Annotated in this window: 53 protein-coding genes and 1 tRNA gene (1 of these 54 running past the window's edge); 27 read left to right on the top strand and 27 right to left on the bottom strand. The window is 65.1% G+C overall.

Annotated features, from left to right (window positions below; translation table 11 throughout):
* Positions 1-343, bottom strand: partial view of a polysaccharide deacetylase family protein gene (locus GGD66_RS35065; RefSeq protein WP_018318986.1) — the 5' end (the start) only. Its footprint begins 713 nt before the window's first position; 343 of the gene's 1,056 nt are visible here — the first part of the coding sequence; it begins with the start codon at positions 341-343; its stop codon lies beyond the left edge, outside the window.
* Between the two features lie 253 nt (positions 344-596).
* Between GGD66_RS35065 and GGD66_RS35060 the strand changes: the two genes are divergently transcribed.
* Positions 597-935, top strand: a complete 339-nt coding sequence (locus tag GGD66_RS35060; RefSeq protein ID WP_183261270.1) for a hypothetical protein — start codon at positions 597-599, stop codon at positions 933-935.
* 171 nt (positions 936-1,106) lie between these two features.
* A complete protein-coding gene (locus tag GGD66_RS35055; protein ID WP_183261228.1) occupies positions 1,107-1,322 on the top strand; it encodes a cysteine rich repeat-containing protein in 216 nt (71 codons plus the stop codon).
* Between the two features lie 39 nt (positions 1,323-1,361).
* Here GGD66_RS35055 and GGD66_RS35050 read toward each other — a convergent pair whose 3' ends face one another.
* Positions 1,362-3,056: an MFS transporter gene (locus tag GGD66_RS35050; protein WP_179732393.1), complete on the bottom strand. Its 1,695-nt coding sequence runs from the start codon at positions 3,054-3,056 to the stop codon at positions 1,362-1,364.
* 146 nt (positions 3,057-3,202) lie between these two features.
* Between GGD66_RS35050 and GGD66_RS35045 the strand changes: the two genes are divergently transcribed.
* The 7 genes from GGD66_RS35045 (at position 3,203) to GGD66_RS35015 (ending at position 11,000) form a co-directional block, all read left to right on the top strand.
* Complete coding sequence (locus tag GGD66_RS35045; protein WP_183261227.1) at positions 3,203-4,576, top strand: hydrolase; 1,374 nt, start codon at positions 3,203-3,205, stop codon at positions 4,574-4,576.
* A gap of 35 nt (positions 4,577-4,611) precedes the next feature.
* Positions 4,612-5,982, top strand: coding sequence for a cytochrome P450 (locus GGD66_RS35040; protein ID WP_183261225.1), 1,371 nt, complete (start codon positions 4,612-4,614; stop codon positions 5,980-5,982).
* A 48-nt stretch (positions 5,983-6,030) separates the two neighbouring features.
* The gene (locus GGD66_RS35035) at positions 6,031-7,440 is read left to right on the top strand and encodes an adenylate/guanylate cyclase domain-containing protein (protein ID WP_183261223.1); all 1,410 of its coding nucleotides are present in this window, start codon (positions 6,031-6,033) and stop codon (positions 7,438-7,440) included.
* Positions 7,441-7,677: 237 nt separating this feature from the next.
* Positions 7,678-8,166 (top strand): TerB family tellurite resistance protein, encoded by a 489-nt coding sequence (locus tag GGD66_RS35030; RefSeq protein ID WP_183261221.1) that lies wholly within the window; start codon positions 7,678-7,680, stop codon positions 8,164-8,166.
* A 225-nt stretch (positions 8,167-8,391) separates the two neighbouring features.
* Positions 8,392-9,171, top strand: coding sequence for an SDR family oxidoreductase (locus tag GGD66_RS35025; RefSeq protein ID WP_183236492.1), 780 nt, complete (start codon positions 8,392-8,394; stop codon positions 9,169-9,171).
* Between the two features lie 121 nt (positions 9,172-9,292).
* On the top strand, positions 9,293-10,087 hold the full coding sequence (locus GGD66_RS35020) for a glutamine amidotransferase (protein ID WP_183261219.1): 795 nt from the start codon (positions 9,293-9,295) through the stop codon (positions 10,085-10,087).
* 100 nt (positions 10,088-10,187) lie between these two features.
* Positions 10,188-11,000, top strand: coding sequence for an enoyl-CoA hydratase (locus GGD66_RS35015; protein WP_183261217.1), 813 nt, complete (start codon positions 10,188-10,190; stop codon positions 10,998-11,000).
* A gap of 111 nt (positions 11,001-11,111) precedes the next feature.
* Here GGD66_RS35015 and GGD66_RS35010 read toward each other — a convergent pair.
* A tRNA-Ala gene (locus GGD66_RS35010) sits at positions 11,112-11,187 on the bottom strand.
* 204 nt (positions 11,188-11,391) lie between these two features.
* Between GGD66_RS35010 and GGD66_RS35005 the strand changes: the two genes are divergently transcribed.
* From GGD66_RS35005 to folD, 3 genes are read left to right on the top strand one after another with little or no spacing between them, the layout of a single operon-like run.
* Entirely contained in the window at positions 11,392-11,682 is a 291-nt protein-coding gene (locus GGD66_RS35005) for a YggT family protein (RefSeq protein ID WP_018318966.1), read from the top strand.
* Positions 11,683-11,697: 15 nt separating this feature from the next.
* Positions 11,698-12,033 carry a DUF167 domain-containing protein gene (locus GGD66_RS35000; RefSeq protein WP_018318965.1) on the top strand — a complete coding sequence of 112 codons (336 nt, stop codon included), beginning with the start codon at positions 11,698-11,700 and terminating at the stop codon, positions 12,031-12,033.
* Positions 12,034-12,043: 10 nt separating this feature from the next.
* Entirely contained in the window at positions 12,044-12,928 is an 885-nt protein-coding gene (folD, locus tag GGD66_RS34995; RefSeq protein WP_183261215.1) for a bifunctional methylenetetrahydrofolate dehydrogenase/methenyltetrahydrofolate cyclohydrolase FolD, read from the top strand.
* A gap of 135 nt (positions 12,929-13,063) precedes the next feature.
* On the opposite strand, the gene ppa is transcribed toward folD, so the two are convergent.
* Both ppa and GGD66_RS34985 read right to left on the bottom strand, forming a co-directional pair.
* The gene (ppa, locus tag GGD66_RS34990; RefSeq protein ID WP_018318963.1) at positions 13,064-13,600 is read right to left on the bottom strand and encodes an inorganic diphosphatase; all 537 of its coding nucleotides are present in this window, start codon (positions 13,598-13,600) and stop codon (positions 13,064-13,066) included.
* Between the two features lie 176 nt (positions 13,601-13,776).
* The gene (locus tag GGD66_RS34985; RefSeq protein ID WP_018318962.1) at positions 13,777-14,286 is read right to left on the bottom strand and encodes a GNAT family N-acetyltransferase; all 510 of its coding nucleotides are present in this window, start codon (positions 14,284-14,286) and stop codon (positions 13,777-13,779) included.
* 267 nt (positions 14,287-14,553) lie between these two features.
* Here GGD66_RS34985 and GGD66_RS34980 point away from each other — a divergent pair, with 267 nt between their 5' ends.
* From GGD66_RS34980 to GGD66_RS34965, 4 genes are read left to right on the top strand one after another with little or no spacing between them, the layout of a single operon-like run.
* Positions 14,554-15,453, top strand: a complete 900-nt coding sequence (locus GGD66_RS34980; RefSeq protein WP_183261213.1) for a dienelactone hydrolase family protein — start codon at positions 14,554-14,556, stop codon at positions 15,451-15,453.
* Positions 15,450-15,917: a DUF2269 domain-containing protein gene (locus GGD66_RS34975; protein ID WP_018318960.1), complete on the top strand. Its 468-nt coding sequence runs from the start codon at positions 15,450-15,452 to the stop codon at positions 15,915-15,917. Before GGD66_RS34980 ends, GGD66_RS34975 begins: the two co-directional genes overlap by 4 nt.
* Before the next feature lie 8 nt (positions 15,918-15,925).
* Positions 15,926-17,245, top strand: a complete 1,320-nt coding sequence (locus GGD66_RS34970) for an SDR family oxidoreductase (RefSeq protein ID WP_183261211.1) — start codon at positions 15,926-15,928, stop codon at positions 17,243-17,245.
* Positions 17,245-17,652, top strand: a complete 408-nt coding sequence (locus GGD66_RS34965; RefSeq protein ID WP_183261209.1) for a thiol-disulfide oxidoreductase DCC family protein — start codon at positions 17,245-17,247, stop codon at positions 17,650-17,652. Before GGD66_RS34970 ends, GGD66_RS34965 begins: the two co-directional genes overlap by 1 nt.
* A gap of 175 nt (positions 17,653-17,827) precedes the next feature.
* Here the strand turns inward: GGD66_RS34965 and GGD66_RS34960 are convergent, their stop codons facing one another.
* From GGD66_RS34960 to GGD66_RS34935, 6 genes are all read right to left on the bottom strand, one after another.
* Positions 17,828-19,075, bottom strand: a complete 1,248-nt coding sequence (locus tag GGD66_RS34960; RefSeq protein WP_183261208.1) for an NAD(P)/FAD-dependent oxidoreductase — start codon at positions 19,073-19,075, stop codon at positions 17,828-17,830.
* A 148-nt stretch (positions 19,076-19,223) separates the two neighbouring features.
* Positions 19,224-21,050, bottom strand: coding sequence for a translational GTPase TypA (gene typA / locus GGD66_RS34955; RefSeq protein ID WP_018318956.1), 1,827 nt, complete (start codon positions 21,048-21,050; stop codon positions 19,224-19,226).
* Between the two features lie 237 nt (positions 21,051-21,287).
* Positions 21,288-21,569, bottom strand: coding sequence for a hypothetical protein (locus tag GGD66_RS34950; RefSeq protein ID WP_018318955.1), 282 nt, complete (start codon positions 21,567-21,569; stop codon positions 21,288-21,290).
* Entirely contained in the window at positions 21,566-23,011 is a 1,446-nt protein-coding gene (locus GGD66_RS34945; protein WP_183261206.1) for a radical SAM protein, read from the bottom strand. The genes GGD66_RS34950 and GGD66_RS34945 overlap by 4 nt, the downstream gene beginning before the upstream one ends.
* Entirely contained in the window at positions 23,008-23,724 is a 717-nt protein-coding gene (locus GGD66_RS34940; RefSeq protein ID WP_183261205.1) for a prolipoprotein diacylglyceryl transferase, read from the bottom strand. The genes GGD66_RS34945 and GGD66_RS34940 overlap by 4 nt, the downstream gene beginning before the upstream one ends.
* An 82-nt stretch (positions 23,725-23,806) precedes the next feature.
* A complete protein-coding gene (locus tag GGD66_RS34935; protein WP_183261203.1) occupies positions 23,807-24,571 on the bottom strand; it encodes a Crp/Fnr family transcriptional regulator in 765 nt (254 codons plus the stop codon).
* A gap of 178 nt (positions 24,572-24,749) precedes the next feature.
* Here GGD66_RS34935 and GGD66_RS34930 point away from each other — a divergent pair, with 178 nt between their 5' ends.
* On the top strand, positions 24,750-25,133 hold the full coding sequence (locus GGD66_RS34930; protein ID WP_092261477.1) for a response regulator: 384 nt from the start codon (positions 24,750-24,752) through the stop codon (positions 25,131-25,133).
* A 3-nt stretch (positions 25,134-25,136) separates the two neighbouring features.
* On the opposite strand, the gene GGD66_RS34925 is transcribed toward GGD66_RS34930, so the two are convergent.
* Both GGD66_RS34925 and GGD66_RS34920 read right to left on the bottom strand, forming a co-directional pair.
* Positions 25,137-26,678, bottom strand: a complete 1,542-nt coding sequence (locus GGD66_RS34925) for an alkaline phosphatase (protein WP_183261201.1) — start codon at positions 26,676-26,678, stop codon at positions 25,137-25,139.
* A gap of 187 nt (positions 26,679-26,865) precedes the next feature.
* On the bottom strand, positions 26,866-28,311 hold the full coding sequence (locus GGD66_RS34920; protein ID WP_183261199.1) for a TAXI family TRAP transporter solute-binding subunit: 1,446 nt from the start codon (positions 28,309-28,311) through the stop codon (positions 26,866-26,868).
* Positions 28,312-28,459: 148 nt separating this feature from the next.
* On the opposite strand from GGD66_RS34920, the gene GGD66_RS34915 reads away from it, so the two are divergent.
* Together GGD66_RS34915 and GGD66_RS34910 are read left to right on the top strand one after the other, a co-directional pair.
* Positions 28,460-28,756 carry a 4a-hydroxytetrahydrobiopterin dehydratase gene (locus tag GGD66_RS34915; protein WP_283814509.1) on the top strand — a complete coding sequence of 99 codons (297 nt, stop codon included), beginning with the start codon at positions 28,460-28,462 and terminating at the stop codon, positions 28,754-28,756.
* Positions 28,757-28,856: 100 nt separating this feature from the next.
* Positions 28,857-29,252: a YkvA family protein gene (locus tag GGD66_RS34910; protein WP_092261474.1), complete on the top strand. Its 396-nt coding sequence runs from the start codon at positions 28,857-28,859 to the stop codon at positions 29,250-29,252.
* Positions 29,253-29,406: 154 nt separating this feature from the next.
* Here the strand turns inward: GGD66_RS34910 and GGD66_RS34905 are convergent, their stop codons facing one another.
* The 3 genes from GGD66_RS34905 to GGD66_RS34895 form a co-directional block, all read right to left on the bottom strand.
* Positions 29,407-30,567 carry a TAXI family TRAP transporter solute-binding subunit gene (locus tag GGD66_RS34905; protein WP_018318946.1) on the bottom strand — a complete coding sequence of 387 codons (1,161 nt, stop codon included), beginning with the start codon at positions 30,565-30,567 and terminating at the stop codon, positions 29,407-29,409.
* Positions 30,568-30,585: 18 nt separating this feature from the next.
* Positions 30,586-31,446 carry a hypothetical protein gene (locus tag GGD66_RS34900; protein ID WP_183261197.1) on the bottom strand — a complete coding sequence of 287 codons (861 nt, stop codon included), beginning with the start codon at positions 31,444-31,446 and terminating at the stop codon, positions 30,586-30,588.
* 316 nt (positions 31,447-31,762) lie between these two features.
* Complete coding sequence (locus tag GGD66_RS34895; protein WP_183261195.1) at positions 31,763-32,737, bottom strand: NADPH:quinone oxidoreductase family protein; 975 nt, start codon at positions 32,735-32,737, stop codon at positions 31,763-31,765.
* A 218-nt stretch (positions 32,738-32,955) separates the two neighbouring features.
* Here GGD66_RS34895 and GGD66_RS34890 point away from each other — a divergent pair, with 218 nt between their 5' ends.
* The 7 genes from GGD66_RS34890 to GGD66_RS34860 all read left to right on the top strand — a co-directional run bounded on the left by GGD66_RS34890 (position 32,956) and on the right by GGD66_RS34860 (position 40,804).
* Positions 32,956-33,795 carry an SDR family oxidoreductase gene (locus tag GGD66_RS34890; RefSeq protein ID WP_183236478.1) on the top strand — a complete coding sequence of 280 codons (840 nt, stop codon included), beginning with the start codon at positions 32,956-32,958 and terminating at the stop codon, positions 33,793-33,795.
* A gap of 117 nt (positions 33,796-33,912) precedes the next feature.
* On the top strand, positions 33,913-34,560 hold the full coding sequence (locus GGD66_RS34885) for an invasion associated locus B family protein (RefSeq protein ID WP_018318943.1): 648 nt from the start codon (positions 33,913-33,915) through the stop codon (positions 34,558-34,560).
* A 230-nt stretch (positions 34,561-34,790) separates the two neighbouring features.
* Positions 34,791-35,993: a 23S rRNA (adenine(2503)-C(2))-methyltransferase RlmN gene (gene rlmN / locus GGD66_RS34880; protein ID WP_183231060.1), complete on the top strand. Its 1,203-nt coding sequence runs from the start codon at positions 34,791-34,793 to the stop codon at positions 35,991-35,993.
* Positions 35,994-36,157: 164 nt separating this feature from the next.
* A complete protein-coding gene (locus tag GGD66_RS34875) occupies positions 36,158-36,652 on the top strand; it encodes a hypothetical protein (protein WP_018318941.1) in 495 nt (164 codons plus the stop codon).
* A gap of 82 nt (positions 36,653-36,734) precedes the next feature.
* Positions 36,735-37,511 (top strand): phosphatase PAP2 family protein, encoded by a 777-nt coding sequence (locus GGD66_RS34870; RefSeq protein ID WP_183232751.1) that lies wholly within the window; start codon positions 36,735-36,737, stop codon positions 37,509-37,511.
* A gap of 93 nt (positions 37,512-37,604) precedes the next feature.
* The gene (gene argG, locus GGD66_RS34865) at positions 37,605-38,942 is read left to right on the top strand and encodes an argininosuccinate synthase (protein ID WP_018318939.1); all 1,338 of its coding nucleotides are present in this window, start codon (positions 37,605-37,607) and stop codon (positions 38,940-38,942) included.
* Positions 38,943-39,046: 104 nt separating this feature from the next.
* Positions 39,047-40,804: an alkaline phosphatase gene (locus GGD66_RS34860; RefSeq protein WP_183261193.1), complete on the top strand. Its 1,758-nt coding sequence runs from the start codon at positions 39,047-39,049 to the stop codon at positions 40,802-40,804.
* A 65-nt stretch (positions 40,805-40,869) separates the two neighbouring features.
* Here the strand turns inward: GGD66_RS34860 and GGD66_RS34855 are convergent, their stop codons facing one another.
* From GGD66_RS34855 to sdhC, 10 genes are all read right to left on the bottom strand, one after another.
* A complete protein-coding gene (locus GGD66_RS34855) occupies positions 40,870-42,987 on the bottom strand; it encodes an OmpA family protein (protein WP_018318937.1) in 2,118 nt (705 codons plus the stop codon).
* 186 nt (positions 42,988-43,173) lie between these two features.
* Positions 43,174-43,416 carry a hypothetical protein gene (locus GGD66_RS34850; RefSeq protein WP_026202099.1) on the bottom strand — a complete coding sequence of 81 codons (243 nt, stop codon included), beginning with the start codon at positions 43,414-43,416 and terminating at the stop codon, positions 43,174-43,176.
* 84 nt (positions 43,417-43,500) lie between these two features.
* Positions 43,501-43,887: a VOC family protein gene (locus GGD66_RS34845; protein ID WP_092261470.1), complete on the bottom strand. Its 387-nt coding sequence runs from the start codon at positions 43,885-43,887 to the stop codon at positions 43,501-43,503.
* A 20-nt stretch (positions 43,888-43,907) separates the two neighbouring features.
* The gene (locus GGD66_RS34840; RefSeq protein WP_183261191.1) at positions 43,908-44,732 is read right to left on the bottom strand and encodes an FkbM family methyltransferase; all 825 of its coding nucleotides are present in this window, start codon (positions 44,730-44,732) and stop codon (positions 43,908-43,910) included.
* Positions 44,733-45,006: 274 nt separating this feature from the next.
* On the bottom strand, positions 45,007-46,962 hold the full coding sequence (locus GGD66_RS34835) for an ABC transporter ATP-binding protein/permease (RefSeq protein WP_183261188.1): 1,956 nt from the start codon (positions 46,960-46,962) through the stop codon (positions 45,007-45,009).
* Positions 46,963-47,015: 53 nt separating this feature from the next.
* The gene (locus GGD66_RS34830; protein ID WP_183261186.1) at positions 47,016-49,214 is read right to left on the bottom strand and encodes a hybrid sensor histidine kinase/response regulator; all 2,199 of its coding nucleotides are present in this window, start codon (positions 49,212-49,214) and stop codon (positions 47,016-47,018) included.
* A 188-nt stretch (positions 49,215-49,402) separates the two neighbouring features.
* Positions 49,403-50,185, bottom strand: coding sequence for a succinate dehydrogenase iron-sulfur subunit (locus GGD66_RS34825; protein ID WP_038972643.1), 783 nt, complete (start codon positions 50,183-50,185; stop codon positions 49,403-49,405).
* Positions 50,186-50,209: 24 nt separating this feature from the next.
* Entirely contained in the window at positions 50,210-52,045 is a 1,836-nt protein-coding gene (gene sdhA / locus GGD66_RS34820) for a succinate dehydrogenase flavoprotein subunit (RefSeq protein WP_018318930.1), read from the bottom strand.
* Between the two features lie 3 nt (positions 52,046-52,048).
* Entirely contained in the window at positions 52,049-52,453 is a 405-nt protein-coding gene (gene sdhD, locus GGD66_RS34815) for a succinate dehydrogenase, hydrophobic membrane anchor protein (protein ID WP_018318929.1), read from the bottom strand.
* Positions 52,450-52,848, bottom strand: coding sequence for a succinate dehydrogenase, cytochrome b556 subunit (gene sdhC / locus GGD66_RS34810; protein ID WP_018318928.1), 399 nt, complete (start codon positions 52,846-52,848; stop codon positions 52,450-52,452). The genes sdhD and sdhC overlap by 4 nt, the downstream gene beginning before the upstream one ends.
* Before the next feature lie 517 nt (positions 52,849-53,365).
* Here sdhC and GGD66_RS34805 point away from each other — a divergent pair.
* The gene (locus GGD66_RS34805) at positions 53,366-54,226 is read left to right on the top strand and encodes a sulfite exporter TauE/SafE family protein (protein WP_183261184.1); all 861 of its coding nucleotides are present in this window, start codon (positions 53,366-53,368) and stop codon (positions 54,224-54,226) included.
* A gap of 184 nt (positions 54,227-54,410) precedes the next feature.
* Here the strand turns inward: GGD66_RS34805 and GGD66_RS34800 are convergent, their stop codons facing one another.
* Complete coding sequence (locus tag GGD66_RS34800; protein ID WP_183261181.1) at positions 54,411-55,940, bottom strand: malonyl-CoA synthase; 1,530 nt, start codon at positions 55,938-55,940, stop codon at positions 54,411-54,413.
* Between the last annotated feature and the right edge of the window lie 27 nt (positions 55,941-55,967).

Below are 55,967 nucleotides of genomic sequence, written 5' to 3'. Positions count from 1 at the left end.
GGTCGAAGCCGAAGCCGGGGCCGCCGGTGGTGTCGATCTCGACCACGCGGGAGACGCCCAGCGCGTTCGGATTGGCGCAGGTCGATTTCTGCTGAACCGGCATGGCCGGGGCGGGCGCAGGTGCCTGAGCAACTGTCGTCGGCTTGGCCGCGATCGTCGCGGTGGTCTCGACGTCATCCCTGGCGGCGAGCTTCGCCGGTGCCGGCAATGGATCGGCGGCACGGGCGGCAATTGTCTTGGGAGCGGCCTGATCGGCGCGCGAGGAATAATAAAACCAACCGCCGGCGGCGATCACGACCGCCGCAACTACACTGGCCAACATCAGGCCCAACGCATTACGCATCGCTACTCTTTCCAATTACGCAACCAAACCGGCGGAATTTCCCGCGCGACGAGCCATTAATGCGAAGTAACAGTTAACGTGACACCAACACGACGGCGGTTGTGGAGGAATTTCAGGGAGGTGCGCCAAAGTGACCGACATCACAGTCGGGGTGCAGCCCGTGACCATCATCACAGTGGAAACTGTTTTGCTGGAGCATCGTAGTTCCCATCAACAACAGGCACCGTTGCGACGGCGCCAATGGGAGCTTCAGATGACCAAGGCCCTCGACACCAAGTCTCTTGACACCAAGCCTCTTAACACCAAGTCCTTCTCTGCCAGTCTCCGGGACGCCAGCCTGGCGCTCGGCTTGGCCGCCATCGTCTCGCTCGTCGCGACGAGTTCGAGCTTCGCCTTCTCGGCCGAGGCGCAGCAGCAGTGCACCGGCGACGCCTTCCGCCTGTGCTCGTCGGAAATCCCCAACATCCCGAAGATCACGGCGTGCATGATGAAGCATCGCTTGGATCTGAGCGCCGGCTGCCGCGCGGTGATGGACAAGGATCTCGCCAAGGGCGCGTCGCGCAAGGTCGCTGACGCCCAGGACAAGCAGTAAGAGCACGCAACACTGCAATCGTTGCGTCGGTTAGCTCCCCTCGCGATACGCCCCGGCGTCAAGCCGGGGTCACGCGGCGGCGCCATGCAGCCTGCCAATAAAGCCGTTGCGGCTGAGGGATCGTCGCACTAGCTTCGCCCGCACATTCTTCCGGGTAAGAGGCATTACGCGATGGCCAGATTTCTTTTCATACTTCCTTTGTTGCTCGGCGCATCGGTCGCATCCGCGCAGCAGCAGCCGGGCCACGATGCCTGCGCGCGCGACGTCACCCGCTTCTGCCGTGCCGTGATGAACAATGGCGATGGCGCCGTGCTCGCCTGCCTGAAGCAGCACCGCACGAAGCTGAGCAAAGGCTGCGACAAGGTGCTGACCGAGCACGGGCAGTAAGAGTTCTCGTAGCCTGGATGGAGCGAAGCGTAATCCGGGCTACGGTCTGACACTGCTCCCCGCCGCGGTCGCGACCACCGGCAGCACCTCGGCACTAGCACGATCCGGCGTCTCCTCCTTCCAGCGCACCGAACCGAACGGACGCTCCAGCATGCGGCGGATCCGCACCGGCTCGGGACCGATATGGAAATCGATCGCCTGCTGATGCAGCGCGCGTTCGGACTGGGTCGAGCGGTTGCGCTGGCGCAAATAGTCGAACCAGGTCGGGCAATGATAGCGCTCGGTCCACAATTCGGGGTCGGCGATGTCGCGGGCGATCGACCAGCCATAAGCGCCGTTGCGCTGCCGGGAGAGCTGCACGTCCTGCATCACGTTGTGGAACGCGCGCGCGTTCTCCTGAGCGACGCGATATTCGATCTCGACCACCAGGGGTCCGCTGCGCCCCGTCAGGGACAGCTTCACCTCGGGATCGGCCAGCACGTCGGCATCCTCGTTGCGGGCACCGACGCGCGGCATCGTCAGCCAGATCCCGAGCAGCGGCGAGATCAGCATCAGGCCGGCGGCGGTCAGCAATGCGATCTCGACGCCGGCATAGTCGGTGAGATGGCCCCAGCCCCAGGCACCGATGGCGATGCCGCCCGAAATCGAGGCCTGGAATGCCGCGAGCGAGCGGCCGGCGACCCAGCGCGGCGCCGAGAGCTGCACGCCGATATTGAACAGCGCGATCGCGGCCATCCAGACCGCCCCGGCCAATACCAGCGCGGTCGCCGTCAGCACCGGCTCGGTGCTCAGGGCAAGGGCGGCCATCGCAAAGGCCATCGAGATGGTGCAGGCGCGGATCGCAGCCTCGCCGCTCATGCGCTTGCGCAATTCGTGGATGTTGAGCGCACCGATCACGGCGCCCATGCCGAAGGCGCCCAGCATGATGCCGTAAGTCTGCGCACCGCCATGCAGCAGGTCGCGCGCGACCAGCGGCATCAGCGCCATGATGGCGCCGCCGATCAGGCCCATCACCAGCGTGCGCAACAGCACGATCTTGATCGGCGGTGAATTGGTGATGTAGCGGAAGCCCGAGACCATGGCGCGGTTGAGCTTTTCCCGCGGCAGGCGCGAGGGCTCGGTGCTGCGCCGCCACAGCAGCAGCACCACCAGCAGCGGCAGATAGAGGATCGCGTTGCAGGCGAAGGCGGCCACCGCGCCGAGCGCGGCGACGATGACGCCGCCGACCGCGGGGCCGAAGCTGCGCGCGATGTTGTAGCTGATACCATTCAGCGCGACGGCCGAAGGCAGCGCATCGGGCGGCACCTGTTCGCTGACCGAAGACTGCCACGCCGGGCCGAACAGCGCGTTGCCGCTGCCGACCACGAAGCAGAAGGCGAGCAGCGTCTCCGGGGTGATGAGATTGAACCCTGCCAGCACCGTCAGTACCGTCGCGCCGGCGAGCGCGACCATCAGCGAGACCAGGGTGACGATGCGGCGGTCATACATGTCCGCGATGGCGCCGGCCGGCATCGAGATCAGCATGATCGGCAGCATCAAGGCAGTCTGCACCAGCGCGACCTTGTCCGCCGAGGCCGCCATCTGCGTCATCGCCCAGGCCGCGCCGACGCCCTGGATCAGGAGGCCGAGATTGGAGAGCAGGCTGGCGAGCCAGATGCGCCGGAACACCGTGTACCGCAGAGGCGCGGTGATGCCGTCGGCGGCGATTTTCTGGCGGTTCGTCTGCTCGGTCATATCCCCTTCCAAACGGGCTGGCAGAATGGTCTTGGAGTGATCCTGGGCGATTCCGGCAAATTCAGTGATGCCCGCGAAAGTCCTTCGCTGTCCAGTGGTTAGGCCGCTATAAGCGGTGCAAAGAGTTGGTTTGCCGGGAGGAACAAATGAAGCTGTCGCGACGGACGATCCTGCAGGGGGCCGGCAGCTTGCCTTTCGCAATTGCGAGCTTGCGGACCGGCGCATCGGCCCAATCCGCGCCCGCTGCGGCGCCGGGCACCGAGGTGCCGCCGATCCTGTTCGTCCACGGCAATGGCGACTACGACGCGCTCTGGATGACGACCTTGTGGCGGATGGAATCCAACGGCATCGCGCGCGATCGCATGATGGCGATCAATTTCACCGATCCCAACGCGCGCAGCGACGACAAGGTCGAGCAGGCGAACCGCTCCTCGACCGAGGACCAGCGCCGCGAGCTCGCCGCTGCCATCGCTGAGCTGAAGCGCCGCACCGGCGCGGCGCGCGTGGCGCTGGTCGGCAGCTCGCGCGGCGGCTATTCGATCCGCAACGTGATCAAGAATGGCGGTGCCGGCGACGTCAGCCACGCGGTCTTGTGCGGCACGCCCAATCACGGCGTGTTCGCCACCGACGACCAGCCCAACAACGAGTTCAACGGCCGTGGCGTATTCCTGCGTGGTCTGAACGAGGGCGAGAACGAGGTGACGCCGGGTGTCGCCTTCCTCACCTTGCGCAGCGACGGCATGGACAAATACGCCCAGGCCGACGGCCGCTTCATCGGCAAGCCCGGCACGCCGACCGGTGTCACCAATGAAGGGCCGGAGCTGAAGGGCGCCATCAATGTCGTGCTCGGCGCACTCGATCATCGCGAAGTGGCGTTCCATCCGCGCGCCTTCCGCGAGATCTACAAATTCATCGCGGGACGCGAGCCCGCGCGCATCGCGATCGTGCCGGAGCCAAGCGTCCGGCTGAGCGGCCTCGTCACGGGGACGCCGGGCGGCCTGCCGACCAATCGCCCGGCGGCGGGCGCAACCGTCGATATCTTTCGCGTCGATCCGGAAACCGGAGAGCGCAAGGGTGGTGCGCTGCACAGCGCGAAGACCGGTGCCGACGGCCGCTGGGGGCCGGCTCAGGTCGATCCCGCCTGGTCGCTCGAATTCGTGCTGGCATCGCCCGACACGCCGACGACGCACATCTACCGCTCGCCGTTCCCGCGCTCATCCGATGTCGTGCATTTGCGGGCCGCGCGCCCACTCGGGCCGGCCGACAAGGACGCAGGCGCGGTCGTGATCATGTCGCGGCCGAGGGGCTATTTCGGCCTGCCGCGGGACGTGGTGCTCTTCGACGGCAAGGAGCCGGCCGATGTCAAGCCGGGCGTGCCCACGGATGCGGCAGCAACCCTGCGGCTTCCCGCCAGCGAGGTTGGGCGTAACATTGTGGCCGAGTTCGGCGAAGAACGAATTGTGGCGCGCGCCTGGCCCGCCCAGGAGAACAGGATTGCGGTCGCCGAGCTGACTTACTAGCTATTTGCCTGCGTCACATCTTGCGGGAGAGAGCCATGAATATCGCCAGCGTGCGTAGGCCCATCATCCCCCCGGCTCCCCCGCGTGCGCCCGACGACATGTCGTTCTTCGGCCGGCTTGCCGTGATCCGGCGCAACATGATCGCGACATGGGGGCAGCCCGCCTATGAGGAAGAGGTCATCAAGGGCCGCTTCTTCCTTCGCAACAGCTTCATCTTGAATCAGCCGGATGCGATCCGGCACGTCCTGCTCAACAATTATGAGAACTATACGCGCACGCCGGCGGGCATCCGCATGCTGCGCCCGGTGCTCGGCGACGGGCTCCTGATCGCGGAAGGTCATTCCTGGACGTTCCAGCGCCGGACGCTTGCGCCGGCCTTCACGCCGCGCGCCACCGCCAACCTCGTGCCGCACATGACGGCGGTGCTCGACGAGACCATTGCGAAGCTCGATACGCAGACGGGCGCGCCGGTCGATCTGCGCGAAATCATGCAGCGCATGACGCTGGAGATCGCCGGGCGCACGATGTTCTCGTTCGGCATGGACCGGCATGGCGCGACCCTGCGCAATTTCATCATGGAGTATGCGTCCCGGCTGGGACGGCCCTACTTCCTCGACATGCTGCTGCCGGTGTCGTGGCCGAGCCCGATGGATTTTGCCCGCGCCCGCTTCCGCAAGCGCTGGACCGAGTTCGTCGCCATGCTGATCGCCGAGCGGCGCGCCGCCGGCAAGAAGGACGGCGCGCCGCCGCGTGACCTGTTCGATCTCATGGACGTGGCGCGCGATCCGGAAACCGGCAAGGGCTTTTCCGACGAGCAGCTCGTCGACGAGGTCGCGACCATGATCCTGGCGGGTCATGAGACCACGGCGACGGCGTTGTTCTGGGCGCTCTATCTGCTCGCACTCGATCCGGAGACGCAGGAGGAGGTGGCGTCCGAGACAAGCGGCGAGCATCTCGACAGCATGGCCGACATCGATCGCCAGAAATTCACCCGCGCAGTGATCGACGAGACCATGCGGCTTTATCCGCCGGCCTTCCTGGTCGCGCGCGCCGCCCGCGAGAAGGACAATGCGGCCGGCGTCGAGATCGCCAAGGGCGACATCATCATGATCGCGCCCTGGCTTTTGCACCGGCACGAGAAGCTGTGGGATCAACCGAACGCGTTCATTCCAAAGCGCTTCATGTCGACGGAGGCGCCCGATCGCTTCGCCTATCTGCCGTTCGGCGCAGGTCCGCGCGTCTGCATCGGCGCACCGTTTGCGCAAGCTGAATCCGTGCTGGCGCTGGCCCGGCTGATCGGCGCGTTCCGTGTCGAGCTCGCCGATCAGGCGAATCCCGTGATCCCGCTCGGCGTCGTCACGACCCAGCCGGACCACTCACCCATGTTCCGTATCACCCGTCGGTGACAGGCGATTGCCCGGCCGATGGCGTGATTCAACCAGCAGAGTCCCGCGATGAGCGACATCCAGGCCCAGTTCTCCGTTCTCAAGCAGACCGCCGACGCGAAGGTGGTCGATGCGATTGCGCGTCTGATCGAGGACGGCCAGGATCACGAGCTCAATCGCGTCAATGTCCTCGACTTCGCGACGCACCATGCCGTCGACGAAGAGCACGCGATCTCGGCGTTCCTGCACGCAGCACGGCTCGGGCTGTTCGATCTCGGCTGGAACGTGCTGTGTCCAGGCTGCGGCGGCGTGCTCGGCGCGCACACGACGTTGAAGGCGCTCAAGCCCGACGATTATCACTGCGCGCTCTGCGCTTGCGGCTACAAGGCCTCCGTCGACGACCAGGTCGAGGTGTCTTTCACCGTGAATCCGCGGGTCAGACGCATCGCGGCGCATGACCCCGACACGCTGCCGGTGTGGGAGTATTTCAAGCAGGTGTTCTGGAGCTCCGGCGTCGACTTCAACAAGGAATCGTTTGCGACGCTGGCGAACGAGGTGACGCTGGATACGATGGAGTTGCCGGCCGGCGAGAAGGCGACCATGTCGCTGCAGCTGCCGAGTGACTTTGTCATCATCTTCGAGCCGGTCACGCACGCCGCCCATTTCATCGACGTCCAGGGCGAGCCGACCAAGGATCGTCAGCAGCTCGCCATCATGTACAACAAGGTGCAGGCCCCGACGGGGACCACGACCATGCGGCCGGGTCCGCTGCGGCTGTCGCTGGAGAACCAGGCCGGCGTGCGCGTGCTGCCGTCGGTGTTCATCGCGGCCGAGGCACTCCATCATCTCATCGGCAAGCGCAAGCCGTTCCTCACCGCCAAGCGGATGCTGTCGAACCAGACCTTTCGCGATGTCTTCAAGGCGGACAACCTCAGTCTGGACCAGCGGCTCCAGATCACGTCCCTCACCTTCCTGTTCACCGATCTGAAGGGCTCGACGGCGCTTTACGAGCGCGTCGGCGATCTCGCCGCTTTCGATCTCGTGCGTGCGCATTTCCATGCACTGCTCGAGATCATCTCCTCCGAGAAGGGCGCCGTGGTGAAGACGATCGGCGATGCCGTGATGGCGACCTTCATCCGTCCCGAGCATGCCATCGTCGCGGGCCTGCGGATGCGCGCGGCGATGGACCAGCTCAACAAGCGGCGCGGCACTGATGATCTCATCGTCAAGATCGGCATCCATGAAGGTCCCTGCCTCGCGGTGATGCTCAACGAGCGGCAGGATTATTTCGGCCAGACGGTCAACATCGCCGCCCGCGTGCAGAGCCTGTCGACCGCGCAGGAGATTCACATCACCGGCTCGGTGCTCGATGCGCCCGCGGTTGCCGAGGTGCTGGAGCAGCGCGCGATCAAGCCGATCCAGAAACAGGCAGCGCTGCGCGGCATCGCCGACAAGATGGTGGTGTACGAGATTCCGTGAGAGATCATTCGTCATTCCGGGGCGCGCGCAGCGCGAACTATGGTGCGCAACTGCGCACCTGAGAATCTCGAGATTCCGGGTTCGATGCTGGCGCATCGCCCCGGAATGACGGTATCCAGATTGCCGAAACGTAATGCAGCGCGCGGAACTGACGCACGTTGCGCCGGTTGAGTTTCCTGCTCATATAATGCTGGTAACGGCCGCGCCTCGCGGCTGTATCGATTTCGGTAGGATCTTATGCTCGACGGCCTGCGCCAATTCATCGCCGATATTGTTGCCCCCAATGACCAGAACCGCACGTTCGGTGACAGCGATTATCGGTTGGCGGCCACCGCGCTGCTGGTCCACGTAATCTCGCTCAACGGCCAGCCGAGCGCGGCCGAGCAGCGCAAGCTGCACAGCCTGATCGAAAGCCACTTTAAGCTCGATCGCGGCACTGCGGATCGTCTGATCGCGGACGCCACCCAGGTCGAGGGCGAGGCGGTGGACCTCTATCACTTCACCAGCGTCATCATGCGCTCGCTCGACGAAGAGGGCCGCAAGCGCATCGTCCGGATGATGTGGGAGCTGGTCTATGCCGACGGCCAGGTCTCCGAATTCGAAGACAACGTCGTCTGGCGCGCCTCCGACCTGCTCGGGATTTCCCAGCGCGACCGGATCGACCTGAAGCATACAGTGGCGGAGCGCGCCGGTGGTCAGGTGACGGACAGCGCCGTCGGCGGCTGATCCGCGCAAACCGGCGGATGGCCGGTTGTGCGGATCACATGACGAAACTTTAATGTAGCTGCCGGCCGTCCGGCTCCGGATTCATCCGTAAAAACCCGGCTTTCCTGCGCCTCCTGTCGCCCGCTCAGGCGGCCATGCGGCCGACGCCGCTTGCCTGTCGCGCACGGCTTATGCTCTCGTTCCGTCATTGCGGGGCCAAATACTTCAATTCAAGAGACTTCGATCGTGGTTGAGCGGGTAACGTTGATCACCGGTGCTTCGGCGGGCATAGGTGCGGAGCTGGCGCGCGTGTTCGCCGCCAATGGACATCGTCTCGCTTTGACAGCGCGGCGCGCGGACCGTTTGGAGGCGCTCGCGAACGAGCTCGCCGCCAAAGGCGGCAAGAAGCCGATCGTGATCGCCTGCGATCTCGAGGACCCCGACGCCGGCGAGACCATCGCAGCGGCGCTCGCCGCCGAAGGCGTCGAGCTCGACCACCTCGTCAACAATGCCGGCTTCGGCGTGTTCGGTGATGCCATCGAGCGCGATCGCGACGAGCAGATCGGGATTGTCGATGTCAACGTGCGGGCTCTGACCGATTTGTCGCTGCGCTTCGCCGATCAACTCATCAGGAACAAGGGCGGTCTTCTCAATGTCGGCTCGGTCGCGGGCTTCCTGCCCGGCCCCGGCATGGCGGTCTACTACGCGTCCAAGGCCTACGTGATTTCCTTCACCGAAGCGCTGCGGGCCGAGCTCGCGCCGCGCGGCGTTCGCGTCACCGTGCTTTGCCCGGGTCCCGTGCCCACCGAATTCCAGGCGCGCGCGGGCGTCGGCTCCGGACATGATACGGCCCTGCTAAATGTTTCGGCCGCCGATGTCGCGCAGGAGGCCTATCGTGGCCTGATGGCCAACAAACGGGCAGTGCTGCCTGGTCTCGGCATCAAGATTGTGCCATTCGCGCTGCGCTTCTTCCCGCGGGGCTTCATCCTGGCTGCCACCAGCCGATTCCAGAGGCAGAGGCATTAGCCCTCGAAGCTCCCGTATTGGCCCGGAGCTTGCTTCGGCTTCGATGTGTGCGCGAACTCACACGAAATTAACGATCGCTTAGTTATGCTGACGGTCTGAACCGATAGCACTCGCAGAGGCCATGTCGTTCCGGACGGACAGGTTTGGTAGCGCAGAAGTGGTGCCCTTCCCGAGAAGGACGCCAAGTGTCGTCGCCTCCGAAACCCAATTGCCGGTTCTGATCATCCTGCACCAGGAATCCTCGACGCCGGGCCGTGTTGGCAATGCGCTGCGTGCGCTTGGCCATCGGCTCGACATCCGCCGTCCCCGCTTCGGTGATCCCCTGCCCGAGACGCTCGATCAGCATGCCGGCGCCGTGGTCTTCGGCGGCCCGATGAGCGCGAATGATTCCGACGACTATGTTCGCCGCGAGATCGACTGGATCGAAATTCCGCTGCGCGAGCAGCGGCCATTTCTCGGCATCTGCCTTGGTGCCCAGATGCTGGCGATGCAGCTCGGCGCCCGCGTCGCGCCGCATGCCGATGCGCTGACCCAGATCGGCTACTACCCGATCCGGCCCACAGCCGCGGGCCACGCCCTCTGCCCGGCCTGGCCGGCCCAGGTCTATCACTGGCATCGCGAAGGATTTGAGCTGCCTGTCGGCGCCGAGCTGCTTGCAGAAGGCGACGATTTTCCGGTGCAGGCGTTCCGCACCGGCAATGCCTTCGGCGTGCAGTTTCATCCCGACGTGACCTATGCGATGATGCATCGCTGGACCACGCGCGGCTATGACGGCTTCAGCGCGCCCGGTGCGCGGCAGCGACATCATCATTTCGCCGATCGTGCCGTATACGATGTCGCGGAGCGCGCCTGGCTCGATCATTTCATCGACGGCTGGCTGGCGCGCCGGCCGGTGCTGGCGCAAGCCGCCGAGTGATCCGCGCGTTCGCGCGAAGCCCTTGCCTCATCCCTGGATATGCTAGGCTCGCTCCCCAACGAGCGCGCGAAATTGCGCCGGCAGACAAAGGGAGAGCGTCATGGCCTACGAGCACATTCTCTATGAGGTGAGCGACAAGATCGCGACCATCACGCTCAACCGTCCCGATCGCATGAATGCGTGGACGCCGACCATGGAGCGCGATGTGCGCCATGCGATGGAAGCGTCAAGCGCCGATGACAATGTCCGCGTCATCATCCTCACCGGTGCGGGCCGCGCGTTTTGCGCCGGCGCCGATATGGATGCTTTGAAGGGGCTCGACCCCGACGACGTCCGGCGCGCCTCGAACCTGCCGCCGTTCGACATGAACCGCCGTCCGGATTGGCAGACGCGCTACGGTTTCTATCCGTCGATCAAGAAGCCTGTGATCGCCATGCTCAACGGTGCGACCGCCGGCATAGGGCTCGTGCACGCGCTCTATTGCGACCTGCGCTTTGCCGCCGACAACACCGTGTTCACGACGGCCTTCGCGCGGCGCGGCCTGATTGCCGAGCACGGCATCAGCTGGATGCTGCCCCGCATCATCGGTCATGCCAATGCGATGGATCTGCTGCTCTCGGCGAGGCGCGTGCCGAGCGACGAGGCGCTGCGGATCGGCCTGGTGAACCGGCTCTGCCCGCCTGAGAAGCTTCGCGAGGAGACCTATGCCTATGCGCGCGATCTCGCCGATTTCGTCTCGCCGAGCGCGATGGCTGTGATCAAGCGCCAGCTCTACGAGGTGCCGTTCCAGACGCTCGCCGAGGCAACCATTGAAGCCAATCGGGAGATGATGGTGGCGCTCGCCGGCAGCGACTTCCGGGAAGGCGTGGCGAGCTTCATGGAAAAGCGGCCGCCGCGGTTTACGGGGAGGTAGGGGGAGTATTCCTCAACCAGTCCGTCTTCGCCCTGCGGGCTTCGCCGGACACCACGCTTCGCCCTTCGAGCTCCGCGCGGCTGCGCCACGCGTAGCCCGAAGGGCGAAGCGTGGTGGAGCCAGGCGGGATCGAACCGCCGACCTCGTCATTGCGAACGACGCGCTCTCCCAGCTGAGCTATGGCCCCTTTGCTGGCCGCTCTGGTAAACGCGGCCGACAACCGGGCGCCATTTAAGTCCCCGCCAAGGTCAAGTCAAGGACGGGTGTCACCCGGTTTTAGCCGTTCGGGGCACGGACTTCCCTTGTTTGGGCCGGGGGGAACCGATATCTAGCAACAGGCGTCAATCCCGACCGCAGCCAACGTTTTCAAAAGCCAGAGGCTTCAAAAGCCATGCGTGCCGTTCTCGACATCGTCATCATCGTGCTCGACCTCTACGTCTGGCTGCTGATCGCCTCCGCGATCCTGTCCTGGCTGATCGCCTTCAACGTCGTGAACACGCGCAACCAGTTCGTCTCGGCGGTGGCGGAGTTCCTGTACCGGATCACCGAGCCTGTGCTGGCGCCGATTCGCAATTTCCTGCCCAGTCTCGGCGGTCTCGACATCTCTCCGATCATCCTGATCCTGATCATCATGTTCATCGAGCGGGTGATCCTGTACTACATCTACCCCAACGTGATCTGAGCGGGCTGGAGCGCCTTGGTTGCAAACAAGGAACCCTGGCGTTACTCGGCCGCAGGAATCAGCATCGCGCTGCGGGTGACGCCGCGCGGCGGTCGCGACGGCATCGACGGGATCGAGCAACTGGCCGACGGCCGCAGCGTGCTCAAGGTGAGGGTGCGAGCCATCGCCGATGGCGGCGAGGCCAACAAGGCCGTTTTGGTCCTGCTGGCGAAATCGCTGGGCGTCCCCAAGGCCGGCGTAAAGCTTCTGTCCGGCGCCACCTCGCGGCTGAAGCAGATCGCGGTCGACGGCGATCCGGCACGGCTCGGCGAAGCCCTGCGCCAGCTCGTCTCGGCCCAATCGAAAGACTGAGGGAACTGACATGACCGCCAAGATTATCGATGGAAAAATCATCGCCGCGGAACTCCGGGCCCGCGTCGCGGACGAGGTTGGCCGCGTCAAGCGCGAGCACAATCTGGTGCCGGGGCTGGCGGTCGTGCTGGTCGGCAGCGACCCCGCCAGCGAGGTTTATGTCCGCTCCAAGCACACCCAGACCCAGGCCGCCGGCATGGCCTCGTTCGAGCACAAGCTGCCGGCCGACGTCTCGCAGGCGGAGCTTCTGGCGCTGGTCGCGAAGCTCAACCGCGATCCGGCCGTGCACGGCATTCTGGTGCAGCTACCGCTGCCGAAGGGGCTGAACACCGAGTCCGTCGTCAACGCCATCGACCCCGCCAAGGACGTCGACGGGCTGCATCCGAACAATGCCGGCCGGCTCGCCGGCGGTTTCGAGGCGCTGTCGCCCTGCACGCCGCTCGGCTGCATCATCCTGACCAAGAGCGTGCATGCCTCGCTCGAAGGCAAGAACGCCATCGTCATCGGCCGTTCCAATCTGGTCGGCCGGCCGCTGGTGCAATTGCTGCTGAACGAGAACGCCACGGTGACGATCGCGCATTCGCGCTCGCGTGATCTGCCCGGGCTCGTGAAGCAGGCCGATCTCGTCTATGCCGCGGTCGGCAGACCCGAGATGGTGCGCGGCGACTGGCTGAAGCCGGGGGCGACCGTGATCGACGTCGGCATCAACCGGATACCCAAAGAAGACGGCAAGACGCGCCTCGTCGGTGACGTCGCCTATCAGGAAGCGCTTGGGGTCGCCGGCGCGATCACGCCGGTGCCGGGCGGCGTCGGCCAGATGACCGTGGCGTGCCTGCTGGTCAACACGCTGCGTGCGGCCTGCGCGATCGCCGAGCTACCGAAGCCGGCGGTGTAGGTCAGGTTCTCGTGCCCCGGACGCAGCGCAGCGCTTCTTCAGCGGTGCGCTGCTGAGCCGGGGCCCAGCGGCGACGTGGGTCCCGGCTCAGCGTCGCGTCATTTCATGCCGCGCCGCGTCCGGGACACGGATGCTTCAGCCCTTCTTCTTCTTCTCGCGATCCATGCCTTCGAGGATCAGCTTGTGTGCGTCCTCCGGGCCGCCCCAGCGCAGGATCTTCACCCATTTGCCCTTCTCGAGATCCTTGTAGTGCTCGAAGAAGTGCTGGATCTGCTGCAGGGTGATGTCGGGCAGGTCGGAGTACGACTTCACCTTGTCGTAGCGCTGCGTCAGCTTCGACGACGGCACCGCCAGAATCTTCTCGTCGCCGCCGGCTTCGTCTTCCATGAACAGCACGCCGACCGGGCGCACGCTCATGACGGCGCCGGGAATGATGGCGCGGGTGTTGATGATCAGGACGTCGCAGGGATCGCCGTCATCCGACAAGGTGTGCGGGATGAAACCGTAGTTACCGGGGTAACGCATCGGCGTGTAGAGGAAGCGGTCGACCACCAGCGTGCCGGCCTCCTTGTCCATCTCGTATTTGATCGGTTCGCCGCCCACGGGGACTTCGATGAGGACGTTGACTTCGTGAGGTACGTTCTTCCCGATCGAGATCGCATCGATACGCATTCAAGGCTCCGTTATTGCCGAGGATAAATCGCGCCCGGCAGCGATTTGGCGCTGTCATACGCGGGCTTGGCCCGCTGATCCATCGCGTTTTTGTGAAATAATGAATCCGGAAGTCACCGGCTCAAAGGCAACGGTATCGACGGAAGGGAAACGCTGCCGCCTAGGCTTTCAGCAGCTCAATTGGTCCAAGCGAAGGCAACCTTGTCGAGCGACTTCGGTCCGAACCGCTCCGAGGAGCGGGCCACCATACGGCCCCCAAGCGCCCGGTAGAACTCGGTCGCGGGGTCGTTGTCCGAGAGCGCCCACACCACCATGCTCTTCAGCCCGCTCTGCATCAGGTCGCGGCGGGCGGAGGCGAACAGGCGGCGGCCGAAGCCGAGGCCCTGGAATTCGGGGCGCAGGTACAGCTCGTAGATCTCGCCGTCGAAATGCAGGCTGCGGGCGCGATTACGGCCGTAATTGGCGTAGCCCGCGATCTTGTCGCCGAACACCAGCACGCTGACGCGGCTGCCCTTGCGGATCGCGCTGTCCCACCATTGCGGGCCGCGGCGGTTGATGAGCTTTTCCAGCTCGGCGCCGGGAATGATGCCCTGATAGGCGGAGCGCCAGGCTTCGTCATGAGTCGACGCCACCGCAGTCGCATCTGCAGCTTTGGCCGGCCGGACCTCGATCAGGGTTGTGCTCATGGGCGCAATCAAACCAAGTCGCCGCGCCGGCGGCAAGACCTATCGTTAATTATCGGTTAACGTGTGGACTTTGTGCATCAGTATCTGAACCATGTTGTACCGAAAAAAGACAGGGCGCCGACTCGAATGGCACCGGCGTGCCGTGTGTCGGTGCAAAACTCCCTCTGCGGCAACGAATGAAGGGCGAGGGCCACGCAGAAAGTCCGCCCATAGTGATTCGTTCCTACTAGTGTGACTGTCGCTGTTCGTGCTCGTCCTCGACCATTCATGCGGCTTCTCAACATCTTCGCGCTCCTGACTCTGCTGGCCTTGCTGACTGCGCCGCCTCTGTGCGCTCAGGTCACGTTTGGCCCATCGGGAGAGGAGGGTGAACCGTTTCGCCGACAAGCGTGGCGGGTGCCGTCGCCGGATACCGACATCGCTGCGCGTGCCCTGCTGTTTCGCCCCGCCGGCGCAGGTCCGTTCCGGCTTGTGGTCATCGCACACGCCTCGACGCAGAACGTATTGCGTCGAGCGCAAATGCCGCAGCCGGAATATCGTCCGCTCGCCGCCTATCTCGTCGCGCGCGGTTTTGCCGTGCTAGTGCCGGAGCGGCTCGGCCATGGTGCGACCGGCGGCCGCTATATCGAGGACCAGGGCGGCTGCGACGAGGCGGACTATGCGCGTTCGGGCCGTGTAACGGCCGAGGAAATCCGGCTCGCGCTGGAGTTCTTACGAAAGCAGGATTTTATCCGCAAGGACGCTGCCATCGTGATCGGCCATTCCGCCGGCGGCTGGGGTGCGCTGGCGCTCGCCAATGCCGATCCGAAGGTGATCGCCGCGATCACAGTATTTGCGCCGGGGCGCGGCGGCCATGCCAATGATGAGCCGAACCGGATCTGCGCGCCACACACGCTTCTTGCCGCCGCTGCAGAGTTCGGCAAGGGCGCGCGCATTCCTGTCACATGGCTCGTTGCAACCAATGACAGCTATTTTGCGCCGGCGTTTTCAAAGGGCCTGGCCGATGCGTTTCGCGGCAGCGGCGGCAAGATCGACTTCCGCACGTTGCCGGCCGTCGGCAGCGAGGGGCACTGGATGATCGAGAGTGAGGCCGGCGTCAAAGCCGCGAGCCGGGAGCTCGTGGGTGCGCTGAACCAAGGCAGGCCAACCGCGACCAAGAAGCCATGACGCTGTATTTCCTGGTCAAGTTTCTCCATGTGCTCGGCGCCATCGTCATCCTCGGCACCGGAACCGGCATCGCCTTCTTCATGCTGATGGCGCATCGCACCGACGATGCGGAGTTCATCGCGCGCACCGCTTCGGTCGTCGTCATTGCGGACGCAATCTTCACACTGTCGGCCGTGCTCCTCCAGCCGGTCACGGGCGGCTTGCTGATGTTGCTCTCGGCGATGCCGATCACCGAGCGCTGGCTGCTCGCCTCGCTCGTGTTGTATGTTGTCGCCGGCCTGTTCTGGATTCCTGTCGTGTTCATGCAGATCGAGATGCGCGATCTCGCGCGAAAGGCCGCGGAGCAGCACCGTGCATTGCCACAACGATACTTCGTCCTGTTTCGCCGCTGGTTCGCGTTCGGCTTCCCCGGCTTCGGCGCGACGATGCTGATCCTCTGGCTGATGGTTGCAAAGCCGTTTTGAGAGCCGTGATGAACCAGCGAACCATCCTGGTGCTCGGCGCCTCCGGCCTGATCGGCCGCTTCGTTACGGACGATCTTCGCGCGCGTGGCTTTCGCGCGCTTGGCGTGGCGCGCAGCCTGTCGCCGGCGCAGAAGACGAGCGCGCTCGACATCGAGCTGCCGATCCTCTCGCTCGACGCGACCGTGCTGACGCGGCTGTTGCGCGAGCATGCCGTGGATGTCGTCGTTAACTGTCTCGGCGTGCTCCAGGACGGCCCCGGCAGCGACACAGGTGCCGTGCATCGCGATTTCGTCGCGCGCCTGCTTGCGGCGATCACCGACAGCGGCCGCGCGATCCGGCTGGTGCACATCTCGATCCCCGGAGCGGCCGAAGCCGATCGCACCGCGTTCGCAACGACCAAGCGCGAGGCCGAGCGCCTGATCGCGGCCTCAGGCATTGCGCACGCCGTCCTGCGGCCCGGCTTCGTGGTTGCACCATCCGCTTATGGCGGCAGCGCCATGCTCCGCGCGCTCGCTGCCTTCCCGCTCGATCTGCCCGACAAGGAGATGGCGACGCCGTTCCAGCCCGTTTCAGTCGAGGATATCTCGGCCACCATCGGCTGGCTCACCGTGCGCGACATCGACGATGCCGCTGTCAAAGCCGTGAGCTGGGATCTGATGCAGGCTGAGCCGGTCACCATGGCCGGCGTCATCAAACAGTTCCGCCTTGCGTTCGGCACGGCCACCTGGCCGCATGTCGCGATGCCGTCCTTCGTGCTCGATCTTGGCGCCAGGATCGGCGATCTCGCCAATTATCTCGGCTGGATGCCGCCGATGCGCTCCACGGCCATCGCCGAGCTGCGCCGCGGCGTGCGAGGTGATCCCTCGGCATGGATCGCCGCCACGGGCATCGCACCGAAGACGCTGGTCGAAATGATTGGTCGTCATCCCGCGACCGTCCAGGACAAATGGTTCGCGCGGCTATTCCTGGTCAAGGCGCTGATCTTCGCCAGCCTCGTCGTGTTCTGGCTCGTCTCCGGCTTCATCGCGCTGTTCGTGTCCTACCGTGCCGCCGCCGGCATCCTGACGGCGCACGACTTCCCGGCCGCGCTGGTCGATCCCATCACCATCGGCACCAGCCTGATGGACATGAGCATTGGCGCGATGATTGCCTTTCGCCGCACCGCGGCGGCCGGGCTCGCTGCTGGCATCACCGCCTCGCTCGGCTATATGTTCGGCGCGGCGGTCCTGACGCCCGATCTCTGGATCGAACCGCTCGGCGCGCTGGTGAAGACGGGGCCGGCGATCGTGCTGATGTTGGTGGCGCTCTTGACGCTGGATAACCGCTGATGAGCAAATGGCCCGATGACGACGTGATCCTGTTCGACGGCGTCTGCATCTTCTGCTCGCGCTGGGTCCGCTTCGTCGCGCAGCGCGACACGGCGAAGCGGTTTCGCTTCACGCCGATCCAGTCGGATTATGGAGCCCGGCTCGCGCGGACGTTCGGCATCGACCCCGACGATCCCGACACCAATGCCGTGGTTCATGGAGGTGAGGTGTACATGAAGTCGGATGCGGCGTTGACGGTGCTGTCGCGACTCCCGGGCTGGGGTTGGGTGCGCGTGCTGTTCACCGTACCGAAGCCGCTGCGGGACCCCGTGTACAGCCTCATCGCGCGCAACCGCTATCGCATCTTCGGCAAGTATGACGCGTGTTTCGTGCCCGATGCTGATCTGCGGGCGAGGGTGATCGAGTGACGCGACAGCGGCACCACAAGATTGGTGTCGTCCCGGCGAACGCCGGGATCCACCACAGAGCGGAGTTTGGCGAAGACTGGAAGTTAGGGTCAATCCGCGGTACGCGCACCACGCGTGACTGAAAGATTACGCGGCATGGGTCCCGGCGTTCGCCGGGACGACATTGGTGGGGAGGTTAGCGCTTCCCGATTGCCGCCAGCACTTCCTTCGCCGCCCGTTCCCCGCTGTCCCGCGCCCCATGCGCGGTCGTGAAGAAGGTTGGCGACGTCGCCTCGCCGGCAAAGAACAGCCGGCCATCGACCGGCGCGGCCAGCACGGCGCGGTCGCCGGCATGGCCAGGCAGCGCGTGCGAGTATGAGCCGCGGGCAAACGGATCATGCGCCCAGCGCGACTCGGCGAGCGGCTTCAGCTTGCGGCGGATGTCGTTGCCGAGAAAGCCGGCGATCTCGTCGATGCTATGGGCGGCGATGGCACCGTCGCCGGAATCTTCCAGCGCGCGGGCGAAGCTGCCGCCGAAGAAGCCTTCGATGCAGGGCTGGCCGAACGGGCGGATATGGTAGGTGCCCATCGCGGTGCGCATGGTGGCACCGCGCAGGTTTGCTTCCTTGGGAAAGGCTTCGGCGTCCTCGAGCGCGAGCGTCACCTTGTCGTCGACGCCGAGCGGCAGGCCGGCTGCCGCGTCGACCTTGGACCGTAACGGCGGCGAAAAGCGGATCGTCTCATCGGCGATCAGATTGGTCGGCACGGTGACGATCACCTTGTCCCCGGTCAGCGTGCCCTGCGACGTCTCGAGGCGGACCCGCGGGCCGGAATGATCGATCAGCGCAACGTTGCAGTTCAACGCCACCGGGCAGGGCGCGCCATAGGCCGCAACAAGCGCGCCATAGCCGCGACGGACGCGCCAGTTGAGACCAGAATCCTCATAGGCGTCCCAGTCCAGCGTCGACATGTCCTTGAGTTCGCAGCCGTTGATATAGGTCGAGATCGCGTCGATCATGGGATTCCAGCGATTGCCCGTCTCGAGGCTCCGGCTCGCAGGCTCGTCCTTGCCCGTCTGCGCGGCTTCCCAGAGGCGCTCATAGAACGCGTCCATCGCGCGCATGAAATCGTCGCGCTCGCCTTGCGGAAACGCGTTGCCATAGGCGCGCTCGCGCCATGGCGGCAGATCCTTGTTGAGCTCGAGACCGAGCCGCTGCGCGATCGAAACGAAGGAGTTCTTGTCCGCCGAGTGCAGCCAGCCGCAGCCGACGTCGAAGGTCACGTCAGGTGAGGCCTGTACGGTCCAGGCGCGGCCGCCGAGCCTGTTCCGTGCCTCCAGTACGATCGCGGAGAGACCGGAGCCCGCCAGCGCGTGTGCAGCGCCGAGGCCGGCGGCACCGGCGCCGACGATCGCGACGTCCACGGAGGAGGGGAGGGAGGTCATGGGCGGGCTCTAGCACGTTCGCTGGGTGTGCTGAAGCCGGACGGTTTCGTAGGGTCGGCAAAGGCGCTCTTGCGCCGTGCCCACCATCGTCCATTGGTGGGCACGCTTGCGCTTTGCCCACCCTACGGCACTACGGAGAGCGGTGGCTTTACGCCACCGCTTCCTTGGCCTTCTCCGCGCGCTTGCGCTCGTTGGGGTCGAGGTGCTTCTTGCGCAGGCGGATCGACTTCGGCGTGACCTCGACGAGCTCGTCGTCCTCGATATAGGCGAGCGCCTTTTCCAGCGTCATGCGGATCGGCGGGGTCAGGCGCACGGCTTCGTCCTTCGAGGTCGTGCGGATGTTGGTGAGCTGCTTGCCCTTGAGCACGTTGATCTCGAGATCGTTGTCGCGGGTGTGCTCGCCGACGATCATGCCCTTGTAGACCTTCCAGCCCGGCTCGATCATCATCGGGCCGCGGTCTTCCAGCTTGAACATGGCGTAGGCCACCGCATCGCCCTGGTCGTTGGAGATCAGCACGCCGTTGCGGCGGCCCTGGATTTCGCCCTTGTACGGCGCGTAGCCGTGGAACAGGCGGTTCATGATCGCGGTGCCGCGGGTGTCGGTGAGCAGCTCGCCCTGGTAGCCGATCAGGCCACGGGTCGGCGCGTAGAACACCAGGCGCTGACGGTTGCCGCCCGAGGGCTTCATCTCGATCAGCTCGGACTTGCGCTCGCTCATCTTCTGCACGACGACGCCGGAGTGCTCCTCGTCGACGTCGATCACGACTTCCTCGATCGGCTCCATGGTGGCGCCGGTGGCTTCGTCCTTCTGGAACACGACGCGCGGGCGCGACACCGAGAGCTCAAAACCCTCGCGGCGCATGGTCTCGATCAGGATCGCGAGCTGCAATTCGCCGCGGCCCGAGACTTCCATCGCGTCCTTGTCGGAGGCTTCGACGACGCGCAGCGCGACGTTGCCTTCGGCTTCGCGCAACAGACGGTCGCGGATCATGCGGCTCGTCACCTTGTCGCCTTCGGTGCCGGCGAGCGGGGAGTTGTTGACGATGAACGACATCGACACGGTCGGCGGATCGATCGGCTGCGCCGGCAGCGGCACTTCGACGGTCGGATCGCAGAAGGTGTCGGCGACGGTGCCCTTGGTCAGGCCGGCAATGGCGACGATGTCGCCGGCTTCGGCTTCATCGAGCGGGGTGCGCTCGAGACCGCGGAACGCCAGGATCTTGGTGATGCGCCCGGATTCGACCAGCTTGCCCTCGGCGTTGAGCACCTTGACCTGCTGGTTCGGCTTGAGCACTCCGGAGGAGATGCGGCCGGTGATGATGCGGCCGAGATAGGGGTTGGCTTCCAGGATGGTGCCGATCATCCTGAACGGACCTTCCTCGACCTTCGGCGGCGCGACGTGGCGCAGGATCAGGTCGAACAGCGGCTCCATGCCCTTGTCCTTCGGACCCTCCGGGCTGTCAGCCATCCAGCCCTGTTTGGCCGACCCGTAGAGGATCGGGAAGTCGAGCTGCTCCTCGCTGGCATCGAGCGCCGCGAACAGGTCGAACACCTCGTTGATGACTTCGGTCGGGCGCGCGTCGGGGCGGTCGACCTTGTTGATGACGACGATCGGCTTCAGGCCGACCTTGAGCGCCTTGGAGACCACGAACTTGGTCTGCGGCAGCGGGCCTTCGGCAGCGTCCACCAGCACCAGGGCGCCGTCCACCATGTTCAGGATTCGCTCGACCTCACCGCCGAAATCGGCGTGGCCGGGGGTGTCGACGATGTTGATGCGGGTGTCTTTCCACTGCACCGAGGCCGCCTTGGCCAGGATGGTGATGCCGCGCTCGCGCTCCAGATCGTTGGAGTCCATGGCGCGATCGGTCACCTTCTGGTTCTCGCGGAACGTGCCGGACTGCTGGAGGAGTTTGTCGACCAGGGTCGTCTTGCCGTGGTCGACGTGAGCGATGATGGCGACGTTACGGAGGTTCATGAGTGAGCTTCTTTGGTTCGAACAATGGGTTAAGCGCGATCTCGCCGGTCGGACCGGGACCTCTTCTCGAAACAACGCTGGAAGACTGGAAACGGGGCGCTTTCCGCCCAAAAAGGAAGCCCGGCCATATCGACCGGGCAGCCTACGCGTTGCGGCGCAATATATGCAAAAACCGCCAAAAAACAATGCGTTCTTTGGGCCTTGGTTGACTGAATTTTGCCCGGGAATCTCCGGGGGTTAGCTTCCGTTCCGGGTCGGCGGGGCCTTTCGCCCCATGATGGCCGCCCAGATCAAGACGACGCCTCCGATGCCGATGACCAGTCCCAAAAAGACCAGCGACGCGATGTCGGCGGGGATCTGGCCACCCTCGACCACGGACATTCCGCCGAACAGGAGCGCGCAGAGCCCCGGCAGCAGCATGAAGATGCCGGCGATCGCCATCAGCGCGGTCAGGCAGCCGCTGCGTGCCTCGCCGGGTGTCGGGACGGGCGGCAGAACCGGCGGTGGCGTATCGCTCATTGTGATGCCTCCTCGCTTTGCCTTGCCGCGCGATAAGTCTGCCCTTCGAGCGCCGCGCGGATGCCGTCGATCTTGCCGTTGCGGTAGAACAGATTGTAGGTGTCGAACGGAATGATCGCGCCCTGCTCCGTCACGAAATGGATGCAGCTGCGCTTGACGTTGCCGACGCAGAAATTGAAGCGATCGAGAAACTGCACGATGGTGACGCGGAACACGTTCTCGTAAGAGAGTCCCTCCGGGACCTGAAAGCTCGGCAGGCAGCACAACAGCTCGCAGACGCGCTCGGACGTGTTGAGCGGGCCCGACGACAGCGAGAACAGATCGACGAATTTTTCCCGCAGCACTGGATATTTCTCAGGGCTGATCGTGTTGGGCATCACCGCAACCAGCTGCTCCTGCGGAATCAGCGAGGTCAGCGGCAGCACCTTCTCGCCATTGCGCAGGCCATAGCCGATCGAGATGCTTTCGGGATTGCAGGGCAGCGGGATCATGTCCTTGTCGCCGAACACGCCGGTCTCGGTCACGCGCTTGCGGATCTCCGACAGCATGATGCGGTCGGTTTTCTCGTCGAAATTCTCGTTGCGGCCGGCGTCCTGCACCGGCTGCAGCGTGACGCCGCGCACGCATCTCCACGTCAGCGCGTGGCGAACGATGTCGCCGATTTCGGAATCGTTGACGCCGCGCTTGATGGTCGCAACCAGTGTGGTCGACACGCCAAAATGCTCGAGATTTTCCAGCGCCTGCTGGCGGATTTTTCGCAAATCCGCGCCGCGCAGGTCGATCAGCGCATCGCGCTGCAGTGAATCGAACTGGAGATAGACCTCCAGCCCGCGCCTGTTTTCGGCGAGCCGCGCCACGAAATCCTTTTCGCGGGCGATGCGCAGGCCGTTGGTGTTGATCATGACGTGGCGGATCGGACGGGCGCGCACGGCATCCAGGATCTCGAAGAAATCAGGATGCAGCGTCGGCTCGCCGCCGGAAATCTGCACGAGGTCGGGCTCGCCCTCGCTTGCGACCAGCGCGTCCAGCATCTTCTCGACTGTCGCGAGCGGCGTGAATTTCGTTCGTGCGGGCGAGGATTCGGCGAAGCAGACCGGGCAGGTGAGGTTGCAGTGCTCGGTGATCTCGATCAGCGCCAGGCAGGAATGCTGCTCGTGGTCGGAACAGAGACCGCAATCATAGGGGCAGCCGAATTCGGTGCGCTGCTGGAATTGCAGCGGCCGGTCGCCGGGCTTGATGAAATCCTTGCACAGGCTCCAATAGGCGGCATCCGTCGACACCAGCGTCGACTGGACGCCGTGCTCCCTGCAGCGCTTTTCGTACCAGACCTCGTTGTCCAGGATCTGGATCTTGGTCGGCACCAGCTTCAGGCAGGTCTCGCAAAGAGATTGGGTCTGGCCCCAGAAAATATAGGGCCGCGACTTACGCAACGGCGCGTTCATGCAAGTATCTCGTTTTGTAAGCGTCTCGCTTTGGGCGCCGTCGCCAGCATGACGCCGGCGTAGAGCAAAATGGACAGCGACAGCAGATGAAACAGGGTGAAGGGGTCGATCAGCGTGCCGTAGGGCTTGAGGAATTCCCACAGGAAGCGTTGCGCTCCATAATAGACGAGAACCAGGTAGAAACCATTGGTGATCACAAAGGCGTTCCGGTTCACGACCGCCAGCACATAGAGCAGCGCGAATACGGCCATGGCCGCGCTCTCATAGAGCTGCACGGGATGGCGCAGAATGTTGTCGCCGAAATCATGGGCCCATGGCAGCGCCGTCGGCGTGCCGTAGGTGAAATCGTCGAGGCCCGCGAAGTAGCAGCCGAGCCGGCCGATCGCGATGCCGAGCGCCAGCGGCAGCGCAAACCGCGCGCCCGTGCGCAAGGCGATGCCCGCCGACCATTTGTAGAGCTCGATCGCCACGATGCCGCCGGCCAGCGCGCCCTCCACCGAGCGCGCAATGCCGCTTTGCCCCGACAGCCATAGATTGACGGAGCCGAACAGATAGGCGCCGAGGCCCGCGCCGAACACCAGCGCGGCGACATAGGGCAGCTGGAAGGAGTGCGCCGGAAACTGCAGGCGCTGTCGCGACAGCCAATAGACGGCCGCCGCCGCCGCCAGCCATGCCAAGACGTCGAAGATGGTGTGTAGGAAAGCCCCGCTCATGCCGGGGGATATTAGCCCAGGTTCCGGCCGAGCGGGATAGTGCGCCTGCTCGTTCTCCACGCCGGGCAAGCGAGGCGGATCGCTAGCCGGCCTCTCGCTCCTCGGTCGGATAGACGCCGCGCAGCACCTCCTCGAAATGCATCTTCACCGCGTCGTTGCACAGGCAGGCGCGAAGCCTCAGGCCGTCGCGGTTGCGAACCAGGATCGATCCGCGCCTGGTGTCGAGAATCCGTTCCGCCTTGAACGACTGAAGCACACGGCTGGCATAGGAGCGGCCAACGCCGAGCAGCGTCGCAAGCTGTTCGTGGGTCAGCGGCACGCTGTCCTCGTCGCCGGTGCGCTCCATCGCCGCCAGGATCCATTTGGCGGTCCGCTGTTCGATCGAATGGATCGCATTGCACGCGGTCGACTGGAAGATCTGCGCCAGCATGCAATCGGCATAGCGGGCAAAGATGTTGCGCAGCGACGCCGAGCGCAGCTTGGCCGCTTCCAGCTTGGCGACATGAACGCGCGCAAACGGGCCGCCGAATTTCACGCAGATCCGGGTATAGGCCGGCAGGAATCCCTCGCTGACGATGCCGCCCACCGCGCCTTCGCGGCCGACCAGGATGGTCTCGACGTCTCGGCCATCCTCGTTGGGGACTAGAAAGGTCGCGAGCGCCGGTCCGCAGGGGAAGTGGACGACCTGGACGTCGTCACCGGGGCTGTAGAGCAGCTGGCTGGCTGCGGAATTTTCGACGGTCACATGCGGTGCGAGCAGCGCGTAGTCTGCCTGGCTCAAGCGCCGCAACAAATTGTTGGCCGGACGGCTCTCGACGTCGGTCATCTTGCTGATACGCGCATCCATCGTGAACTCCCATCCTCCTCCCCACCTTAACGAGTTCCTTGCATTCCCTGTGTGCACAAGTGGACAGACTAGAGAACGGCAATGTGGTGGGTTTCGTTCCGGGAACCCTCCGATGCGCTGTGCGCAGGCATCGTGTCGCGGCAGTCCTGATCCGAACCCCCACACACAAGATGCGATCATGACACCCGCACTTTCCAATGGCTCAAGCTGGCCGGCCGACGTTCTGATCGTCGAAGACGATCCGATCATCGCCATCGATTTCGAGGACCGTCTGCTCGGGTTTGGAGTGCCGGGCGTGCGGACCGTCGGGTCGGTGACGCAGGCGCTCGGCGCCATCGCCAACCGCGCGCCCGATTTCGCGCTGCTCGATGTCGAGTTGATCCGCGAGACGAGCTTTGCGGTCGCGGAGCGGCTGGCTGCGCTGAAGATCCCGTTCGTCTTCGTCACCGGCTATGGCGCCGAGGCGCGCATTCCGCCTGAATTCTCCAGCCAGCCGCGGTTGCAGAAGCCGTGCTCGAGCGACGCGCTGGAGGCGGCGCTGAAGGTGCGCGCCCTCGACTAGCGATCAGGCCTGCTTCGGATCGAGCGTGGTCGACCACAGCGCGACGTCGGTGCGGTCGCGCAAGGTCACCGTCATCTGGCCCGAGGCGCCGTCGATCTTGACGTGACCGAAGAACTGCATGCCGGCGGAGGGCGGCAGGTTCTGGCTGTCCTTGCCCGGCGCCTTGACGAAGCGCACCTCGGGTCCAAAGGTGTTGTCGAGCGCGTTCGGACCGAACGTGCCGGCATGCAGCGGGCCCGAGACGAATTCCCAGAACGGCTCGAACTCCTGGAATTGCGCCTTGTTCGGATCGTAATAATGCGCGGCGGCGTAGTGCACGTCCGCCGTCAGCCACACCGTGTTGCTGATCGGCGCCATCTTGATGAAACGCAGGATGTCGGCGATCTCGAACTCGCGGCCGCGGACCGGGCCGTCACCCTGCGCGATTGCTTCCGAGCCGCCCTTCGGCGTGTCCGCGACGACGAGGCTGAGCGGCATGTCGGAAGCGATCACCTTCCAGGTCGCGCGTGAATTGAGCAGGCCGCGCTTGAGCCAGGCGATCTGGTCCGGGCCGAGGAAGTAGCTGGCGGGGCCGTAAGCGGTTTCGAGATTGGCGCCGTTCGGACCGCGATAGCTGCGCTCGTCGAGCACGAACACGTCGAGATGCGGGCCGTAGGAGATCTGGCGATAGACCCGGCCCGGCTCAACGATGCTCTCGCGCATCGGATACATCTCGTGGAAGGCGCGGCCCGCGCGGGCGGCGAGCAGGGCGATGTCGCGCTCCTTGTAGGCGGCCGGTAATTCCTTCGAGAGCGACCAGTTGTTGGTCACCTCGTGGTCGTCCCATTGCACGAAGATCGGCACCTCGGCATTGAAGGCGCGGAGGTTGTCGTCGGTGAAATTGTATTTGTGCGCGGCGCGGTACTCGTCCAGCGTCTCGGCGACCTTGGCCTTCTCGGGGATGGTGACATTCTTCCAGATCTTGCCGTCGGCGAGCTTCACCTCGGATACAATCGGGCCGTCGGCATAGATGGTGTCGCCCGAATGCAGGAAGAAATCCGGACGGTGCTTGCGCATCGCCGAGAAGGTGAACATGCCGCCGTCATCGGGATTGATACCCCAGCCCTGGCCGGCGACGTCTCCGCCCCAGACGAAGCTGACGTCGCGGCGGTCGGCCGGCGCGGTGCGGAAGCGGCCGACCACCAGCTCGCCCTCGATGGCGCTGTGGGAGAGATCGCGGAAGCGGACGCGGTAAAAGATGTCCTGGCTAGCCGGCAGATTCTCGATCAGCATCTTCGCGGTAAAGTCGCTCTCGGGGAGCGCTGCGATCGGCGGCAGCGCGCGGGCATCCCTGAATGACTCCGTCGTCGCCACCTCGACCAGCATCTGCGCGGGCCGATCGGTGCGCGCCCACACCACGCCGCCGTCGATAGTGACGTCGCCCGACTGGACGCCATGAGTGACCATCGGCCGATCGGCCGCGCGCGAGAGATAGGGCATCGCGATCGCGCCGAGCGCTCCGGCGCCGGTGGCGAGGAAGCGGCGGCGGGAGAATTTGATGTTCATGAAGAATGCTCCGAACCCGAGCTCGCACGAAAGCCCGTCATTCCGGCGCGCCGCCAGGCGCGAGCCCGGGATCCATTTCTCCTCGCGAATGCGGCTCGATGGATTCTGGATTCGCGCGTTGCGCGCCCCGGAATGACGGTGAACCTATATTGAGACAATGTGACGCAGCGATAACGCGCGCAAGCGTTCACGCGTTGCCGGCGGCCCTGAACTGGGCGCCGGCCCGCTGCAGGTTCTGTGGCAGGCTGAACAGCACCGCCTTGCGGTCGGCGACGGCGGCGTGGAACTGGTCGAGTGCGATGTTGAAGGCGGTGAGCGCGGCTTCCTCGATCGCGCCGTGATCGAAGCAGCGCAGCGTGTCGCGCAGGATCTCGTCGGCCTCGGTCTGCATCTGGTCGAGCTCTTCGGTCGTCTCGCATTTGCGTGCGGCGGCGATCATGTCGAGCAGCCGTTCGCGCTGATGGTTGTTGTTGTCGCGCTCGTCCTTCTTCAGATAGCCCGCGAACCAGGCGCCGATCGAGCCCATGGCGGACAACGCCATCAGGCTCCACCAGATGTAATCGCTGTATTTGTCGAGGAAGGTCTTTTCCTCGCCGTCGACGAAGGCGGCAGCGCCCGGATGCACGGGGATCACCGCGTCCTTGTCGGTGTCGGGTGTCTCGATCTTCGCCGCCAGCGGGAATTCCGTCACCAGCTGCTGGCGCACGGCGAAGAGCTGGCGCGTGAACGCCGCGATGGTGGTTTCGGACACGCCTTTGCGCGCCACGACGTGGTGCGAGAAGCTGATGGTCTTGACCTCGTCATCCGGGCGGGCGGGCGAGCCGCCATAGGTGCCGGCGGGAATCTCGGACGCTTCGTAGACCGGATGGTTCTGCGCGATCGCATCCGCGGACTCGATCGCGAGGAAGCTGGGCGCACCGAAATCCTTGGTGGAGGCGGCGATCGCGTCTGCCGTGATCTTGCTGTTGACCGGGCCGGCTGCGAGATAGACGTCGGCCTTCTGGGCCTTGATCGCTTCGGCGACCTCGTTGGCCGGGAATTGCACGATCTCGACCTTGGCGGGATCGACGTTGTATTGCTGGAGGATCACCTTGAGCAGATTGACGTTGGCCTGGGTGCGGCCGACGACGCCGACGCGATGGCCGGTGAGTTGCGAGATCTTGGTGATCTTCGCGCCCCGCTTCTTGCCTTTGCTAGGCACGGACCACAGCACCACGACGTTCTTGCGCAGGGTCGCGACCGCTTGCGCGTTCTTGGGCACGTCGAGGTCGCCGCGCACGATGGCGAGATCGACCTTGCCTTCCGCAAGCGCATTGGCACTGGCGGTGGCGCCGTCGGTCTGGATCGGCCGCAGCCGCACCTGGCCCTTGCTCTGCGTGAAGGCCTGCGTCAGCGCCTGCACGACCTTGACGTCGTCGCTGTTGGCGGGACCGACCGCGATCTTCAACGTCACCGGCCGCATGGCGAAGTAGTAGCCGCCGACGAGCGCGCCGATGATCGCAAGCACGAGCGCAAGAGACACGAGCGCGGTCTTCCGCGCCGCGGATCGCGGCGAAGGCGGAGAGGGCGTTTCGGCCAGGTCCAATCCCCCGGTCATCGATCTCCCAAACAGGCGCTTCAGGCTCAGTTTCATCTTGGCCGGCGATTTACGCCCGCAATTGTAGCAAATTTCTTGTGCGGCGGGGTTACATCTCCGTCATGGTTAGCGGATGGCGGAAATCCCCGTATGAACCCGGGCGCCAGCAGGGTGTTAGGGTAAAGTTCCCCTGAAGGACGGAGACATGACCATGGCAGATCGGCTTTCGGCGGAGGCGCGCAGGCAGGCGCTGGGCGGACTACCCGGTTGGAGCGAGGTTCAGGGCCGGGATGCCATCGGCAAAACCTTTATCTTCAAGGATTTCAACGAGGCGTTCGGCTTCATGACCCGCGCTGCGCTGGCCGCCGAGAAGATGGATCACCACCCCGAATGGCGCAACGTCTACAAGACGGTGGAGGTGGTGCTGTCGACCCACGACGCCGGCGGCGTCACCGCGCTCGACGTCGCGCTGGCCAAGACGATGAATGCGATCGCAGGCTGAGACCGGGCCGACGTCTTGCAGGGATCGGCCACATCCCCATCTTGTGATCAGCCGGGATCGGCGATCCGCCGCCCGGGGCTGAACGGGGAGTTTGTCGAACATGGCTGCCGAACACAGCGTCGGTTTCGAGCCGGCCGATCGGCTCGCGGAAGACCGTGAGAGCGTACGCCGGCGCTTCTGGCGCAAGTTGAAGCGTGTCGCCGCGCAGCTGCCGTTCGCGGAAGACCTGCTTGCTGCTTATTACTGCGCGTTCGACCGGCAGACCCCGCGCCACGTCCAGGCCGCGCTGTTGGGTGCGATCGCCTATTTCATCCTGCCGTTCGATTTCGTCGCCGACGTGATGCCGGTCCTCGGCTTCGCCGACGATGCCGCCGTGCTCGCCACCGCCATCCGCATGGTTTCCGGCCACATCACCAATGAGCACCGCGAAGCCGCCCGTGCTGTGCTGAAGCGGGGGGTGGGTGAGGAGGGCGATGCGGACGTGGAGGCGGCGTAGTCAACGCGGATTCAACCACACATTCCGCTGTCATGCCCCGGCTTGATGTGTAGTCCGGGGACATGGCTGACACCTGTTCGGACACATCACTGACAGGTTGGCCATTGGTCAAGCCGGGCGATGACACGGAGTGTGTGGCGACGAAACGCGCTCGCTATTTCTTGCCCGCCTCCACCCGCGCCTTCTCCGCGTCCCATGCCTGGAATTGCTTGAACAGCGTTTCCCTGTCCGCGTCGGAGACCTTTGCGGCCGTGGGGCTCTGCTTCAGGAACGCCTCGAATCGTTGCCGTGTCACCGGCTCGACGCCGTGCTTGTCGAGCCATTGCTGCGCCACCGGCAATCTGTTCCAACCCGACAGGGGCGCCGCGAGCGAGACCTCCTTCCACTTGGGATGGAAGGGCGGGTTCTGGAGCGCCGGGAATTTCGTGAAGAACGCGTCCACGAACAGCGCGAGCTTGCGATAGCGTTCGGTGTTTGGCGCCCAACTATAGGCCGCGAGCACCGCGGGCACCGCGATGGTGTCCACGCTCTCGCCCTCCTTGATCAGATTCGGATAGTCCTTGGTCGTCAGCGTCGCCGGCAGATAGTCGCTCTGGAGCGGCTTTGCATAGTCGACCTTGGCAAGATGGAAGCGGCCGTCATTGCCGAAGGTCGAGACTGATTTGTACGGCTTGCCGCCGACCACGATGACGGCGTCGATCTCACCGGCCTTCAGCTTTTCCATTGCGATGCGCTGCTCGACATAGACGAATTTCGCCTTGATGCCGAGCCGCTCGAATACGGTGAGCGCGGTGACGAAGGTGCCGCCATTGGGCAGGTCGACGCTGACCGTCTTGCCTTCGAGATCCTTCAGCGTCGCAACCGATTTCGGCGCGATCACCTGCATCTCTTCGTTGTAGAGCTTCGTCACATAGGTGAATTGCTTCTTGATGTCCTTGGCAAAACCCTTGCGCTCGAGATAGTCGAGCGTGTCGGCCCGCACGATGCCGAGATCGACCCCTTGCAGGAATAGGATGTCGGCGACGCTCTGCACCGAGCCACGGCCGACGATCGGCAGCACGCGGATCTTGTTGCCGTCGTCGAGCACCGAGGCGAGGTCGGCGCCGAACTGCACGTAGGTGCCGCCGATCGTGCCGGTGATCAGCGTGACGGTGTTGGCGTTCAGCGCCTGCTTGGTCGAGGTCGAGCCGAACTGGAAGATGGCCTTCAGGCCGTCCGAGACCTTGGCCGGATCGTATTCGGTCTGCTCGGCGCCGGCGGTGGAGGCATAGATCGTCATGATGGCGGCAAGTGCCATTCCAAAAGCGTTACGCATGATGTCCCCTGAATAGTTCTAGTTCTGAATCCGGACGAGACGCTGGCGCGCCTCCGCCGATCCGAGTGATGCAGCCCGCTGGTACCAGTCACGTGCGGCGGATGCGTCGGCAATGACACTTCGCGCATCGCTGGTGCCGAGCACCGTGGGATCATAGGTCTGCGCCAGCAGAAGCGCCGCCGTTGCATCTTGCGCATTGGCCGCGCGTTCGAGCAGCAGCCGCGCTGCGGCGATGTCACCGATCCTCAACAGGCTCTTCGCGCGCGTCATCAACGCTGCCAGCGTGTCGGCGTCGAGCGTCCTGACCGGTTCAGGCGGTGCAGGCTGTGCGGCGACGGGCTCCGGTGCTTGCACCGGTCCTTGCACCGGTCCTTGCGCTTGCAGCGCAACCTGATAGGCGGTCGCTATCGCTTCGCGGCTTGGCACCGTCGGTGCAGGGAGGTCCCGTGCGTCGGCGCTCGCCAGCGTCGTGTTGGACACGCGGGCCGGATCCTTGAGCGGGGTCTGTGGTATCGCCGGCGCGTTGGCCGACGCCATGGCCATGTCCGGCGCGAGCCCCACCCAGCTACCGGCGTTGGCGGTGAAGAAGCCGCGAAAGTCGGATTGATACAGTACGGCCAGAACTGCCAGGGTGGACGCTGCCAGAACAGCCGCGAGAACACGCGGCACAATTCTGGAACGCAACTCCACCGGCGTATATTCGCTTGGGTCCGGCGCGCCGAGCGGATCGGACAGGAACAGCGGAATCGGATCGTCCTGCGAAAGATCGGCCCGTGCGGCGCGCGCACGGACAAAGGACGCGGTCGGCGGATGTGATGCGGCTCGATTGAAGTCGAGCGCACTCGACTCCTTGGACGGGCGGTACGCCGTCGTCTCCATGGTGATGCTCCCCATTACTAACGCAACGCAGGGGCATTCCCGGCTTCAGTCTTTTTATTGTTGTCCAGAGGTACCCCGCAAACTGGAACCGGTAAATCGCCGTCTGAATCAGCCCAAAAAACGACGACGATTTGCGCGAATCGGGAGAGATTTGGGTTTGATTGCGGCAAAGCAGGGGAATGCACCGCAATTTTGGCGGGAATGGTTGAGGGCTCATTACCAAGCGACGGCGCACGAAAAAGCTGGCGCAGCTTCAGCGACGCCAGCGATTCGAGCGGTGACAGTTTTGTGTGTGGCGATGGCGACGCCTACATCCTCACGGATGCAAAATCACCTTGCCCATGGCCTGACGTCCCGCGAGCACCTTCAGTGCATCTGCTGTCTGCGCCAGCGGGAAGGTGCGGTCGACATGCGACGAGATCTTTCCTTCCGCCGTCCACTTCACGAGCTTCTCGAGATTGGCGCGGTTCTTCTCTGGATTCTGCCGCGTCCAGGCACCCCAGAACACGCCGCGGATGTCGCAGCCTTTCAGCAGCGCGAGGTTCAGCGGCATCTTCGGAATGTCGCCCGCGGCGAAACCGATCACGAGGAAGCGGCCTTCCCAGGCGATCGAGCGCAGCGCCTGCTCGGCATAGGCACCACCAACCGGATCGAAGATGATGTCGACGCCCTTGCCACCCGTGAGTTTTCGCAAACCTTCCTTGAGGTCTTCCTTGGCGTAGTTCAGCGTCAGCTCGGCGCCGTGCGCGTTCGCGAACTCGAGCTTCTCGTCCGACGAGGCGCAGGCGATCACCTTCAGGCCCATCAGCTTGCCGAGCTCGCAGGCGGCAAGGCCGGTGCCGCCGGCCGCACCTAACACCGCAAGCGTCTCGCCCGGCTTCGGGCTGGCGCGATCTTCCAACGCATGCAGCGCCGTGCCGTAGATGATGATGATGCCGGCCGCGCGGTCGTAGTCGAGATTGTCGGGGATCTTCACGATCGACGCCGCCGGCAGCGCGATCTTCTCGCGCGCGCCGTTGTGGCCGCAGGAAGCGACGACGCGATCGCCGACTTTCAGATCGGTCACGCCGGAGCCGATGCTTTCGATCACGCCCGCGACTTCCGCGGCCGGCGAGAACGGGAACGGCGGCTTGATCTGATACTTGCCCTGAATCATCAGGATGTCGAAGAAGTTCAGCGCCGCCGCCTTGATCGCGATCACCGCTTCACCGGGACCTGCCACCGGATCCGGCACCTCAGCCAGTACGAGATCGTCAGGCTGGCAATATTGCGAGCAGAGGATGGCTTTCATGGCGGCACCTTGGGCGTTTTGGGTGGAATTATAGTTTGGCCGTTTCTGCCGGATTTACTGCGGCCGGACAATCCGGATTCTTTGTCTCGGGCGGCGCGAGGGCCTATCCTCGTCATCCGAGCGCAGCAAGCAATCCAGACTATTTCCGCCGGACGGATTCTGGATTGCTTCGCTGCGCTCGCAATGACGGAGCAAGAAGAAAAGGGAGGATTCAAACGATGTTTGAAACAGGCCTGCTGAGGGACAAGCGCATCCTCGTCACCGGCGGCGGCTCGGGCCTCGGCGCCGCGATGGGGCGCCGTTTCCTTGCACTCGGCGCCGAGCTCGTGATCTGCGGCCGCAAGCTCGACCGGCTGGAAGCAACCGCGAGCGAGATGCGCGAGGAGACAGGTGGCAAGGTCACGACGATCGCCTGCGACATCCGCGACGGCGCGGCCGTCGACAGCATGATGGAGCAGATCTGGCGCGAGGCGCCGCTCGACATCCTCGTCAACAACGCCGCCGCGACGTTCATCGCACAGAGCGAGCATCTGTCGTTCCGCGCCGCCGATGCGATCCTGGCGCCGACGTTGCATGGCGCGATGTACTGCACGCTGGCCGCCGGCAGGCGCTGGATCGAGGACCAGCATGGCGGCGTCGTGCTCTCGATCCTCTCGACCTCGACCATCACCGGCCGCGCCTTCACCGTGCCCTCGGCGATGGCGAAATCGGCGCTGCTGGCGATGACCAGAAGTCTCGCCGTGGAATGGGGCCCGAAAGGCATCCGCACCGTCGCCATCGCCCCTGGTCCGTTCCCGACCGCGGGCGCGTCGGGGCAGCTCCGCCCCGAAGGCCGTGACGAAGGCTGGACCGCGCGCAATCCGCTTGGCCGGACCGGAGAGCACGGCGAGCTTGCCGATCTCGCCAGCTTCCTGGTCTCGGACCGCGCCGCCTACATCAATGGCGAGATGGTCGTCATCGACGGTGGCGCGCATTTGCGCAGTTCCGGCGCCGAGGATTTGTTACGTTGGACCGAGACGCAATGGGCCGACCAGCGCGCCGCGCGGTCCAAAGCTTAAGGCGCCGCTGATACCGCTAACTGCCTTCCCAAATTGGACTTTTCCGGTTATCCCTGCCGGGGGACAAAGCGCGGCCGGGCCATCTTCCAGTCACAATATTGAGGGAACCACTCCAGCATGTGGCGGGTGCTATCTTTAGCTTTGATGATCGGCATGATGACGTGCGGGATCGCCGATCTTGCGCGGGCGCAGACGACGCAACCGGCGCCGAAGGCCGCACCGAAGTCGGCGGCTCCGGCGGCCAATACGGCCGCAAAGAGCGCGGCAAAGCCCGAGAGCAAGCCTGCGGCCCCGCCCGCAGCGGTTGCGGGTGGCGCGGAGCCGACCCTGATCGGCCAGTTCGGCACCTGGGGCGCTTATTCGGCGACGCCCAACGGCAAGAAGGTCTGCTTCGCGCTGGCAAAACCCTCGTCGTCGAAGACCAATCCGCCGAATCGGCCGCGCGATCCCGCTTATGCCTTCGTCTCGACCCGTCCGGCCGAGAAGGTGAACAACGAAGTTTCGGTCATGATCGGTTACGCCCTGAAGCCGGGCTCGGAATCGTCGGTCGAGGTCGGCGGCGCCGCCTTCGCCATGTACACGCAGGGCGACGGCCTCTGGATCAAGAACGCGGCCGAGGAGGAGCGGATGGTCGAAGCCATGCGCAAATCCGCCGAGCTGGTCGTCAAGGGGGTCTCGGCCAAGGGCACCGAGACGACCGACACGTTCTCGCTGAAGGGCCTCGCCCAGGCGCTCGACAAGATCGCGCAGGACTGCCGGCGGTAAGGCTTAGTCCTTTAAGGCTAAGCGACAGTCACGGTCGCAATCGGCTGTTCCGGTTGCTATATAAGGCCGGTTCCAGATTTCTTGCGTCATTCCGGGGCGATGCGCAGCATCGAACCCGGAATCTCGAGCTTCCCCGGTGCGCAGTTGCGCACCTCAGGTCTGGTCCTCAGGGTTGCTTTGCGATCCCTTCGGACCATTCCGAAACGCCGCACAACCTTTAGGTCCATTCAATGCAACCGACGACCGAGCCGCATAACGCAATCCTGGTGGAGAAGACGCCACTCGAGACCTATGTGCCGCCGGCGAGGCCTTCGCTGATCGGTCTGTCGCGCACGGAGCTTGCCGATCGCCTCGGCGAGGTGGGCGTCGCGCCGGCGCAGCGCAAGATGCGCGTGCAGCAGCTCTGGCACTGGCTCTATTTTCGCGGCGCCCAGAGCTTCGACGACATGACCTCGATCTCGAAGGGCATTCGCGCCGAGCTCGCGCAGCATTTTACGGTCGACCGGCCCGAAGTCGTGGCCGAGCAGATCTCCAACGACGGCACCCGCAAATGGCTGCTGCGTCTGCCGAGCGGCGACAATGTCGAGCGCGCTCATGAAGTCGAATGCGTCTACATTCCCGAGACCGATCGCGGCACGCTGTGCGTCTCCTCGCAGGTCGGCTGCACGCTGAACTGCTCGTTCTGCCACACCGGCACGCAGCGCCTGGTGCGCAATCTCACCGCCGGCGAGATCGTCGGACAGATCATGGTGGCGCGGGATCGCCTGAACGATTGGGCCGATCGCGAGGACGGCACACGCCGCGTCACCAATATCGTGATGATGGGGATGGGCGAGCCGCTCTATAATTTCGACGCGGTGCGCGATGCGCTGCTGATCGTCGGCGACAATGAAGGCATCGGCATCTCCCGCCGACGCATCACGCTGTCGACCTCGGGCGTGGTGCCGAACATCGTGCGCGCCGGCGAGGAGATCGGCGTCATGCTCGCGATCTCGCTGCATGCGGTGCGCGACGAGCTGCGCAACGAGCTGGTGCCGCTCAACCGCAAATATCCGATCAAGGAGCTGCTGCAGGCCTGCCGCGATTATCCCGGCGCCTCCAACGCGCGCCGCATCACCTTCGAATATGTGATGCTCAAGGGCGTCAACGATTCGCTCGACGATGCAAAACTGCTGGTGAAGCTGCTCAAGGGCATTCACGCCAAGATCAACCTGATCCCGTTCAATCCCTGGCCCGGAACCGCCTATGAATGTTCGGACTGGGACCAGATCGAGAAATTCTCCGAATACATTTTTAATGCCGGCTATTCCTCGCCGGTGCGCACCCCGCGCGGCCGCGACATCCTCGCCGCCTGCGGCCAGCTCAAGTCGGAGACCGAGAAGCTCAGCGCACGCGAACGGCAGGCACTGCGCGCCATGGCAATGACGGATTAGGTTGTCATGACCGCGCTCTCGCATCCTCGTCATTGCGAGGAGCGTAGCGACGAAGCATTCCAGACTGTGTCTGCAGACGTATCTCTGGATTGCTTCCGCCTTCGCCAAGGCTTCGGCGGACAAGTCGCTGCGCTCGCAATGACGACTACGGTGACTTCCTCCGCATGTCCCTGATCGGCCGCCTCATCGTCATCTTCATCGGCTTCCTCGCCGCCTGTTTCGTCGGCGGCATGATCGTGGTCGTCGCGCTGCTGTTTCCGGAGTTCGCCGATCTCGGCGCCGGCCCCGTCGATCAGGGCGCGATCGACATTTTGCTCGGCTTCGGCTTCATCTTCGTCTCCGGCTTTGCGCTGGTGCCGGCGGCAGTGATCGTTGCGATCACCGAAGCCCTCTACATCCGCAGCGCGCTCGCTTATGCCGTCGGCGGCGGCCTCGTCGGACTTGCCTGCTATCTCGGCCTCGTTCCCTTTCACTCCGACACGTTTCAGTTCGAAGGCATCGTGCGGCGCCATCTGGAGATCATGACCGGCGCGGGCATCGTCGCCGGCGTGGTCTACTGGCTGATCGCCGGCCGCAATGCCGGCGCCTGGCGCATCCCGCCGCCCCCGCGCCGACCGCCTCCGCCGCTGCCGTCGAATTCAAGGCCGGATGCAAGATGATGCTCTCTGACACCCTCCCAGGGGAGGATGGGCACCTTCACCGGGGTTTTCATGTCGTCGTCTCTCCGCTAAACCGCCCGCCATGAACCGGACTGGACTCTTCATCGCCCTGGCGCTGTGGCTCGTGATCGGCGTTGTTTTCGGCCTCTATCCCGAGCTCGATCTCAAGCTGGCGTCGCTGTTCTTCGACCCCCAAACCAAAACCTTTCCGCTCAAGCTGAACGACTGGGCGGGCTTTGCGCGTGACGCTGCGATGTGGGTCGCATGGGCCTTCGTGCTGCCCTCGCTTGTGGCGCTCGTGGTCAAGATGATCCGGCCCGACCGTCCCTTGATGGTGTCGGGTCGCGCGATCGTGTTCCTGCTGGTCACGATCATCATGTCGGCCGGCATCCTCACCAACCTCACCTTCAAGACCTATTGGGGCCGCCCGCGCCCGGTGGTGGTGACGCAGTTTGCCGGCGACCAGCAGTTCGTGGCGTGGTGGGATCCGCGCGGCGGCTGCGCGCGCAACTGCTCGTTCTTCTCGGGCGAGGGCGCGACCGCGTTCTGGACGCTGGCGCCGGCCGCGCTGGCGCCGCCGGCATGGCGCCCGCTCGCCTATGCCGGCGCGGTGGTGTTCGGCGCCGTCACCAGCGGGCTGCGCATGGCCTTTGGCGGTCATTTCTTCACCGATGTGGCGATCGCCGGTCTCGTCAGTTTCGTCGTGATCTGGTTTGCCTACGCGCTGATCTACCGCTGGCCACGGACCCGGTTCTCGGACGAGGCGGTCGATGCCGCCCTGACCCGGCTGAACATGCCCGCCTACCGGCTCCGCCGACGCCTGTTCGGCGGCAAGACCGGTCCCGAACCCACGGTTTAAGCCATTAAATGGGTGCCGAGCCCCGCGAAATTTGATATTCGCGCGGTCAACCCGTCCATGACATCAGCCCTTTGAGACCCGATTGGAAGCGCCATGACCACGATCCTGAAAAGCCTGCCCAAGGGTGAGAAAGTCGGCATCGCTTTTTCGGGCGGCCTCGACACCTCTGCGGCGCTGCTCTGGATGAAGCAGAAGGGCGCGCGCTGCTACGCCTACACCGCCAATCTCGGCCAGCCCGACGAGGCCGACTACAACGAGATCCCGCGCAAGGCGATGGAGTTCGGTGCCGAGAAGGCCCGGCTCGTCGATTGCCGCACCCAGCTGGTCCATGAAGGCATCGCCGCGATCCAGTCGGGCGCCTTCCATATCTCGACCGGCGGCATCACCTATTTTAATACCACCCCGCTCGGCCGCGCCGTCACCGGCACGATGCTGGTCGCGGCGATGAAGGAAGACGGCGTCAATATCTGGGGCGACGGCTCGACCTTCAAGGGCAACGACATCGAGCGCTTCTACCGCTACGGCCTGCTCACCAATCCCGGCCTGAAGATCTACAAGCCCTGGCTCGACCAGCAGTTCATCGACGAGCTCGGCGGCCGCGCCGAGATGTCGGCGTTCATGACCGCGCAGGGCTTTGCCTACAAGATGAGCGCCGAGAAGGCGTATTCGACCGACAGCAATCTGCTCGGCGCCACGCACGAGGCCAAGGATCTCGAGAGCCTCGACAGCGGCATCAAGATCGTCAACCCGATCATGGGCGTGCCATTCTGGCGCGACGATTGTGCCGTCAAGGCCGAGAAGGTCGTCGTGCGCTTTGAAGAAGGTCAGCCCACAGCGCTGAACGGCCAGACCTTCGCCGATCCCGTCGCGCTGTTCCTGGAGGCCAACGTCATCGGTGGCCGGCACGGCCTCGGTATGAGCGACCAGATCGAGAACCGCATCATCGAGGCCAAGAGCCGCGGCATCTATGAAGCGCCGGGCATGGCGCTCTTGCACATCGCCTATGAGCGCCTCGTCACCGGCATCCACAACGAGGACACCATCGAGCAGTACCGCATCAGCGGCATGCGCCTCGGCCGCCTGCTTTATCAGGGTCGCTGGTTCGATTCGCAGGCCCTGATGCTGCGCGAGACCGCGCAGCGCTGGGTCGCGCGCGCCGTCACCGGCGAGGTGACGCTGGAGCTGCGCCGCGGCAACGACTATTCGATCCTCAACACCGAGAGCCCCAACCTCACCTATGCGCCGGAAAGGCTCAGCATGGAGAAGGTCGAGGATGCCGCGTTCTCGCCGGCCGACCGCATCGGCCAGCTGACCATGCGCAACCTCGACATCGCCGACACCCGGACCAAGCTGAAGCTCTACAGCGACACCGGCCTTTTGTCGGGCAGCGAAGGCTCGCAGATCTTTCGGCTCGAGAGCGACAAGGGTTGAGGCCTTTTGCCGCCCGATCGGGCGATGCGCGACATAATGACGGTGTCATCCTCGGCCGTTAGGCTCCCCGTTTCCCCCGGAATGGGCATCGCGGAGCATCGAATATGGTCAAGGGATCGGCCGTCGTCTCTCTCATCGTCTTGCTTTGGACAACGTCACTGTCGGCACAGACGATCTATCCGATCGATCGTGCCGAGATCCTGGCTGGGGCCCAATTCGACTTCAAGGTCGAATTCCCCGGGCTGGTCGATCCCGCCAAGCTGAAGGTGACGGTGAACGGCGCGGATTACGCGACCGCGTTCGGCCGTTCGGCGACCTTCATCGACCGCGAGGACGGCAAGGAGCAGTCGGCGCTGATCCTGCGCGACGTCACGCTGACCACGCCGGGCAGCATTGCCGTGGATGTGAGTGACGGCACGCGCCAGCGCAGCGTCACATGGACGGTCTACGACACGGGTCCGCGCAAGGCGAAGAACGTTATCCTGTTCATCGGTGACGGCATGTCGCCGGCGCATCGGGTCGCGGCCCGAATCCTGTCCAAGGGCATCTCGGAGGGCAAGAGCCGCGGCAAGCTCGCCATTGACGACATGCCTCACATGGCACTGGTGGCGACCGCGGGCTCGGACTCGATCATCACGGACTCCGCTAACTCGGCCAGCGCCTATGCGACCGGGCACAAGGCTGCCGTCAACGCCCTCGGCGTCTACGCGGACCGCACCGCAAGCCCGTTCGACGATCCCCGGGTCGAAACCATCACGAGCCTTGCCCGGAGGCGGCTCGGCATGGCGATCGGCATCGTCACGAACACCGAGATCGAGGACGCAACGCCGGCGGCGATGGTCGCGCATACGCGCCGGCGCGCGGCCTATGACGAGATCGTCGAGCAGTTGTTCGCGGCCAAGCCGGATGTGCTGATGGGCGGCGGCAGCGCGAATTTCCTGCCGAAATCCGCCGCCGGCTCCAAGCGCAAGGACGAGACCGACTACATCGCGAAGTTTCGTGACGCAGGCTATCAGGTGGCGACCACCGCGGGCGAGCTCGGCGCTTCTGCCGCAAAGCCGGAGACGGGCAAGCTGCTCGGCCTGTTCGCCGCCGGCAACATGGACGGCGCGCTGGATCGCAAATTCCTCAGAGGCGGCGGCGTGAAGAAATTTCCCGAGCAGCCTGACTTGACCGAGCAGGTGCAGGCAGCGCTGAACATCCTGGCGAAGAACGAGGCTGGCTTCTTCCTGATGGTCGAGTCCGGAATGATCGACAAATACGCGCATTTGCTCGACATGGAGCGCGCCGTCTTCGACACGATCATGCTCGACAACGCGGTGCGCCAGACCCGTGAATGGGCGCGTGCGCGCGGCGAGGACACCCTCATCCTGGTGTTGGCGGACCACAATCATCCCAACAGCCTCGTCGGCACGGTGAATGACGACATGGGCACCGCGCCCAACGTGCCGCTGCGCGAGCGCGTCGGCGTCTACGATCAGGCCGGGTTTCCGAATTATCCGGCGCCGGATGCGGAGGGTTATCCGGCCCGCATCGACGTGAGCCGGCGGCTTGCCATCTTCTCGGCCAGCCTGCCGGACCATTACGAGACGTTCCGCCCGAAGCTCGACAATCCCAACGAGCCGACCGTGAAGGGTGCGGAGGACGGGACGTTCAAGGCCAACGACAGATACAAGGATGTTCCAGGCGTCGTGCTGCGCCCGGGCAATCTGCCGGCGATGATCGGCGCCAGTGTGCATTCGGGTGAGGACGTCATCCTCACGGCGACGGGTCCGGGCAGCGAGCGCGTGCAGGGTTCGATGGACAATACGGAAGTGTTTCGCGTCATCGCGGATGCGCTTGGGCTTGCCGCCGCGCATTAAGGGCGAGACGCGCGCCAAACAAAAATGGCCGGGATTGCTCCCGGCCATTTTTCGTTGCGAGGGACTTACTGCCGCGGCGGAGGCGCCGCGTTGGCCTGGCCGCCATTGAGCAGCGGCGTGATGTTGCGGATGGTCACGCGCCGGTTGATCAGGCTCGGCCCCTGCGACTGCTCCTTCAGATACTGCTCGCCATAGCCCTGCGACGTCAGGTTCTCCGCGGGCACGTTGAACTGCTGCGTCAGCAATTCGGCCGCGGACTGCGCACGACGGTCCGACAATGACAGATTGTCGACCTCGTTGCCGACCGCGTCGGTGTGTCCCTCGATCAGGAACACCGCGCGCGGGTTCTGCTGAATCGCCTGGTTGAGGCCGTCGGCGATCACCTGCAGCCGGGCCGCCTGGTCCGGCGGGATGGTCCACGATCCCGTCTCGAAGTTGATCGTGTTGACGTCGATGCTCGGCATCTGCATGCGAACATTGGGGCTGTAGCGGATCTCGTCGAGCGAGTAACGCCGATCGATCCGCTGTACCGGCGGTGCCACCATGGTCTGGTAGATCACGTCCGGCGATGCCTCCTGGGCGTCGACGATGTAGCGGTCGTAGGGAATGTTCACGACCGGCGGCGGCACGTCGACATAGAAGCCGCCGACTGCCCGCGGATCGCGGTAGGTGTTGTCGATGATGACGAGCTCGCCCCCGCGGGGGTCCCTGCGGATTCGCCGCCGCAGCGAACCGTCCGCACCGACCACGGTGATGATCTCGCTGCCGTCGGGACGGACCACGACGGTGCGGGTTTCACCGCCGACGGTGTCGGTGCGGATGTCACGGGCGCCATAGCGGAAGCGATAGAGGTCGTTGCCACGGACGTAAGCCTGCCCGCCCGGATCGCGGATGATGATGCGGTCCGGCTCGGTGTAGACGGTGCGGCCGCCTTCGACGACCTCGCGTCGCTGGCTGTGCATGTCGGCAATGGTGGCGCCGATCACGGCGCCGGCCACCACGCCTGCACCGATCGCGAGCGGGGTCAGGTCGCGTTGCTGTGGGCGCGGCGGAGGCGGCAAGGGCGCGGCGACCGTCGGCGCGGCCCGGAAGGCGGGCGCGACCGTCGGCGGCCTGTATTGTGCCCTGTCGGGCGGCGGCGCGGCGGCCGGTGTGCCAGGGACGACGGTCGGCGCGGCAGCGCCGGCGGGAGGCGCCGGCGGCCGGGGCGGGGCACCAGCCTGCGGGCCGGCAGGCGGGGTTCCGGCCGCGGGCGGCGTTGCACCCTGCTGACCAGGGGTTGGCGTCGCAGTCGGGGCCGGAGCCGCGCCGGGGCCCGGCGTTGCCGCACCCGGACGTCCGGGCGGTGGCGTCGGCGTGCTGCCGGGAGCCGGCGTGGCCGTCGGAGCGGGCGCGGCACCGGGAGCCGGCGATCCTGCAGCCGGAGGCGTGCCGGGACGTGCGCCGGGCGGCGGTGCGCCGGGGCGGCCCGCCGGCGGTGCGCCAGGCGTGCTGCCCGGAGCCGGCGTTGCAGTCGGCGCGGGTGTCGCAGTCGGGGCAGGTGTGGCGGTCGGAGCAGGCGCTCCCGGTCGCGCCGTCGGCGCTGCGGGTGCGGGAGAAGGCGTCGCCGCGGGGCCCGGAGCGGGGCGGCCCGGAGGCGTTGCAGCCGGCGGCGGCGCTGGTGGCGTCGGGGCCGGACGTGCTGCGGGAGGCGGCGGCGTGGGTGCGTGCTGCGGACCTGCAGCAGGCGGCGGTGCCGGCGGCGTGGGAGCCGGGCGTGCCGCAGGCGGCGGAGGTGGAGGTGTCGGGGCGTGCTGCTGCGGCGCCGCGGCCGGAGGCGGCGACGGCTGCTTCGGTGCAGCAGGCGGCGGTGGTGGCGGCGGGGGAGCCGGACGGGCCGCAGGTGGCGGCGGAGGCGGTGGCGGCGCGGCGGGACGCGGCGGTGCGGCAGCCGGCGGCGGCGCAGCGGGCGGGTGGGGCGGTGCAGCGGCGGGCGGCGGAGCGGCCGGGCGTGCGGGCCCAGCAGGCGGCGCAGCCGCGGGTCCCTTCGGCGGCTGCTTCGGTTTTCCGTCAGGGCCTGCATCTTGAGGCTGCGCCTGTGCGACCACGAGCGGCGGCGCACTTTGCGCTTGCGATGCGGAGCTTGCGAATTGCATCGCGGTCAGAGCCGTCGTCGCGAGCAGCACGAAACGAAGATTGGTCATGGTGGTGAACTTCCCCGGAAGGTTCTTTGACGAAGTGTTGGGATGAACAGCTACGCGTTAGGCCGGATTGTGGCGGGCGATGCGGTCGCGGCCCGATTTATTTCTGCACGGAAATCATGTCACTCCGGCAACGTTCATTGCGCATTCAGACGCTGGTTGCAATTGCCCCACATGTGATCGGCTGCTTCATGCGCGATCCCGCGGCGGAATTGCATCCGTCGCAGGGTTCGGCGTCAGCGGCCCGTTCGGCCCGCGCGATGGAATCTCTTCAGGCATGCGGCCCGGCAATTCGTCGGGCCGCGGTGGCGAGCCGGGTTCGCGCACCGGCGGCGTGATTTCAGGCTGCGGATTGCCCGGCGGAATGCCGGGCGGCGGTTCGGCTGGAGTCCCCGGAGTTGCCGGTGGAATCTCGGGCGGTTCGATCGGCATCGGCATCATCGGGATCAGTTGTCCGGAGAAGGACAACGATGATGCCGCGCCGATGTTCCCAGATCGCGTCGCGCTGGATCTGCCTTATTCCGGCGCGTGGCAGACGGCCTCGATGTTGTGGCCGTCAGGGTCGAGCACGAAGGCGCCGTAGTAGTTCGCATGGTAATGCGGGCGGATGCCGGGCGGGCCGTTGTCGCGGCCGCCGGCCGCGATGGCCGCCGTGTAGAACGCGTCGACGGTGGCGCGGTCCCTGGCTGCGATCGCGACATGCACCGGCTTGTTCATGGCGCCTTCGCCGCCGATCCAGAAATCCGGCTTGCCGTTGGCACCGAAGCCTGCGGCGGCAGCGTGGCCGGTCTGCTCCGCCGTGACCTCCATGATCAGGCCGTAGCCGAGCGGAGCCAGCGCCTTGGCGTAGAACGCCTTGGCGCGCTCATAGTCGGAGACGGAGAAACCCAGATGGTCGATCATCGTAACCTCCTTCGTCCTTGTCAGCGTGAGAGGAACGTATTGCTTCGTGTCTTGCGCATGATCGTGAATCCACGCGCGACCATGTCGGCAATACAATCCTGCTGCCATTCGTTTTGTGACAGATGCTCGATGACGACCGCGCGCGGCCATAGCGAGGGCGGCGCATCGCGGAAGAAGCCGATCAGCACGCGGTCCTCAAAACCCTCGACGTCGATCTTCAGCGAATCGACTTGGCGGACGCCGGCCTCGTCGAGAATGCGTGTCAGCCGCAGCGACGGCACCTTGATCGCCTCGGCGCTCGCCGGGCCGGTGACGACGTGAGTGGCGCCAAGATTACCGCCGCCGCTCTCGATCATCAGCTCGCCGTCGCTGTCGCCGGCGGCAGCCTGCACCAGGCGCACTTGCGCCGTCTTCGACGCGGTGTGGTTGAACGAAAGCCGTCCAAACGTCAGCGGATGTGGCTCGATCGCGACCACCTTGCCTGAGCTGCCGACCTGCTGCGCCATCACCAGCGCAAACGTGCCGACATTGGCGCCGACGTCGACGAAGGTGCCGCCCGCCGGGGTGTGCTGGCGCAGGAAGTCGAGCTCGTCGAGATTGTAATCGGGATTGAACAGCGCGCCGCGCTCAGTCGCGCTGCCCTGGTGATAGAAGCGGAACGATGCGCCCTGATATTGCACGTCGACCGGGCCGCCGCGCAGCAGGTTGACCAGCCGCGACATCCAGGGTCGGAATGCGCCGCGCTTCAGCCCCGACTGCTGTGCGAGGCGAATGATCGCAGCCTGCGCCGAATTGGGCGCAAACGCGCCGAACGGCGCGGACGAAGGGGCGTTGTCGGTCGTCAAGCAGGCGATCCTCGTTGCAAGCGGCGCATGCATAGCCGGTTTTGCGCGGGACTCCAACGCTCGATGCGAGCCACAATCTCGGGGTCGTCCCCGCGAAGGCGGGGACCCATAACCCCAGGGAGGAGTCTAATGCGAGATGCCCACTCCGAGTCGTCGCCAAACTCCTCCCTGTGGGTATGGGTCCCGGATCTGCACGCAGCTCTAGGCAACGCTTCGCGTTACCTAGAGCTGCGCTTGTCCGGGACGACGGAGAGAGTGCGTTACACCGCTTTCCTCACGCCGCCTTCTTCGGTGCCTTGCGCTGCCGCAGGAAGCGGCCGAGCAGCCTGCGCTTGCCCTTGCGCGGGATCAGCTCGATGTCGCTGACGAGCTTGGCGCCGCCCTTGCGGCGCTCCAGCACGATCTTGCGGCTGTGGAAGGCTTCCAGCTCGGCACGATGCGCGACGCTGACGATGGTCGCCTTCGGTAACGCGTCGGTGACCGTCTTCATCATCTTGTCCTGGCTCTTCTCGTCGAGCGCCGAGGTCGCCTCATCCAGCACGACGATATCGGGGTTGTGCAGCAGCAGCCGCGCGAAGGCGAGGCGCTGCTTCTCGCCGCCTGACAGCGTCTGGTCCCACGGGCCCTCTTCCTCGATCTTCTCCTTGAGATGATCGAGCCCGACCTTGTGCAGGGCTTCGCCGATCTCCTCCACGGTCCAGTGGTCGGCGGCGCCCGGATAGGCGACCGCGCGGCGCAAGGATCCGGAAGGCACGTAGGGCCGCTGCGGCAGCATGAACAGGCGCCGGTCGGGATGGAAATTCACGCTGCCGCCGCCCCATGGCCACAGGCCTGCGATGGCACGCACCAGCGTGCTCTTGCCGGTGCCGGATTCGCCGGCGACCAGCAGCCGTTCGCCGGGCTCGATCACCACCTCGGTCTCGCCGACCACGGCCGTGCCGTCGTCGAGCGTGACTGAGAGGTCGTTCAGCTCCAGCATGGCGTCGTTGCGGGTCTCGCCGCGCTTGATGCGGCCGAGGCCATCGCCTTGCTCGGCGCGTTCGAGGCCGTCGAGCGACATCATCAACGAGGCGATGCGGCGCGCGCAGGCATTCCAGTCGGCGAGCCGCGGATAATTGTCGACCAGCCAGCCGAACGCGCTCTGCACGATGGTGAAGGCGGAGGCCGCCTGCATCACTTGTCCCAGCGTCATGCTGCCGTCGAGGAATTTTGGCGCGCAAAGCAAAAGCGGCACGACCGGCGCAACCAGGCTCGATCCCTGCGACACCAGCGTGGTGCGCATGTGTTGGCCGGCGAGCCGCGCCCATTGCCTGAGCACGCTCGTGAAATTGCGGTCGATGCCGTCGCGCTCTTCCTCCTCGCCGCCGAGCAGCGCGATGCTCTCGCCGTTCTCGCGCACGCGTGTCAGCGTGTAGCGGAAATCGGCCTCGGCCTGGTTCTTGTTCTCGGAGACCTGGACGAACTGACGGCCGATCACCAGGATCGAGCCGGACGCGATCGCGGCATAGAGCATCGCGGCGATCACGAGGAAGCCGGGAATGGTGATGCTCGACCCGCCGAGCGTGACTGTGAGCGCGCCGCCGATGGTCCAGAGCACGACGATGAAGGTCGCGGCCGACAGCAGCGCCGAGGTGACGCCCGCGAGGAAATCGACCGGCGAATCGGTCGCGATGCGCAGATCCTCCGCAATCCGGTATTCCGGATTTTCGTGGTCGCCGCGGACGAGGTTGAGCTGGTAATAGCGCCCGTTCTTGAGCCACCGCGTCAGCACGCTCGCAGTCAACCATGCCCGCCAGCGCCGCTGGATGCCCATGCGCGCGAACACCTGGATGACGCCGAGCACGATGCTGCCGATCGCAAGCGGGAAGAACAAAGCGGTGAGATGGAAGACAGCGGTCGCATCGCGTTTCTCGATCGCGTCGAAGATCGCCCGGTTCCAGACATTGATGCCGTACTGGAAGCCGACGGTCAGGACGATCAGCGCGCCGAGGCCGAGCGAGAACGGCCAGGCGAGGCGATCGCCGTTGCGTCCCCAGAAGCCGCGCGCGCTGATCCAGAACCGCGTCAGCAGATAATCCTTGCGGGCCTGCTCGGCTTCCTCGGGCGTTAGCTCCGGGTCAGGCTCGAGCAATTCCGGCGGTGGCGCGGCGACCTCGTCGCCATTCTCCCCCTTGATCCCGACGATGGGCGGTTTGGGGCCCTGTTCGCGCTTCGCGGCCGGCTTTTGCATGAGCGGACAACGCGAAGGAAATCAACCGGTTCCCTCAGGTTCCGCGTGGCGCCTCATTCGGCCGCGCCGTCGCGGACGCGCCGGATCCGGGCCGCCCGGTGGAGAACGCGCGACAATTCCTCGATCGAATAAGGCTTCTGCACGAGTTCGAAACCGGTCACGCCCTCTTGCGACAGGGCCTGGCTGTAGCCCGTGGTCAGCACGACCGGCACGTCGATGCCGCGGTCGCGGATCGCCTGTGCCAGATCGAGCCCGGTCATCCCAGGCATCACCACGTCCGTGAACACGACGTCGAAGCGATCCGCGTCCATGACGAGCTCGGCGAGCGCATCGGTGGCGTTGTCGACCAGCGTGATGCTGTAGCCGAGCTCGGTGAGGCCGTCGGCGGCAAAATTGGCCAGCTCGATATTGTCCTCGACCAGCAGCACCGACATGCCGCTGCCGGCCACCGCCGGCGCTGTGTTCGGCGCCTGCCGCTGCGGCAGCAGGTCCGGCGGCACGCGCGGCAGGTAGAGCGAGAAGGTGCTGCCGCGACCGACCTCGCTCGCAACCGTCACCTCGCCGCCGGATTGCCGGGCGAAGCCGAACACCTGGGACAGGCCGAGGCCGGTGCCATGGCCGACCTGCTTGGTGGTGAAGAACGGTTCGAAGATGCGCTCCAGTCGTGCGGCAGGAATGCCGATGCCGGTGTCGCTGACGGTCACGCTGATGAAGCCGCGGTTTGCCAGGTTCTGGTTTGCCAAGCTCTGGCTTCCCAAATTCTGGCTTACCAAGTTCTGGCTGCCTGGGGCATGGGCCAGCGTGTCCGGAACGGTCGTCGCGGTCTCGACCGTGAAAACGATCCTGCCCTTGCCCTGCATGGCATCGCGCGCGTTGGTCGCCATGTTGATCAGCGCCGTCTCGAACTGGCCGGCATCGGCGTGGACGAGGCAGGGCTCGGTGGGCAGGCGCATGGTGATCTCGATGGCCGGCCCCAGCAGCGGCGCCAGCATGTCGTGCAGCGCCTGCATGCGCTCGCCGACGTCGAACACTTCCGGCTTCAGGGTTTGACGCCGCGCAAAGGCGAGCAGCTGCGAGGTCAGCTTCGCCGCGCGTGCCACCGCGTCCGCAATGGCCGTGATGTAGCGCTGCCGCCGCTCCTCCGTCAGTTGCGGCCGGTTCAACAGGTCGACCGAGGCGCGGATCACCGTCAGCAGATTGTTGAAATCATGCGCGACGCCGCCGGTGAGCTGTCCGAGCGCCTCCAGGCGCTGGCTGTGCTTGAGCGCCTCCTCGGCCTCACGCCGCTTGGCGGCTTCGGCCTGAAGGTGCTGGGTGCGCCGCAACGCCAGCGCCAACAGCAGAAACAGGAGTGCGGTGGCGGGAATGCCGAACACCAGATGCTGGCCCATGGTGGCGAGCCAGCGCGCGCGGATCGCCGAGGTCTCGAGCCCGGCGCTGACATAGATCGGATATTCGGCGACGCGCCGATAGCCAATGCGGCGCTCGATCCCGTCCGACGGCCAGGCGACGGTGATGAGGCCGTGCGCGGGCCGCGCCGCGATTTCCCGGCCGACCGGTCCAGTCGGATCGAGCCGAAGGTCGCGCTCGAGCCGCGGGAACTGCGCGAGCAGCACACCGTCGGCGCGGCCCATCGCGAAGAAGCTGCCGGCATCGGAGCCGATCCGCGCATAGAAACTCTCGAAATATTCGGGCAGGACGGAGGCCTGGATCACCCCGATGAAGCTGCCGTCGTCGGAGTCTCGGCGGCGGCTCATCCCGAAGAAGCGTGCGCCCTGATAGGGCGGACGGGGTGTCAGGGCCGTGCCGATGAAGCTGCCGATGGTCTGGTCGACATGAGCGTAAAAATAGTCGCGGTCTGCAAAGCGGAGCTCCGGCGGCGGCGAGGCGAGGCTGTTGACCAGCGCTCTTCCGTCCGCGTCGAAGATCCAGGCCGATTTGAGCTGCGGCAGCGAATCGGTCAGCCGCCTCAGGCGGCGGTGCAGCGCCGGCTCGCGCTCGCGGATGACGTCGTCGGGAAGGCCGCGCACGACCTCGTTGAGCTCGGCCAGGCTGCGATCGATGGTCTCGAACACCTTGAGCGCGTGCTCATGCACGACGTCGAGCGTGCGCTCGATCTCCCGGTCGGCGATGTCCCTGGTCGAGGTGTAGGAGATCGCGGAGGTGATGATGAACAGCGCAACCGGCAGCGCCAGGGATGCCGCCATCATCCACTGCAACAGCTTCAGCGAATTGCGTTGCGCCCTCTGCACAGTCGCTCCGTCCCTGACGGGAGCTTAACTGAATCTCGCGCGGGGAAGGAAGCAACTTGTGCCGGAACCGCTGGTTGTGCGCCGGGAACTTACGCGCACCGCGGGTCGGAGAAAATTCTACTCGAATTGACTGCGATCTCGGAATGTCCCGGCCGGACTGGCCGGGACAGGAAGCATGAACCGCGCCTTTAGATCTGGCGCTCGACCATCTTGAGCTTGAGCTCGGCGATGGCTTCGGCCGGGTTCAGTCCCTTCGGGCAGGCCTTGGCACAATTCATGATGGTGTGGCAGCGGTAGAGGCGGAATGGATCCTCGAGATTGTCGAGCCGCTCGCCGGTCGCCTCGTCGCGCGAATCGGACACCCAGCGGTTGGCCTGGAGCAGCGCTGCGGGGCCGAGATAACGTTCGCTGTTCCACCAATAGCTCGGGCACGAGGTCGAGCAGCAGGCGCACAGGATGCACTCGTAGAGGCCGTCGAGCTTCTCGCGATCCTCGTGGGTCTGGCGCCATTCCTTCTGCGGCGTCGGCGAGGTGGTCTTCAGCCACGGCTCGACCGATGCGTACTGGGCGTAGAAATTGGTGAGGTCGGGGACGAGGTCCTTCACCACCGGCTGGTGCGGCAGCGGATTGATCTTCACCGCGCCGTCCTTCACGTCGTGCATCGAGCGGGTGCAAGCGAGCGTATTCTGGCCGTCGATGTTCATGGCGCAGGAGCCGCAGACGCCTTCGCGGCAGGAGCGGCGGAAGGTCAGCGACGGGTCGATGTGGTTCTTGATCCAGATCAGGCCGTCCAGCACCATCGGACCGCAATCATTGGTGTCGACGTAATAGGTGTCGACGCTCGGATTCTTGCCGTCGTCCGGATTCCAGCGATAGACGCGAAACTCGCGGGTCTCGGTCGCGCCCGCGGGCTTCGGCCAGGTCTTGCCGCCAGTGATCTTGGAGTTCTTCGGAAGTGCGAATTCAACCATCTCGATAAGGCCTTCGCTGTTCGCTCAGTACACACGCGCTTTCGGCGGGATGTACTGCACGTCGTTGGTCATGGTGTAGTCGTGAACCGGGCGGTACTCGATCTTGACCTTGCCGGCATCGTCCAGCCAGGCCAGCGTGTGCTTCATCCAGTTCTTGTCGTCGCGTTCGGAGAAATCCTCGCGCGCATGCGCGCCGCGGCTTTCGGTGCGGTTGGCGGCCGAATTCATCGTCACCACCGCCTGCGAGATCAAATTGTCGAACTCGAGCGTCTCGACGAGGTCCGAATTCCACACCAGCGAGCGGTCGGACACGGCGATGTCGGTGATGCCGCTGTGGACCTTCTCGATCAGGTTCTGGCCCTCGCTGAGGACTTCGCCGGTGCGGAACACCGCGCAATTGCTCTGCATCACGTGCTGCATGCCTTCGCGCAGCTTTGCGGTCGGCGTGCCGCCGGAGGCGTAGCGGTAATGGTCGAGCCGGCCGAGCGCGAGCTCGGACGAGTTCGCCGGCAGCTCCGGCTGCTTGGCATTGGGCGTCAGCTTCTCGGCGAGGCGGAGCGCTGCGGCGCGGCCGAACACGACGAGGTCGATCAGCGAGTTGGAGCCGAGGCGGTTGGCGCCGTGCACGGAGACGCAGGCGGCTTCGCCGATCGCCATCAGGCCGGGGATGATGGCGTTGTCGTCGCCGTCCTTCTTGGTCAGGACTTCGCCGTGATAGTTGGTGGGGATGCCGCCCATGTTGTAGTGCACGGTCGGTACGATCGGGATCGGCTCGCGCGTCACGTCGACATTGGCGAAGATCTTTGCGGATTCGGAGATGCCCGGCAGCCGCTCGGCCAGCACCGCGGGATCGAGATGGTCCAGATGCAGGAAGATGTGGTCCTTCTTCTTGCCGACGCCGCGACCTTCGCGGATCTCGATGGTCATCGCGCGCGAGACGACGTCGCGCGAGGCGAGGTCCTTGGCCGAGGGCGCATAGCGCTCCATGAAGCGCTCGCCTTCCGAGTTGACGAGATAGCCGCCTTCGCCGCGGGCGCCTTCGGTGACGAGGCAGCCCGAGCCGTAGATGCCGGTCGGATGGAACTGCACGAACTCCATGTCCTGCATCGGCAGGCCGGCGCGCAGCACCATGCCGCCGCCGTCACCGGTGCAGGTGTGCGCCGAGGTACAGGAGGCATAGGCGCGGCCGTAGCCGCCGGTCGCGAGGATCACGGTCTGGGCGCGGAAGCGGTGCAGCGTGCCGTCGTCGAGCTTGAGCGCGATGACGCCGCGGCAGGTGCCCTGGTCGTCCATGATCAGGTCGATGGCGAAGAACTCGATGAAGAACTCGGCAGCGTGGCGCAGCGACTGGCCGTACATCGTGTGCAGCATGGCGTGACCGGTGCGGTCGGCGGCGGCGCAGGTGCGCTGCGCCTGGCCCTTGCCGTAGTCCATGGTCATGCCGCCGAACGGACGCTGATAGATCTTGCCGTCCTCGGTGCGCGAGAACGGAACGCCCCAATGCTCGAGCTCGTAGACCGCGTCGGGCGCGTTGCGCACCATGTATTCGATCGCGTCCTGGTCGCCGAGCCAGTCCGACCCCTTCACGGTGTCGTACATGTGCCAGCGCCAGTCGTCCTTGTGCATGTTGCCGAGCGAGGCGGAGATGCCGCCCTGCGCCGCCACCGTGTGCGAGCGGGTCGGAAACACCTTGGTGATGCAGGCCGTGCGCAGGCCGGCTTCGCTGCAGCCGACCACGGCGCGCAGGCCCGCGCCGCCGGCGCCGACCACGACGACGTCATAGGTGTGGTCTTCGATCGGATAGGCTTTGCCGTTGGTGGCGGGAGCGCCGTTGCCCGTGCCATTCGTTGTGGTGGCCATGGGTTACACTCCGGAGGACAGTTTCAGGATCGCGTAGGTCGAGGCGAGCGCCACGGCGACCGAGAAGAAATTGTTGAGCATGATCGAGACGAGCTTCAGCTTCTCGTTATGGACGTAGTCCTCGATCACCACCTGCATGCCGATCTTCATGTGCCAGGCGCTGGCGAAAATGAAGAGGAGCAGGATCACCGCGACGGGAATGGAGCTCAGGGTCTGCGCAGCGTAGACCTGGTTGCGGCCGAGCAGCATCACGATGATCACCAGCGCCGGGATCATCAGCAGCGTCATGGCGACGCCGGTGATGCGCTGACGCCAGAAATCGGACGTGCCGGAATGCGCGGCGCCGAGATTGCGGACGCGGCCGAGCGGGGTGCGCAGGCTGCGCTTCGGCGTATCGGATGCGCTCATCGTCCACCTCCGTTCGCATAGGCGATGATCCAGATCAGCACCGTCAGCGCGATGCCGCCGATCAGGGCGCCCCAGGTCAGCGCTTCCCGCTCATTGGCCTTGAAGCCGTAGCCGAGGTCCCACACGAAATGCCGGATGCCGCTGAGCATATGGTGCATCAGCGCCCAGGTGTAGCCGAACACGATCAGCCGCCCGATGATGCTGCCGGCGAAGGCCTGGACGTGCGCGTAAGCGGCCGGGCCGGAAGCCGCGGCAACCAGCCACCAGACCAGCAGCAGGGTTCCGAAATAGAGGGCAATACCGGTGGCGCGATGGATGATGGACAGAGCCATCGTCAGCGTCCAGCGGTAGACTTGCATGTGCGGCGAGAGGGGTCGTTCGATCCGTGCGGTCATGGGCTTTGATGTTTTATGGCGGCCCAGCAGGGGGCGCCCGGGGATCGGAAAGGTCGGCTCTATTTACGGAGTCGATTTGGCCTGCGCAATCTCCAAATTGCCATAAATCGAACCATGGTTCAGCTCTAGAGCCTTGATGAAACAAGGCCAATCAGGGGCTTGGTATACCAGAGCATCTGTCTGCCAGCGAAATTCAGAATCCAAGCTCATTACTTGGTGGCGCCAGCAGGGCGCATTGAAATCGCTATTGGAACGCCTCTAACTCACTGCCCGCCGCTTGCCGCTCGCAGCAATCGGTCCGTGTCGGCCGTAGCCGGCCCGTCAGGGCCAGGGCGACTCGGCCCACCGCACGCTGGGCCCGTTTCGCTGGGACCGCGGATATGCGCAGCCCGCATTCCACCCCAGCCGGCACGTCCGGTGCGTCGACCACGCAACCCGGATCGCCTAAAGCTGGGACCGCAGCCGTCTGCGGCTGACGTCGGGAGAGGTTGCGACCAGTCGCCGGGGCAGGTCTGGGGTGATTGCAGGACTTGATATCAAGAACATCGTCGAGCTCGCGCTGCTGCTGATCGCAACCGGGGCGCTTTCGGGATTTTTGGCCGGCGTGTTCGGCATCGGCGGGGGCGCGATTCTCGTGCCGGTGTTCTACGAATGCTTTCGCATTGCCGGCGTGCCGTTGCAGGTGCGCATGCCGCTCTGCATCGGCACCTCGCTCGCGGTGATCATCCCGACCTCGATCCGTTCGTTCCAGGCGCATTACAAGCGCGGCGCCGTCGATATGGCCATCCTCAGGGTCTGGTGGTTGCCGATCGTGATCGGCGTGGTCGCCGGCAGCGTGGTCGCGCGCTATGCGCCGGAGCGGCTGTTCAAGATCGTGTTCGTCTGTGTCGCCTGGTCGGCGGCGGCACGCCTCATCTTCGCGCGCGAAGGCTGGAAGTTGGGCGACGATCTGCCGAAGGGCCCCTTGATGCGCGTCTACGGCTTTTGCGTCGGTATTCTTTCGACGCTGATGGGCATCGGCGGCGGCCTGTTCTCGAACCTGCTGATGACCTTCTACAGCCGTCCGATCCATCAGGCGGTGGCGACGTCATCCGCGCTCGCGGTGTTGATCTCGATCCCCGGCGCGCTCGGCTACATCTATGCGGGCTGGCCTGCGGCGGCGAACTATCCGGCCGTCGCAGCCCTGCAGATCCCGTTCGCGCTCGGTTACGTCTCGCTGATCGGCGCCGTGCTGGTGATGCCGATGAGCCTCGTCACCGCGCCGCTAGGCGTGAGAGCCGCGCATGCGATGTCGAAGCGGACGCTGGAAATGGCGTTCGGATGTTATCTGTTGATCGTCGGCAGCCGGTTCGTGATGAGTCTGGTCGGCGGACTGTGAGTGGCGTGCGCCATAACGCTTACCACACACTCCGCTGTCATCGCCCGACTTGATCGGGCGATCCAGTATTCCAGAGACGGCGGTGCTTGCCTCGAAAGGCTGCGGCGTACTGGATACCCCGGTCAAGCCGGGCATGATAGCGCGTTTTGTGGATGCTCCTCGTCGCAACCTGCGACGAGTCCCCTCACTTCTTCGCGTAGATATCCTTGTACGTATCCCGCAGGATGTTCTTCTGCACCTTGCCCATGGTGTTCCGCGGCAGCTCGTCGACGACGAAGACGCGTTTGGGCATCTTGAACTTCGCAAGCCGCCCGTCGAGCGCCTTCAGTACCGAGGCCTCGCTCACGTCCGCGCCCTTGTTGCAGACCAGAACCGCCGTGACGCCCTCGCCGAAATCGGCGTGCGGCACGCCGATCACAGCGGATTCCACCACGCCCGGCATGGCGTCGATCTCGCTCTCGATCTCTTTCGGATAGACGTTGAAGCCGCCGGAGATCACGAGATCCTTGCCGCGGCCGAGGATGTGGACGTAGCCCTTGGTGTCGATCTTGCCGAGGTCGCCGGTGATGAAGAAGCCGTCGTCGCGGAATTCGGACTTGGTCTTCTCCGGCATGCGCCAATAGCCCTTGAAGACGTTCGGGCCCTTGACCTCGATCATGCCGATCTCCTCGTGCGGCAGCTCTTTGCCCGTCTCGGGCTCGGTCACGCGCACGGAGACGCCGGGCAAGGGAAAGCCGACTGCGCCGGGCACGCGCTCGCCGTCATAGGGGTTCGACGTGTTCATGTTGGTCTCGGTCATGCCGTAGCGCTCGAGCACTGCGTGCCCCGTGCGCGCCGACCATTCGCGATGGGTCTCCGCCAGCAGCGGCGCCGAGCCCGAGATGAACAGCCGCATATGCTTGGTCGTCTCCTTCGACAGCGCAGGGTTCTGGAGCAAGCGCGTATAGAAGGTCGGCACGCCCATCAGCACCGTGGCGCGCGCCATCAGCTTGATGATGAGATCCGGATCGAGCTTCGGCAGGAAGATCATCGACGCCCGCGCGAACAGTGTCACGTTGGTCGCCACGAACAGGCCGTGGGTATGATAGATCGGCAGTGCGTGGATCAGCACGTCCTTGTCGGTGAAGCGCCAATAGCCGACGAGCGAGAGCGAGTTCGACGCCAGATTATCATGCGTCAGCATCGCGCCCTTGGAGCGCCCCGTGGTGCCCGAGGTGTAGAGGATGGCGGCGAGATCGTCGTTCGCCCGCGCGACGGTCGTGAATTCGCTGCCGGCCTTGTCGGCGGCTTCCGTCAGCGAGCCCTTGCCGTCAGCTCCGAGCGTCTCGATCTTGGCCTTTACCTTGGCGGCGATCGGGGCGAGGCCCTCCGCCTTGGAGGGATCGCAGACCACCAGCGACGGCTCGGCGTCGCCGATGAAGTAGTCAAGCTCGTTCAGCGTATAGGCGGTGTTGAGCGGAAGGTAGACCGCGCCGGCCCTGACAGTGCCGAGGTACAGCACGATATTGGCGACGGATTTCTCGACCTGTACCGCAACGCGGTCGCCCGGCTTCACGCCGCGCGCGACCAGCACATTTGCCATCTGCCCGGCCCGCGCGATCAACTCGCCATAGCTGATATGGCCGCCGTCATGCGTCTCGATCGCGAGGCGCTTCGGATCGTCCAGGCCGTCGAACAGGCGGGAGAACAAATTGGCGTTGGCAGCTGGGTTCATGCAACATTCCTCGCCGGCGAAGGCCGG

Origin of the sequence: Bradyrhizobium sp. CIR48, assembly GCF_014198315.1 — a bacterium.
Taxonomy (GTDB): Bacteria; Pseudomonadota; Alphaproteobacteria; order Rhizobiales; family Xanthobacteraceae; genus Bradyrhizobium.
Note: the sequence above shows the minus strand (reverse complement) of the source record. Positions and strands in the feature narration are given on the sequence as shown.

Bases quoted from the DNA above. Each gene is read 5' to 3' on its own strand.
- GGD66_RS34905 (WP_018318946.1), bottom strand. From the start codon at position 30,567: ATGCGTAACGCTTTTGGAATGGCACTTGCCGCCATCATGACGATCTAT.
- GGD66_RS34975 (WP_018318960.1), top strand. From the start codon at position 15,450: ATGACGCTGTATTTCCTGGTCAAGTTTCTCCATGTGCTCGGCGCCATC.
- sdhD (WP_018318929.1), bottom strand. From the start codon at position 52,453: ATGAGCGCATCCGATACGCCGAAGCGCAGCCTGCGCACCCCGCTCGGC.
- GGD66_RS35020 (WP_183261219.1), top strand. From the start codon at position 9,293: ATGTCGTTCCGGACGGACAGGTTTGGTAGCGCAGAAGTGGTGCCCTTC.
- GGD66_RS34960 (WP_183261208.1), bottom strand. From the start codon at position 19,075: ATGACCTCCCTCCCCTCCTCCGTGGACGTCGCGATCGTCGGCGCCGGT.
- GGD66_RS34950 (WP_018318955.1), bottom strand. From the start codon at position 21,569: ATGAGCGATACGCCACCGCCGGTTCTGCCGCCCGTCCCGACACCCGGC.
- GGD66_RS34965 (WP_183261209.1), top strand. From the start codon at position 17,245: ATGAGCAAATGGCCCGATGACGACGTGATCCTGTTCGACGGCGTCTGC.
- sdhC (WP_018318928.1), bottom strand. From the start codon at position 52,848: ATGACCGCACGGATCGAACGACCCCTCTCGCCGCACATGCAAGTCTAC.
- GGD66_RS35050 (WP_179732393.1), bottom strand. From the start codon at position 3,056: ATGACCGAGCAGACGAACCGCCAGAAAATCGCCGCCGACGGCATCACC.
- GGD66_RS34915 (WP_283814509.1), top strand. From the start codon at position 28,460: ATGACCATGGCAGATCGGCTTTCGGCGGAGGCGCGCAGGCAGGCGCTG.
- GGD66_RS35005 (WP_018318966.1), top strand. From the start codon at position 11,392: ATGCGTGCCGTTCTCGACATCGTCATCATCGTGCTCGACCTCTACGTC.
- GGD66_RS34855 (WP_018318937.1), bottom strand. From the start codon at position 42,987: ATGACCAATCTTCGTTTCGTGCTGCTCGCGACGACGGCTCTGACCGCG.
- GGD66_RS34910 (WP_092261474.1), top strand. From the start codon at position 28,857: ATGGCTGCCGAACACAGCGTCGGTTTCGAGCCGGCCGATCGGCTCGCG.
- typA (WP_018318956.1), bottom strand. From the start codon at position 21,050: ATGAACCTCCGTAACGTCGCCATCATCGCTCACGTCGACCACGGCAAG.
- GGD66_RS34875 (WP_018318941.1), top strand. From the start codon at position 36,158: ATGTCCCTGATCGGCCGCCTCATCGTCATCTTCATCGGCTTCCTCGCC.
- GGD66_RS35040 (WP_183261225.1), top strand. From the start codon at position 4,612: ATGAATATCGCCAGCGTGCGTAGGCCCATCATCCCCCCGGCTCCCCCG.
- GGD66_RS34870 (WP_183232751.1), top strand. From the start codon at position 36,735: ATGAACCGGACTGGACTCTTCATCGCCCTGGCGCTGTGGCTCGTGATC.
- GGD66_RS34920 (WP_183261199.1), bottom strand. From the start codon at position 28,311: ATGAAACTGAGCCTGAAGCGCCTGTTTGGGAGATCGATGACCGGGGGA.
- GGD66_RS34800 (WP_183261181.1), bottom strand. From the start codon at position 55,940: ATGAACCCAGCTGCCAACGCCAATTTGTTCTCCCGCCTGTTCGACGGC.
- GGD66_RS34890 (WP_183236478.1), top strand. From the start codon at position 32,956: ATGTTTGAAACAGGCCTGCTGAGGGACAAGCGCATCCTCGTCACCGGC.
- GGD66_RS34940 (WP_183261205.1), bottom strand. From the start codon at position 23,724: ATGAGCGGGGCTTTCCTACACACCATCTTCGACGTCTTGGCATGGCTG.
- GGD66_RS34850 (WP_026202099.1), bottom strand. From the start codon at position 43,416: ATGCCGATCGAACCGCCCGAGATTCCACCGGCAACTCCGGGGACTCCA.
- rlmN (WP_183231060.1), top strand. From the start codon at position 34,791: ATGCAACCGACGACCGAGCCGCATAACGCAATCCTGGTGGAGAAGACG.
- GGD66_RS35055 (WP_183261228.1), top strand. From the start codon at position 1,107: ATGGCCAGATTTCTTTTCATACTTCCTTTGTTGCTCGGCGCATCGGTC.
- GGD66_RS34935 (WP_183261203.1), bottom strand. From the start codon at position 24,571: ATGGATGCGCGTATCAGCAAGATGACCGACGTCGAGAGCCGTCCGGCC.
- GGD66_RS35015 (WP_183261217.1), top strand. From the start codon at position 10,188: ATGGCCTACGAGCACATTCTCTATGAGGTGAGCGACAAGATCGCGACC.
- ppa (WP_018318963.1), bottom strand. From the start codon at position 13,600: ATGCGTATCGATGCGATCTCGATCGGGAAGAACGTACCTCACGAAGTC.
- GGD66_RS35045 (WP_183261227.1), top strand. From the start codon at position 3,203: ATGAAGCTGTCGCGACGGACGATCCTGCAGGGGGCCGGCAGCTTGCCT.
- GGD66_RS35060 (WP_183261270.1), top strand. From the start codon at position 597: ATGACCAAGGCCCTCGACACCAAGTCTCTTGACACCAAGCCTCTTAAC.
- GGD66_RS35035 (WP_183261223.1), top strand. From the start codon at position 6,031: ATGAGCGACATCCAGGCCCAGTTCTCCGTTCTCAAGCAGACCGCCGAC.
- GGD66_RS34895 (WP_183261195.1), bottom strand. From the start codon at position 32,737: ATGAAAGCCATCCTCTGCTCGCAATATTGCCAGCCTGACGATCTCGTA.
- GGD66_RS34930 (WP_092261477.1), top strand. From the start codon at position 24,750: ATGACACCCGCACTTTCCAATGGCTCAAGCTGGCCGGCCGACGTTCTG.
- folD (WP_183261215.1), top strand. From the start codon at position 12,044: ATGACCGCCAAGATTATCGATGGAAAAATCATCGCCGCGGAACTCCGG.
- GGD66_RS34985 (WP_018318962.1), bottom strand. From the start codon at position 14,286: ATGAGCACAACCCTGATCGAGGTCCGGCCGGCCAAAGCTGCAGATGCG.
- GGD66_RS34860 (WP_183261193.1), top strand. From the start codon at position 39,047: ATGGTCAAGGGATCGGCCGTCGTCTCTCTCATCGTCTTGCTTTGGACA.
- GGD66_RS34945 (WP_183261206.1), bottom strand. From the start codon at position 23,011: ATGAACGCGCCGTTGCGTAAGTCGCGGCCCTATATTTTCTGGGGCCAG.
- GGD66_RS34885 (WP_018318943.1), top strand. From the start codon at position 33,913: ATGTGGCGGGTGCTATCTTTAGCTTTGATGATCGGCATGATGACGTGC.
- GGD66_RS34845 (WP_092261470.1), bottom strand. From the start codon at position 43,887: ATGATCGACCATCTGGGTTTCTCCGTCTCCGACTATGAGCGCGCCAAG.
- sdhA (WP_018318930.1), bottom strand. From the start codon at position 52,045: ATGGCCACCACAACGAATGGCACGGGCAACGGCGCTCCCGCCACCAAC.
- GGD66_RS34980 (WP_183261213.1), top strand. From the start codon at position 14,554: ATGCGGCTTCTCAACATCTTCGCGCTCCTGACTCTGCTGGCCTTGCTG.
- GGD66_RS34970 (WP_183261211.1), top strand. From the start codon at position 15,926: ATGAACCAGCGAACCATCCTGGTGCTCGGCGCCTCCGGCCTGATCGGC.
- GGD66_RS35030 (WP_183261221.1), top strand. From the start codon at position 7,678: ATGCTCGACGGCCTGCGCCAATTCATCGCCGATATTGTTGCCCCCAAT.
- GGD66_RS34925 (WP_183261201.1), bottom strand. From the start codon at position 26,678: ATGAACATCAAATTCTCCCGCCGCCGCTTCCTCGCCACCGGCGCCGGA.
- GGD66_RS34835 (WP_183261188.1), bottom strand. From the start codon at position 46,962: ATGCAAAAGCCGGCCGCGAAGCGCGAACAGGGCCCCAAACCGCCCATC.
- argG (WP_018318939.1), top strand. From the start codon at position 37,605: ATGACCACGATCCTGAAAAGCCTGCCCAAGGGTGAGAAAGTCGGCATC.
- GGD66_RS34825 (WP_038972643.1), bottom strand. From the start codon at position 50,185: ATGGTTGAATTCGCACTTCCGAAGAACTCCAAGATCACTGGCGGCAAG.
- GGD66_RS34900 (WP_183261197.1), bottom strand. From the start codon at position 31,446: ATGGAGACGACGGCGTACCGCCCGTCCAAGGAGTCGAGTGCGCTCGAC.